General features: G+C 41.9%; 38 protein-coding genes and 1 pseudogene (1 of these 39 only partly in view). 21 read left to right on the top strand and 18 right to left on the bottom strand.

What is annotated here, in order from left to right; all coding sequences use genetic code 11:
* Window positions 1-186 precede the first annotated feature (186 nt).
* Complete coding sequence (locus QNI15_RS31415; RefSeq protein ID WP_313994905.1) at window positions 187-402, bottom strand: hypothetical protein; 216 nt, start codon at window positions 400-402, stop codon at window positions 187-189.
* 458 nt (window positions 403-860) lie between these two features.
* On the opposite strand from QNI15_RS31415, the gene QNI15_RS31410 reads away from it, so the two are divergent.
* Window positions 861-1940, top strand: coding sequence for an NAD(P)-dependent alcohol dehydrogenase (locus tag QNI15_RS31410; protein WP_314035672.1), 1080 nt, complete (start codon window positions 861-863; stop codon window positions 1938-1940).
* A 137-nt stretch (window positions 1941-2077) separates the two neighbouring features.
* Here the strand turns inward: QNI15_RS31410 and QNI15_RS31405 are convergent, their stop codons facing one another.
* The 6 genes from QNI15_RS31405 to QNI15_RS31380 form a co-directional block, all read right to left on the bottom strand.
* Entirely contained in the window at window positions 2078-2809 is a 732-nt protein-coding gene (locus tag QNI15_RS31405) for a DUF92 domain-containing protein (protein WP_314035670.1), read from the bottom strand.
* Between the two features lie 7 nt (window positions 2810-2816).
* Window positions 2817-3839: a synaptic vesicle VAT-1 family membrane protein gene (locus QNI15_RS31400; protein ID WP_314035668.1), complete on the bottom strand. Its 1023-nt coding sequence runs from the start codon at window positions 3837-3839 to the stop codon at window positions 2817-2819.
* Window positions 3840-4012: 173 nt separating this feature from the next.
* Entirely contained in the window at window positions 4013-7717 is a 3705-nt protein-coding gene (purL, locus tag QNI15_RS31395) for a phosphoribosylformylglycinamidine synthase (protein ID WP_314035666.1), read from the bottom strand.
* 827 nt (window positions 7718-8544) lie between these two features.
* Window positions 8545-10086, bottom strand: coding sequence for a T9SS type A sorting domain-containing protein (locus QNI15_RS31390; RefSeq protein ID WP_314035664.1), 1542 nt, complete (start codon window positions 10084-10086; stop codon window positions 8545-8547).
* Between the two features lie 88 nt (window positions 10087-10174).
* Entirely contained in the window at window positions 10175-10834 is a 660-nt protein-coding gene (locus QNI15_RS31385) for an SMI1/KNR4 family protein (RefSeq protein ID WP_313994887.1), read from the bottom strand.
* A 172-nt stretch (window positions 10835-11006) separates the two neighbouring features.
* Window positions 11007-11630, bottom strand: coding sequence for a hypothetical protein (locus tag QNI15_RS31380; RefSeq protein ID WP_314035662.1), 624 nt, complete (start codon window positions 11628-11630; stop codon window positions 11007-11009).
* 360 nt (window positions 11631-11990) lie between these two features.
* Between QNI15_RS31380 and QNI15_RS31375 the strand changes: the two genes are divergently transcribed.
* A complete protein-coding gene (locus QNI15_RS31375) occupies window positions 11991-14096 on the top strand; it encodes an HRDC domain-containing protein (RefSeq protein ID WP_314035660.1) in 2106 nt (701 codons plus the stop codon).
* A 216-nt stretch (window positions 14097-14312) separates the two neighbouring features.
* Here QNI15_RS31375 and QNI15_RS31370 read toward each other — a convergent pair whose 3' ends face one another.
* Window positions 14313-14816, bottom strand: a complete 504-nt coding sequence (locus tag QNI15_RS31370) for a nuclear transport factor 2 family protein (protein WP_313994877.1) — start codon at window positions 14814-14816, stop codon at window positions 14313-14315.
* Window positions 14817-15112: 296 nt separating this feature from the next.
* Window positions 15113-16753, bottom strand: coding sequence for an alpha-L-fucosidase (locus QNI15_RS31365; RefSeq protein ID WP_314035658.1), 1641 nt, complete (start codon window positions 16751-16753; stop codon window positions 15113-15115).
* Window positions 16754-17064: 311 nt separating this feature from the next.
* Here QNI15_RS31365 and QNI15_RS31360 point away from each other — a divergent pair, with 311 nt between their 5' ends.
* Window positions 17065-17922: an AraC family transcriptional regulator gene (locus QNI15_RS31360; RefSeq protein WP_314035655.1), complete on the top strand. Its 858-nt coding sequence runs from the start codon at window positions 17065-17067 to the stop codon at window positions 17920-17922.
* Between the two features lie 159 nt (window positions 17923-18081).
* On the opposite strand, the gene QNI15_RS31355 is transcribed toward QNI15_RS31360, so the two are convergent.
* Together QNI15_RS31355 and QNI15_RS31350 are read right to left on the bottom strand one after the other, a co-directional pair.
* Window positions 18082-19254: an amidohydrolase family protein gene (locus QNI15_RS31355; RefSeq protein WP_314035653.1), complete on the bottom strand. Its 1173-nt coding sequence runs from the start codon at window positions 19252-19254 to the stop codon at window positions 18082-18084.
* Between the two features lie 393 nt (window positions 19255-19647).
* On the bottom strand, window positions 19648-19917 hold the full coding sequence (locus QNI15_RS31350) for a hypothetical protein (RefSeq protein WP_314035652.1): 270 nt from the start codon (window positions 19915-19917) through the stop codon (window positions 19648-19650).
* 12 nt (window positions 19918-19929) lie between these two features.
* On the opposite strand from QNI15_RS31350, the gene QNI15_RS31345 reads away from it, so the two are divergent.
* The 3 genes from QNI15_RS31345 (at window position 19930) to QNI15_RS31335 (ending at window position 21204) form a co-directional block, all read left to right on the top strand.
* Window positions 19930-20307, top strand: coding sequence for a hypothetical protein (locus QNI15_RS31345; protein ID WP_314035650.1), 378 nt, complete (start codon window positions 19930-19932; stop codon window positions 20305-20307).
* Window positions 20308-20575: 268 nt separating this feature from the next.
* Window positions 20576-20884 carry a hypothetical protein gene (locus QNI15_RS31340; RefSeq protein ID WP_314035648.1) on the top strand — a complete coding sequence of 103 codons (309 nt, stop codon included), beginning with the start codon at window positions 20576-20578 and terminating at the stop codon, window positions 20882-20884.
* Window positions 20885-21018: 134 nt separating this feature from the next.
* The gene (locus QNI15_RS31335) at window positions 21019-21204 is read left to right on the top strand and encodes a hypothetical protein (RefSeq protein WP_313994858.1); all 186 of its coding nucleotides are present in this window, start codon (window positions 21019-21021) and stop codon (window positions 21202-21204) included.
* A 62-nt stretch (window positions 21205-21266) separates the two neighbouring features.
* On the opposite strand, the gene QNI15_RS31330 is transcribed toward QNI15_RS31335, so the two are convergent.
* The gene (locus tag QNI15_RS31330; protein WP_314035646.1) at window positions 21267-22019 is read right to left on the bottom strand and encodes a hypothetical protein; all 753 of its coding nucleotides are present in this window, start codon (window positions 22017-22019) and stop codon (window positions 21267-21269) included.
* 110 nt (window positions 22020-22129) lie between these two features.
* Between QNI15_RS31330 and QNI15_RS31325 the strand changes: the two genes are divergently transcribed.
* On the top strand, window positions 22130-22600 hold the full coding sequence (locus tag QNI15_RS31325; protein WP_314035644.1) for a T9SS type A sorting domain-containing protein: 471 nt from the start codon (window positions 22130-22132) through the stop codon (window positions 22598-22600).
* Window positions 22601-22629: 29 nt separating this feature from the next.
* Here QNI15_RS31325 and QNI15_RS31320 read toward each other — a convergent pair whose 3' ends face one another.
* Together QNI15_RS31320 and QNI15_RS31315 are read right to left on the bottom strand one after the other, a co-directional pair.
* A complete protein-coding gene (locus QNI15_RS31320) occupies window positions 22630-23205 on the bottom strand; it encodes a Crp/Fnr family transcriptional regulator (protein ID WP_314035642.1) in 576 nt (191 codons plus the stop codon).
* Window positions 23206-23240: 35 nt separating this feature from the next.
* A complete protein-coding gene (locus QNI15_RS31315) occupies window positions 23241-23588 on the bottom strand; it encodes a hypothetical protein (RefSeq protein ID WP_314035640.1) in 348 nt (115 codons plus the stop codon).
* A 613-nt stretch (window positions 23589-24201) separates the two neighbouring features.
* On the opposite strand from QNI15_RS31315, the gene QNI15_RS31310 reads away from it, so the two are divergent.
* The 4 genes from QNI15_RS31310 to QNI15_RS31295 all read left to right on the top strand — a co-directional run bounded on the left by QNI15_RS31310 (window position 24202) and on the right by QNI15_RS31295 (window position 26395).
* Window positions 24202-24654: a MarR family winged helix-turn-helix transcriptional regulator gene (locus QNI15_RS31310; protein WP_313994844.1), complete on the top strand. Its 453-nt coding sequence runs from the start codon at window positions 24202-24204 to the stop codon at window positions 24652-24654.
* A 24-nt stretch (window positions 24655-24678) separates the two neighbouring features.
* Complete coding sequence (locus QNI15_RS31305) at window positions 24679-25278, top strand: epoxide hydrolase family protein (protein ID WP_314035638.1); 600 nt, start codon at window positions 24679-24681, stop codon at window positions 25276-25278.
* Window positions 25241-25819, top strand: a complete 579-nt coding sequence (locus QNI15_RS31300) for an alpha/beta fold hydrolase (protein ID WP_314035636.1) — start codon at window positions 25241-25243, stop codon at window positions 25817-25819. Before QNI15_RS31305 ends, QNI15_RS31300 begins: the two co-directional genes overlap by 38 nt.
* 171 nt (window positions 25820-25990) lie before the next feature.
* Entirely contained in the window at window positions 25991-26395 is a 405-nt protein-coding gene (locus QNI15_RS31295) for a nuclear transport factor 2 family protein (RefSeq protein ID WP_313994838.1), read from the top strand.
* Window positions 26396-26547: 152 nt separating this feature from the next.
* Here the strand turns inward: QNI15_RS31295 and QNI15_RS31290 are convergent, their stop codons facing one another.
* Window positions 26548-26874: a winged helix-turn-helix transcriptional regulator gene (locus tag QNI15_RS31290; RefSeq protein ID WP_313994835.1), complete on the bottom strand. Its 327-nt coding sequence runs from the start codon at window positions 26872-26874 to the stop codon at window positions 26548-26550.
* 115 nt (window positions 26875-26989) lie between these two features.
* Here QNI15_RS31290 and QNI15_RS31285 point away from each other — a divergent pair, with 115 nt between their 5' ends.
* A complete protein-coding gene (locus QNI15_RS31285; RefSeq protein ID WP_313994832.1) occupies window positions 26990-27763 on the top strand; it encodes an SDR family oxidoreductase in 774 nt (257 codons plus the stop codon).
* Window positions 27764-27800: 37 nt separating this feature from the next.
* Here the strand turns inward: QNI15_RS31285 and QNI15_RS39030 are convergent.
* Window positions 27801-27869 (bottom strand): annotated as a pseudogene (locus tag QNI15_RS39030) (RagB/SusD family nutrient uptake outer membrane protein); the annotation flags it as partial.
* Window positions 27870-28596: 727 nt separating this feature from the next.
* Here QNI15_RS39030 and QNI15_RS31280 point away from each other — a divergent pair.
* Entirely contained in the window at window positions 28597-31326 is a 2730-nt protein-coding gene (locus tag QNI15_RS31280) for a PQQ-dependent sugar dehydrogenase (RefSeq protein WP_313994830.1), read from the top strand.
* Window positions 31327-31641: 315 nt separating this feature from the next.
* Here the strand turns inward: QNI15_RS31280 and QNI15_RS31275 are convergent, their stop codons facing one another.
* Complete coding sequence (locus QNI15_RS31275) at window positions 31642-31857, bottom strand: hypothetical protein (protein ID WP_313994828.1); 216 nt, start codon at window positions 31855-31857, stop codon at window positions 31642-31644.
* Between the two features lie 428 nt (window positions 31858-32285).
* Between QNI15_RS31275 and QNI15_RS31270 the strand changes: the two genes are divergently transcribed.
* The 8 genes from QNI15_RS31270 (at window position 32286) to QNI15_RS31235 (ending at window position 50857) form a co-directional block, all read left to right on the top strand.
* Entirely contained in the window at window positions 32286-33173 is an 888-nt protein-coding gene (locus QNI15_RS31270) for a hypothetical protein (protein ID WP_314035635.1), read from the top strand.
* Window positions 33174-33750: 577 nt separating this feature from the next.
* Entirely contained in the window at window positions 33751-36066 is a 2316-nt protein-coding gene (locus QNI15_RS31265) for a hypothetical protein (RefSeq protein WP_314035633.1), read from the top strand.
* Between the two features lie 53 nt (window positions 36067-36119).
* Window positions 36120-36635 carry a DUF6252 family protein gene (locus QNI15_RS31260; protein ID WP_314035631.1) on the top strand — a complete coding sequence of 172 codons (516 nt, stop codon included), beginning with the start codon at window positions 36120-36122 and terminating at the stop codon, window positions 36633-36635.
* A 58-nt stretch (window positions 36636-36693) separates the two neighbouring features.
* Complete coding sequence (locus tag QNI15_RS31255; protein ID WP_314035628.1) at window positions 36694-38391, top strand: hypothetical protein; 1698 nt, start codon at window positions 36694-36696, stop codon at window positions 38389-38391.
* A gap of 130 nt (window positions 38392-38521) precedes the next feature.
* Window positions 38522-46414: a carboxypeptidase-like regulatory domain-containing protein gene (locus QNI15_RS31250; protein ID WP_314035626.1), complete on the top strand. Its 7893-nt coding sequence runs from the start codon at window positions 38522-38524 to the stop codon at window positions 46412-46414.
* Between the two features lie 203 nt (window positions 46415-46617).
* The gene (locus QNI15_RS31245) at window positions 46618-48525 is read left to right on the top strand and encodes a hypothetical protein (RefSeq protein ID WP_314035624.1); all 1908 of its coding nucleotides are present in this window, start codon (window positions 46618-46620) and stop codon (window positions 48523-48525) included.
* A 1057-nt stretch (window positions 48526-49582) separates the two neighbouring features.
* Window positions 49583-49867: a hypothetical protein gene (locus QNI15_RS31240; protein ID WP_313994809.1), complete on the top strand. Its 285-nt coding sequence runs from the start codon at window positions 49583-49585 to the stop codon at window positions 49865-49867.
* A gap of 402 nt (window positions 49868-50269) precedes the next feature.
* Window positions 50270-50857, top strand: a complete 588-nt coding sequence (locus QNI15_RS31235; protein WP_313994807.1) for a Crp/Fnr family transcriptional regulator — start codon at window positions 50270-50272, stop codon at window positions 50855-50857.
* Between the two features lie 207 nt (window positions 50858-51064).
* Here the strand turns inward: QNI15_RS31235 and QNI15_RS31230 are convergent, their stop codons facing one another.
* Window positions 51065-51782, bottom strand: partial view of a haloalkane dehalogenase gene (locus tag QNI15_RS31230; protein WP_314035622.1) — the 3' portion only. It continues 215 nt past the right edge of the window; only the last 718 of its 933 coding nucleotides appear in the window; its start codon lies beyond the right edge, outside the window; its stop codon occupies window positions 51065-51067.

Here is a 51782-nt window from a genome sequence, read left to right as displayed (position 1 = left end):
CGGCAAAAAGAAGAGTTGTCTTACAACTCAGAGAACTTATAACCACTATCATGATCACACTGGCGGGTGGAGATCCCAACAAAGTCTTTAAAACGTAAGGGGTCGGAATTTCTTCCGACCACCACTGGGTGTTGCTCAACCCCTTTTTATTATCTACCAATTTACTTATTGAAACGAAGAAATAAATCACACAATCTCCCATTTACCATCAGCATCTTTTGCATAAGACAGCCCATTACTCATAACATGAATTTCGCGCCCGTCCTGATCAGTACTATTTTTCGATTCATATACCCGTATACCATTGTTATTTCGTGTCAGATATACGATCAATGCCGGTAATGTTGGAGCTACATCTGATAACCATTGGTCATCACTTTCCCGAATAAATGCCTGACTCATAATTTTTGAAGTTAGTGTTACAGGGAAAATACATAAAAAATCCTGCCTTCTTCTACTTAAGACCTTAGCAAGTTTGCTTCTCTGTAGTTAAAAGGCGACCTAAACCCATCCTGAAGAAATAATTTGACCAATGTGGATGGGATAGATTTCAGCCAGCCTACATATTTTTTCTTTCATCACAAACTTTTACAACTACCTAAGGATTGTCTATAAGAACTGTACGAATACTACTTTTGCAGGCCTTATAAAATTCTTTAAACAACCTGTATGATTTTTGGTTATGATTGTTTGAAATTCATATTTTTTTATTTGAAATTCTTTATCCTTTACACTACCTCATAGAGTAAATTTGCTCCGTTGTTAAGGGTTATAGTGTTAATTACGACAAGCACTAACATAAAAAAAGAGCCTTGTAAAGACTTTGTGTAAAATTATAAGTATTAAAAATTAGTATTCAGATGGAAATCAGTAAAGTTACAAAAAGTGTAAAAGCCTTTGGTACAGAGGCTGCAGATGCACACTTAAAATCGCTTACCATTCAAAGAAGAAATGCTGCGGCATATGATATTGAGATTGAAATTTTGTATTGTGGTGTTTGTCATTCTGATTTACATACTGCCCGCAACGAATGGCATGGTTCTGTGTATCCGGTTGTACCTGGCCATGAAATTGTTGGTAGAGTAACCCGTGTTGGTGATCGTGTTACCAAGTTTAAGGCAGGAGATCTGGCAGCTGTAGGATGTATGGTAGATTCCTGTCGTGAGTGTGAACATTGCAAAGAGGGTCTGGAGCAGTATTGCATTCCTGGATTTACCGGAACCTATAACGATCCCGACAAACATTTGGGAACTCGAACCTATGGTGGCTATTCAGAGAGTATTGTGGTAGATGAGCACTTTGTATTGCGTGTACCTGGAAATCTGGATCTGGCAGCGACTGCTCCCTTATTGTGTGCTGGTATAACTACCTATTCACCACTGAAACACTGGAATGTAGGACCTGGCAAAAGAGTAGGAGTAGTAGGCATTGGCGGCCTTGGGCACATGGCAATTAAACTGGCTAAAGCGATGGGGGCACATGTAGTGGCTTTTACTACCTCTGAGTCAAAGTTCGAAGAGGCCAAACGTCTGGGCGCAGATGAAACCGTGCTTTCCAAAGATCCGGAACAGATGAAAAAATATGCAGGGAGTCTGCATTTTATCATTGATGCCGTCTCTGCACAACATGATATGAATGCATACCTGCGATTGCTTAAAGTAGATGGAACCATTGCCCTGGTTGGTGCTCCCGAACATTCTCTTCCCGTACATGCTTTTAGCGTGATTCCAGGTCGAAAAAGCCTTGCTGGTTCTATGATTGGCGGCATTGCTGAAACTCAGGAAATGCTGGATTTTTGTGCAGAGCATAATATCGTTTCTGATATCGAACTAATTACTATGGATCAAATCAATGAAGCATACGAACGCATGCTGAAGGGTGATGTTCGCTACCGTTTTGTAATTGATATAGCTTCGCTCAAAAATGCTACTGGAGCATAAGTAGGATTAGTAGTTTACTAAATCAGGTAAGGGCTTGTAATAGTCTGAAGATTCCTCTTCAGACTATTTTTTGTTTGTCTTATCTGAAATCAAGTAATATTTTATACAGACGATAGATACTTTACTTTTAATATGGATCATTGAGAAACAATAGAATAGATTAACATAGCGGTTGATGCACCAATCAGCGTATTGAGAAAATTGACTGCATCATTAGACAAGTATTGTTTTCGTTCCATTGTTGCACCTAATACTGAATCTGAGAGGTTTCCAACCGTTCCTGCTATCACAATCCATACAAGATTCCAGGTCCAACCAAATCCCAATCCATAAATACCTGCAATGATGCAACTTCCCAGCATCCCTAGCAAAGTTCCTTCCAGGCTTACAACGCCATCTAACCCCCGATTATCTGGTTTGAAACTAATAACATTGTAAAACCTTTTTCCATAAACATTACCTAGTTCGCTGGACAATGTATCTGAACTGGCAGAAGCGAAACTGGCTGCCAGCATTAGTTGGAATAATTCTGATTGATAAGGAAACAGCCAGTTTAGAAGCCCCAGTATTCCTCCCACACCTGCATTGGCAATAACCTGTGAAGCTTTTCGGCGACCTTTATTTTCCTCTGCCAAACCCATAGAGGCTTTGTATGCCGATCTCCAAGAAGTTGCCAGAGTTCCCATTACAAAAAAACTTGCCATCATAATCAGTCCTGGAAAGCCAGCACCCAGAAAGACAAGAAACCCAAGCAAGCCTCCCGTAATGGCTGCCGGAGTAGTGAGTTTTTGTGCCTTTATGCTCAGGGTTATTCCTGTCAGGAGAATCAGGAGAACAAGTATGTATTGTATTTGAGTGGATAGTTGCATAGAGAGCTTAGCTGACTTCTACAATTATTTTTCCAACAGTTTTTCCTGTCTGAAAGAGTTGTAATGCTTGTGGCAGTTGTTCAAAAGAAAACGTATGACCAATTAAAGGAGGAGGGAGTTTCAATACATTGATTTCTGCCCATAATTCTTGCATTAGTTTGGCCTTCTCATAAATCCAGATCAGATTAAAGGCCATCAGCGATTTATTCTGAGGAATCATTTTTAGGGGAGAAAGTCGTGGACGAAACAAATATCGGCAAACTAGTTTGAAATAATTAGGCCGATTTCCTTGTGTAGTGAACTGTGCTGATCCATAGGCAATCAAACGGCCTTGAGACGCCAGCAATTCATAACTCCAGTAAAAGTATTTACTTCCGGTTGTTTCCAGTACAATATTTAGTTCACGTCCCTGAAGAGCTTTTTGTACATCATTTTTAAATTGAGTGGAACGTATTACAGCACCGTCGTATCCTTCCTTATGCAATAGTTCCAGTTTGGAAGCGTTCCCTACAACACCAATTGTATAGGCCCCCAGACGTTTGGCAATGCGATTTGCCAGAATGCCCACTCCTCCTGCTGCACTATGAATTAAAACAGTTTGTCCGTTTTTTAAAGCTCCCAGTGGCACTAATGCATAATAGGCAGTGAGTACCTGTACCGGAAATGCGGCTCCCTCTGCAAAAGTCCATCCTTCAGGTAAAGGCATGACATAACGGGCGTCTATATTCAGGTGCGTTGTATAAGAGCCAAATCGGGTTACTCCCATGATTTTGTCTCCTACCTTCAGATGGGTAACTTTACTTCCTACCTGTACTACTTCACCTGCATACTCCAATCCCGGTACAAAAGCTCCTTTTGGTGTAGCACTATAAAGACCCTTGATGGCAAAGATATCTGCATAATTGAGTCCAATTGCCTTCACTGCAATGGTTACCTGATCTGAATCAGGCAATGGAAGGGTTTGTTCCTGTATATATAAGTTTTTCAGTGAACCAGCTTTGGGTACAACAAATGCACGGCGAGTAAGCATAGAAATAAGATGTCAGCGAATAGTAGTAATATGCCTTGTCAAAAGTAGTAATCTACATGGAGAATCTACTAACTATTTGCTTCTTATACATAATGTCAGAGGTGGGGATAGATAAAATAACAAAGCCTCCGGAATTGGAGGCTTTGTTATTTTATCTGTTCAACTAAACCGGATTAATAAACTTCCTGTTTAACGTTTTGTGTATTCACAACGTCTATCCATTTTTTTGCATTCACAAATGCTTCCATCCATGGACTTACTTCATCTTTGCGGCCTTTTGGATAATTTGCCCAGTGCCACTGGAACAAAGAACGCTCAATATGTGGCATCATGACCAGATGGCGACCTGTTTCATCACACAACATAGCCGTATTGAAGTCTGAATCGTTCGGGCTCGCTGGATAGTTTTCATAGGCATACTTAGCCACAATCCGGTACTGATCTTCCTGATAGGGTAGCTGGAATCTTCCTTCTCCATGAGATACCCATACACCAAGTGTAGATCCTTCCAATGTTGACAACATGACAGATTTATTTTTCTGTATTGTCAATGAGGTAAAGATACTTTCGTGTTTGCCACTTTTGTTGTGTAGCATTTTAGGTTTCGCTGCATGGTCTTTATTAATTAACCCTAGCTCTATAAACAGCTGACAACCATTACAAACACCTACAGATAAGGTATCCGGACGGTTAAAGAAGTTCTCTAAAGCCATTTTCGCTTTTTCATTATACAGGAATGCTCCTGCCCATCCTTTAGCAGATCCTAAAACGTCAGAGTTAGAAAAACCACCAACAGCACCAATAAACTGAATATCTTCCAGTGTTTCACGACCTGAAATTAGGTCAGTCATGTGTACATCCTTCACGTCAAAACCTGCAAGATAGAGCGCATTGGCAAGTTCACGTTCAGAGTTACTTCCCTTTTCACGAATAATAGCCGCCTTTGGACGAGGAACTGTAGTATCAATCACTGGCTTCTTTCCATCAAATTGAGAAGGAAAAGTATAGTGTAGTGGCTGGTTTTTGTAATTGTCAAACCGTTCTTTTGCTTTTACAGGACCACTCTGTTTTTGGTCAAGCAGATAAGAGGTTTTAAACCACACATCACGCAGGTAATCAATATTCAACTGTACCGTTTGTGCTCCTTCTACTGTGATTACCAGGTTAGGCAGAGAGGTTACCCGACCAATTTTATGATATGAAACATTAGCCGCACTGAGAGTAGCTTCAATACGTTTTTCTTCTCCTTCTGTTGCTTGAAAAACAATACCAATGTTTTCTGAGAAAAGTAATTTAATTAAATCTTTTTCACCCAGACTGCTCAGATCAAGTTCTGCACCCAGATCACGATCAGCAAAGCATAGTTCCAGCAGGGTTGTAATCAAACCACCACTTCCAATATCGTGTCCTGCCTGGATCAGTTCTGCTTTAATCAGCTTCTGAATTGTATCAAAAGCCTTCTTAAATTGAGCTGCGTCTACTACATCAGGTGTTTCATTTCCAATACGGTTCACTATTTGGGCAAATGAAGAACCACCTAATTTATAGGTATCTGCTGAAAGGTTAATGTAGTATATGGCACCTTCGTTTTTCTGTAGTACCGGTTCAACTACCTGTGTAATGTCATCGCAATGACCTACAGCAGAAATAATCACAGTACCTGGAGCAATTACTTCATCATTTTTGTATTTCTGCTTCATAGAAAGTGAGTCTTTCCCGGTAGGAATATTGATTCCCAACTTTATGGCAAACTCTGAACAGGCTTCCACTGCTTTGTACAGGCGGGCATCTTCTCCTTCATTCTTACAGGCCCACATCCAGTTTGCAGATAAGGAAACACCTTTTAATCCACTTTTGATAGGAGCCCACAAAATATTTGACAACGCCTCTGCAATGGCATTACGGCTACCTGCTGCCGGATCAATCAGTGCAGAAAGTGGCGAATGTCCAACGGATGTCGCAATTCCATCTTTACCTTGAAAATCCAGTGCCATTACTCCACAGTTATTCAAAGGTAACTGCAAAGGTCCTGCACATTGTTGTTTAGCTACTCGACCACCTACACAACGGTCAACTTTGTTTGTTAACCAGTCTTTACAAGCTACAGCTTCTAACTGAAGCACTTGTTCAAGGTATTCACTGAATTTACTTTGATCATACGTTACAGGCTGATAGGTCTTTTTCACTGTACGATCTTCCATTACCAGCTTTGGCGAATTGCCAAACATATCTTTCAGTTCAAGATCTATAGGTTTAGCTCCACTTGTTTCTGATTGAAAAGTAAACCGATGATCGCCAGTCACATTTCCTACAACATACATAGGAGAACGTTCTCTATCAGCTATTTTTTGTAGTGTTTCTATATCTTTTTCACTGACAACCAATCCCATCCGTTCCTGCGATTCGTTTCCGATAATTTCTTTTGCAGAAAGGGTAGGATCACCAACAGGTAGCTTATTGAGGTCAATTTTACCTCCGGTTTCTTCTACAAGTTCAGAAAGACAGTTTAAGTGACCGCCTGCACCATGATCGTGAATAGAAATGATAGTATTATTATCGCTTTCTACCATAGCACGTATCGTATTAGCAACTCGTTTCTGCATTTCAGGATTAGAACGCTGAACAGCATTGAGTTCTATTCCACTACCGTGTTCACCTGTATCGGCAGAAGATACTGCTGCACCACCCATACCAATACGATAGTTGTCTCCACCCAGAAGAACAATTTTATCTCCAGGGTTAGGTTTATGTTTTTTAGCCTGATTGGCTTTGCCATAACCAATACCACCGGCCAGCATTATTACTTTGTCATAACCCAGTTTACGGCCATCTTCCTGGTGTTCAAATGTTAAAACCGAACCCGTAATAAGTGGTTGGCCAAACTTATTTCCGAAGTCAGTAGCTCCATTAGATGCCTTAATCAGAATATCCATTGGAGTTTGGTATAGCCAATTTCTTTCTTCCACACCACGTTCCCATGGACGATCCTCTGCCAAACGAGAAAGAGCTGTCATATAAATAGCAGTTCCTGCCAGTGGGAGAGACCCTTGTCCACCAGCAAGTCTGTCACGAATCTCACCTCCTGAACCCGTAGCAGCCCCATTAAACGGTTCTACTGTAGTAGGGAAGTTGTGAGTTTCTGCTTTCAGGGATATTACGGATTCAAAATCAGATGTTGTATAATAATCGGGAACATCCGAACGGCCGGGAGCAAACTGCTCGACAACAGGTCCTTTGATAAAGGCTACATTATCTTTATAGGCAGAAACGATTTCGTTTGGATTTTCCTCAGAGGTTTTACGAATTAATTTAAAAAGAGACACAGGTTTTTCTTCTCCATCTATAATAAATCGTCCATTGAAGATCTTATGACGGCAATGTTCGGAGTTTACCTGAGAAAAACCAAAGACCTCTGAATCGGTGAGAGGTCTTCCAAGTCTGACAGCAAGAGAGTTAAGGTACTCTACCTCGTCCTCACTCAGAGAAAGTCCTTCCTGTTTATTGTAGGCTGCAATATCTGTTATTTCAAGAACAGGTTCCGGTGTTATATTGATCGTATAGATTTGCTGATCAAGCCCACTATACTTTCTGGAAAGCATAGGATCAAAGTCTGCAAAGTCTTCATCTACTTTTTTGAACTCTTCAATTCTGACGATATCTGTCAGTCCCATGTTTTGGGTAATTTCCACTGCATTGGTACTCCAGGGAGTCACCATGGCAGCTCTTGGGCCAACATAAAATCCCTCAAGTGCTTCTTTTTGCTGGAGGCTGGCTCCGCCAAAGAGCCATTCAAGTTTTTGGATATCAGTTGCAGAAAGTTGCCGTTTTACTTGTAAAGTGTAAACGGTCGCAGGTTGACTTAGAAAGAAATAAATCATGGTCTTTTTTCGAAACTGCAAATCTACTGCTAAAATTTTAAAACAGTAGCTAAAGAAGAAATATATTGGTTGTTTTTTGGTAAACCCAAAATAGCAGTAGTAAAGTTCATCAGTTATTTAGAACTGCTAATAAAGTTCTATCTGGGGATTAATTATGAGTTCATACCAAAGACGACTTCTATTTCTACGACATTGTTTAATTGAAGAGAGGGTAAAGTATTATAGTGTATTTAGAGAAATAGTTAGCAGGTAATGACACTCATTTTTGCCTCAATAGTCCACTTTTAGTTATATGTCCACTTTTTTGTCTGACCTTTCAGCCATCTGGTATGACTTTAACTTTCTACTTTGCGGCCTCGTAATTTTAGTTCTCTAAAGCTGTTTACATGAGTTTGCAATTGTAGGTTTTCATTCAGCCTGCAATTGCAAAAATGCGTAACAGACAAAGACTGGTTTTGCCACAAAGTGTGTTGTGGAATAAACGTTGATAATAACAAGGACTCGTAGCATATAAGAGGCCAGTCTTGGCCTCTTATATCTTTCAGATCATTTTGCAACTACCAGAAAAATTCATTGCATATAAGAGGCTAACTTTACGTTTGGATAAAGTAAATGTCTATTTGCACCTTTTATTACTTTCTCTCTAACTTATTTGTGAACAGTTTCGCGACAATATATCAAAAGAATCCTGAGGGATTCGGGAAAGCAAATCCCCAACAGTTTCAAAGCTGGTGAGCTTAGTTCTAAAGCAGTATATTGTTCGCGAAGTACGTACTAACGAGCCTTACCATTGGACAATATGTAGTAATCATAATTAGACAACTCCACTAAAATTTTACCACTTTTTTGATTATATTTTTCTTATCTTTTAGTAAATGAATATCAAAAATATAGAGGCCTTCTGCATAATCCGAAATATCTAGTTCTATCGTTGACAATGTGGAGTCTGTGATGGAAATATCAAGTAAACTCCTACCCAGCAAGTCATAGACACTTACATTGAAGGGTTGTATGCACTGTCCGGTTTCTATCTTTACTTTTCCTGTTGTCGGATTTGGCAGGATTTTAAAGCTTGTCTTTTCACAGTCGTCTTCACCAATGGGAGTGGAAAGAAGATTGTCGAAATAGCTCTCCATGAAATTAGGCAAACCTGACCATATACCATCTTCTTTAAATGAAAAATTTACTATTTGCACATTACAAGCGTAACCTAACGCATTAGGGGAGTTTATTACTATCATTCTTTTTGATGAAATTTCACCGACTACATCTGCAAAAGGAGCGTATAGCCGCCCATCCGGGGCAAGCTGTAAAGCAAAGGTACTTAAAGAGGTTCGGCCTGTTTCTCCAATTGCTTTGTTACCAACAATAATACTATGTCCAGAATTTCGGATCGCCTCTACACTACCCGCTGACAAATCATATTGATAAATTAAATCTTTGGTATTAGGATGCGAATTCGTATTTTCAGCCTTGTTCATTTGTACGTAGAGCTTGGAGTTGTCAGGAGAGAAAGACAGTCCACCTTGCAGGTATAAGTTTCCTAAGGTATGATGATTTGTGAGAACCCCAGTTGTTGCATTGAAATCAAACAAGTCAAAAGGACGTGCGACTGCTTGATTGAACACCGAACAGGCGACCTTAGTGCCGTCTGGAGAGGCTTTAATGCAACCTATTCTCTCATCGTTGCCACTGTTTTCGTTAGCCAAGTGCGGAGAACCGATGTGAGTGATTACCGGGGCTCCGATTCCATTGCTCGTGATTGGATAAGCGTAGAAAGCATCACTGTTCCAAGCGTGTGTCAGTATCCAATAGTCTCTTTTGTTGCTGTGGGGAATAGCCGTTAGCTTGTATGTGACATTGTTCTGCAAAAAGGTAAGGGGTTGTGCGACTCCCCCTTTTCCTTGATTTTGCGTCATGTCAATGCGCATATAGAATAGTTGAACATCATCTCCTTTATTCTCACTTGGATAACAAGCCTGTGGATAATCGGGTGCTAAAGTGGGCACACTAAATATGTAGTACTCTTGTTTGCTATCTGGTACAGGTATAATAATAGCCGATTGGTAGAACCTTGCACCACAATTAACAGGAACGGATGTGTTATTCATGGGTTGATGTTCCTTGTTCCATACCGTCAGTCCGTTCGTGTAAAAAAGGAGACGACCATCTATTTCGTCAGAGATTACAGCACTTCCTTCCGTTGTATCCATAGCACTAGTAAGTAGTATCTGTGGATTTCTTGTGAAAAAGTTTAATCCGGCGTGATGCCCAAAGTACCAATTGTTAGCCTGTTTTTGAGCAAAGATGGAGGCTGTATTTGCTATCAATAGTGCTGCCGTAATGAAAAAAAGCGTCGCATGATACATAATAGAATAAGTGAAAATATGATGAACGACGTATGTAAAGGATGTTTTCTCTCAAAGAATCAGGACTGAGTTTAGAACCAATGCCTCATTAAATTGGGTCGGGCCTGAATATAGCTGTAGCACCCATTGCTTTTAATTGGTTAACTATGTGTTTCAAGTGAGCCAAATATCCTTCTTTGTATTCGATTTCTTCCTGTTTACTTACGACTAATGCCTGTTGAGGTGTTAGGTTCAACTGATCCTTGATGAATTGAATTAACTTCAGTTTATCTTTTCCAATATCTGTGATAATGACCTTTCCTTTAATCCATTCAGATTTGTCTGTTATTTGCAGTTCATTAATAGGTTCCTCAGCTTTTTCCAGATATTCCACATAGACCTCCTTCCAGAATTCATTGGTAAGATCACTATGTTCTTCAAGATATTTTACTGCTTGTTGTGAGTCGGCTTCTATATTCTTGATGATTGTCAGGAAATCAGAAAATTCTGATAATGTTTCTGCTACTTTTACAGGCATCCAGTTACCAGCTCCATGCCATGAGAAATAGACCGGAAATTCCTTGTCACCCTCTGAAAAGTCGACATAAAAAGGGTCATCAAAGTAGTTGGAACAGATTACATACCAGTTCTTGTCAAAATCCCCCTCATTAGGTCCTACCAAACTCTTATGTGTGATAGCATCATACCTGTAGCCTGCCTGAAAACACTCAAACGTATCCGGTTTAGGATAGTTTTGAGGAAGACACATGCTTTCCGCCAGAACTGGCTCTTCTAAAAATCTCTTTACTAAGTTAGGTACAACTATCATCCCTATGGCTGGTTATTTAGAATTGTAATTCATTACTAAGAGTTCTTTTGCATGAGTGGGTGTATCTATATTGTTTTCTTGGTAGTTTCTTCACTGTAGAAAAATAAAATTACTATTCCAGACGTTTTCTTATCAGTTCTATTAACTCTTCTTTGGTAAGGCAAGCATTTAAAAAATCCTCAAGACTACCTTCATTTGTTACTTCTGAAAAGAAAACTTCATGATCTGTTCCAAATAAGGTAGGATTTTCCGGCTCAGGGTCTGACAAGCAGATATAATAGCTATCAGGAAAGCCATAACTATGCAGTAAGGCTATAAAATCGGGTTCTGAAACATTTGTAAGCTTTACAATTTCATTTAGATCTACATCATCTTCCTGAAACCAATCATTCCATTCAGTGAAATCATCCGTACCTTCTCTAAATGGGGTAAATAATTGCGGACTCCAGAACGCCTGCCCATGTCCTTCCTGTGTAATACGATAGTAATGATCAATTATTTTATCATAAAAAGCTTGCTTATTCTGCTCAAAAAGTTCCTTGTTTGCATCGATGAAGCTTCCAATTCCTATAATAGGCTCAGCCTCTTCTGCCTTTTGCCATGGAGTATCTATGGGGCGTTGGTATAGAACAGTGTTAAAAGTAATTGACAAAATATCGTCCTTTAATGAATGACCTTTTATTCTTTCCGTATTCCCTCCCAATTGTTGTACACGGTTTATGATTTCCTGTTTCACTGATTGCTAGCTGATTAACTAAAAAATAACTACTAAAATATACCTTCACTGCTGTATAAAAGCAGTCTAAACAATTTCAATATATTCAAGAATTTCTTATGGAACAATTGCATTCCAAAATGAAATGTTTGTTACAAAGGAATATTGCTTAAATAAAATGAAACTAAAAATTAAATCAGCTTATTTCGCGGTTGGTTAGGTAGTATTCTACCAGGATGGAAGATATACAAGCAGACAATAAGATAAAATACATATAATTAAGAGATTGTCTACATTATTTTAAAGGCCACAAAGGGATATGTTGTGTTGTGACAGCCTATTTAAAATTGTACAAGGCAACTTCTTCGAATATCTACGGCTATGATATTAGATCAGATTCATGAACTTATTCTCAGATTTATTGAAAATACAGACCAACCTATTTTCCTAACTGGTAAGGCTGGTAGTGGCAAAACTACTTTTCTACATCACATCCGGGCAAATGTATCAAAAAGTATGGCAGTTGTCGCACCGACTGCTATTGCAGCTATTAATGCAGGTGGGGTAACATTACATTCTTTCTTTCAAATTCCTTTTGGTCCGTTACTGCCTTCCAATCAGGAAAAAGCCTTTACTACAACTTCAATCAAACAGATTAATCAGGAAAAGGCAAAGTTATTGAAATGTCTGGACTTGCTTATCATTGATGAAATAAGTATGGTCAGAGCGGATATACTGGATTATATACACTCTGTCCTTTGTCAGGTAAGAGGTTCAAATAGACCGTTTGGTGGTGTTCAACTATTAATGATAGGAGATCCCTATCAGTTACCACCTGTTTACCAGAATGACTGGCCGGTACTGTCGTCATTTTATGAAGGTCCCTATTTTTTTAATAGTCGTATTTTTAAACAATCTCCTTTTTTAACCTTTGAGTTAGACAGGGTATATAGACAAAACAATCCGGCCTTTATTGAAGTTCTCAATAGTATCCGAAGCGGGAATGTTTCTACCGATTTACTCGCCGTGTTGAATACTCGGTATTCTGCTACACTCAATGCTGATCAGGTAAAAGACCACGTTACTCTTTCTACACACAATAAACTGGTAAGTGATATTAACCAGATGCGATTGGAAGAATTGGAAGGGGAAGCACATATTTTTAAGGCAGTCATTACAGGAGATTTTCCCAGAGAAGCTTATCCAGCTGAAGAGGAGTTGGTGCTCAAAGAGGGAGCTCATGTTATGTTCATCAAAAATGATACATCTGGAAAAAGGCAATACTATAATGGTCGGTCTGGTCGTATTGCCCGTATTGAGCAGGGACGTATCTGGATAACTTTTCTGGATGATGGTTCAGAATTTATTGTCAATCCGGAAATATGGCACAATGTGAAATATTCACTCTCGGAAACAGAAGGTCAAATTAATGAGTCTAACACTGGTTCATTTACCCAGTTTCCTTTACGACTTTCATGGGCTATTACTATTCATAAAAGTCAGGGGCTAAGCTTTGAAAAGGCAGTCATCGATGTCAATTCCGCCTTTGCTCATGGTCAAACGTATGTGGCACTTAGCCGTTGCCGAAGTTTGGAAGGTCTCATTTTGAAAGATCCTGTTCGGCAGCAGAATATAATCTGTGATCCACTCATTGTCCGTTTTATGAAGAAAGCGCTGGATGCAAAGCCGGATATGGATTTTTTAGATAAAGTTATCTCTGAAACAGACAGGCAACAGTTGATCGACTTATTTGATTTTTCACTTATAAGCCAATCCTTTAAACTGTTTCAAAGTATTTTAATTGAAAATGTTCTCTCCGAGAGTAAAGTAACAAATGCAAATAAAACTCTAAATCAGGAGGTTATACAGGTGGCTAACAAATTTGTCAAACAGGATTTGTCAATTCTACTTGCTGATCCCAGTTATGCTACTATCTGGCAGTCAGAAGTTATTCTGAATCGCCTACGAAAAGCAGCAGCGTATTTCCTGGCAAAAGTTACTATGTTAAGGCAAATAGTTCATGAGATATATGCAGACCAGAGTCTGGACGACCTTTCTTTGGATATATACCCGGTTGTGAATCACTTATTAGTTGCCCTGGATGAAAAGATAACAGCTTTTACTCACTTGCCAGCTGCATCGTCCTTTAAGGATATTTTGGATGCAGTAAAGCAGGTAGTTCTTACCTATCAACCTGTATCACATAACTCTGCACAAAAAACGCAGCCTAAGGAAGTCGAAATTACAAATCCTGTCCTTTATGAACAATTGGTTAGTTGGCGTAAAGAAATAGCATTACAACGAGATGTGCCAGAATATACTATCCTGTCAGATTCAGTTTTACGAGAAATTTCCAAGAAACTACCCCGATCATTAAGTCAGTTATCACAAATAAAAAATTTTGGTCAGCTAAAGGCAACAGACTTTGGAAGCGAGCTGATACGTATGATAGGAAGCTTTCTTGGTGAAAATGAATTATTTTTCTAAAAGTTGTTTTAAAAGGTAGTGGAGAAAAACAAGCTGATAAGAAAAGAAAGTACTCAAAGAAGATAAATATGGATTGTCTAAGAACAAACACACCTTATGGCTGAGTACTCACCAGAACAATTAGAAACAGAGTAAGTATATGTAGACAGACTTTTTCGCTAAATAGTAAATAGCTGTACTGTAGATGTATAGCTTCCTCTGGTTCTGACGTATGTTTTACTTGGCAAATAATGTTGCCCCATCCCAATGCTCTACCGCTTTGCCATTTACTATACGCCACTGGTCAAACCAGGTAGTGGTGTAGGTCTTGCCAGGATCGTTTGGATTCTTTTCTTCTTTAACAAAGGCTACAGTTACCAGATCTCCTTCTGCAACCACAGATACTACTTTACTTTTCATTTTGTCGGGTATGGGAGATGGCTTCACCTTTAAAACGTTGGTGAAAAATTTCACAACTGCTTCTCTGCCATTAGCTGCATTCGGATTGTGCTGTATGTAATCTTCTGCAATGTATTTGTCTGCAAGCTCCCAATGATTACATTCCAACAGGTCTTTTACTATATGATAGACGACCTGTTTGTTTTTGTGTAATCTGGTATCAGAACTGGTAAATAATTTTTCGGGATCGGCTGCACTGGTTACAGGAGTCTGTGCCTGCACCTGAAAGGCAGATAGTGATACCAAAAGGGATACAATAATTCTGAAAGGTGTTAGTTTCATGACTTTGAGAAGATTTGGGTTAAAGTGATTTATCCAGTATGGTGGTGAAATGTTTTGCCATTTAACTGATAAATATAGTTGGTAGTTTAGCGGCGAACAAGTCCATCAACGAAGTTCCTTATAACTTATACCGAAGCTAAGTATTCAAACCCAGCGAGTTATTTTTTCAACTCTTGAACAGGATCTGAAATGGATATGTGGTGTGTAGAATCTGGTTCTTCTGTCTGGATAACCTTGTTCTTTTCGTCCAGTAACTATTCTTATTGCTAGCAGAAAAGAACAAGATTAAATCACGGTTAACTTATCTTCAATACATTCGCATAGGATAAATCAGGCTTTGATTCAGGAAAAGTTATATGTGTCCCATCCTGATTTTGTTCAAATACAAGTTCTTCCCCTGTACCTATCAAGGTGATTTTTTGTATTTGTCTGAATGCTGAGGGTGTAAGGCTTTTGATTGAGACTTTTCCTGTCTGAGGCCAGCCAAGAAGAGTTGCATAGAGAATATCTCCTTTGATAGCAAAACGGACATCTTCACCAGTAAAAGGTTTACCTTTGCCCTCATTAAATCCCTGAGCGTTAAGAGGTGCTGCCTGATCCATAGCAGGTCCTTCTCCAAAAATCTTCCAGGGTTTGGTTTGGTAAATGGATTCACTGTTCTTCTGCATCCATTGCCCTATCTCTTCTACTATTGCCCGTTCATCTGAGTCAATTGTACCGTCTCCACGAATAGGAACGCTTAACAGCAGGTTGCCGTTTTTACTAACTACATCTATTAATGTATGGATAACTGTACGGGCACTTTTATAGCCATGCCTTTCATATAAAGATCTATCATAATGCCATCCTCCAATACACGTATCAGTCTGCCAGCTAAAAGGCTCTATGGTATTGCTCTGGCCTCGTTCTATATCCCAAACCATACACTGGCGTTGTTTTTCATCAAGGATCTTCCCATTAATAACTGCCTGCAAAGATCCTTTTTCGTGGATACTTTTGTTATATAGGTGCGCAGCAATTCGTAACCCAGCGTCACTGATAGGCCAAAGAGGCAAAACGGTGTCATCGAAATAAACCAGATCCGGAGAATAGTTATCAATCAGATCGATAGTTCTCAGAAAGAATTTTTCACAGTATGCTTTATTCGGCACAGACACTCCGTTTCCCCAATTCCATTGCTTATGGATTTGACCATTATCCAGACTGTTTACACTTAAAGGGTGATTCTGGGCATATAATTCCTGAGGATCTAATCCTTGCCACCATTTTCCTTTTCCTTCTTCAGCCGAAAGTTTTCCATCATAGGCTACTCCTGCATAAGACCCGGACTTATCGGAACGCTGTGACGTTTCAAACCAGCTCCAGGCATGGGCCGCATGGACGCTGACTCCAAAGTACAAGCCAGCTTTGCGGGCTGCCTTCTCCCATTCACCAATGATATCTCTCTTTGGACCAACTTTTAGTGAATTCCATGACTGATATTTACTTTTATACAAATCCAGATTATCATGGTGATTTGCCAGGGCAACAAAGTATTGAGCTCCCGCTTGCTTATATAACTTCATAAGCGCTTCAGGATCCCAATTTTCAGCTTTCCATTCATGAATTACATCCTTGAATCCAAACTTGGAAGGGTGTCCATATTTTTCCAGATGAAATTTATATTTATGGGTACCTTCCATATACATTTCTCTTGCATACCAGTCTCCCGCTTCTGGTTGACATTGTGGACCCCAGTGAGCCCATATGCCAAACTTTGCATCGGTGTACCATTTGGGTACTTTGTATTGTTGCAGAGAATCCCAATTTGGTTTAAAAGGTCCTTTCGCAATAGAATCTTTTTGCGATAGATTCGTTGCTTTAACCTGAAGAGGCTGAGCCATTCCTATAAAGGGAACTATTCCTGACAGTTTTTTAATGACACTTCTTCGTTTCATTTTCCAGGTGATTAACTTCTTAACTATATAAACGATTTAATTACTGTCCTACTATTCTCACATAATGATACTGTATTCTCTTGATCATATCAGAAATAGAGTCTGACAGTAGGAAAAGACAAGTTTACCAAAAGGTGCGTCCTATGGATTATTTGAGATTGGACATAAGACAACTTACTCTCACAAAGATAGATGGGGTTTGGTGCTTTCTGGTATACAAATAAGACATTACTATATATAAATCCGACTTTCTACTTATCTTTACTAAACATGAGTCTGTTTCTAAAACTGTCTTTCTATTACAAATGACCTTGAAATCGAACTTTTCTCTACTAAATGCAGATTATGTCAAATTGAATAAAAGCTGGAACTACCAAAATGTTATTAGTCCATTTTACAGATTGTATCTGATTGATCAGGGAGAAGGGTCGGTTTTTAATGCATCAAAGGAATACACACTTGAGAGTGGGTATTTATATCTGATTCCCAGTTTTACAATTTGCAATCATGTTTGTACAAACTATCTGAAGCAGTATTATTTGCATTTTATTGAAGAGAGTGCTGACGGGACGTCTTTATTCGACTCAAACCGCAAAATTTTTAAAATCCTTGCCATTGACACAGATTATATCCTTTTTCAACGAATCCTAAAGCTGAATCCAAACCGGGGATTACAAAGTTCAGATAACCCAAAGGAATACGAAAAACAACCTATTTTAAAGGGCTTTCAGGAAAAGAATCGGTTATTATCCTTATCTGCCTATGCTGAAACACAAGGAATACTTTTACAGTTTTTGGCTCGTTTTCTGGGATTAGAAAATTATCAGCCGACAAATGCTGCCAATATCCCATCAAAGATCCTTCAGACAATCCATTATATTCAGACACATCTGCAATTGCCACTAACAGTGGAATATCTGGCCGAACAAGTAAGTCTTAATTCGGATTATTTCTCAAGATTATTTCATCAGTATACTGGTGAGAGACCTTTGCCATATATTCAGCAAAAGCGTATTGAAAGAGCTCAGTTTCTGCTTATAACTACAGATTTTCCCTTCTCTGAGATTGCTGTGGAGGCCGGATTTGAAACTGTCTCGTATTTCTATCGGATATTTAAAAAAATCACAAATCAAACGCCTGGAGAATACAAGGCGAATCATCAATTCTAGCATATATTTAAAATATCTCTGTGTCGATTTGATAGTTATACTGGCTAAATAGAATTATAGACTATTTATTGGTATACACAATTTTACCATCTTTAATCACCATGTGAACCTTAGTGATGACATCTTTGAAGCTTTCTTCCAGATCACCCTCAAATACGACTATATCCGCATAGGCATTTTGCTTAATGACGCCAAGTTCTCCTTTTTTTTCAATACCAATGCAGCATTCCAGGTAGCAGACTTTAAAATTTCATTTACAGGTAGACCTGCTTCCAGATAGCCAATCAAAACATCACGAGTACCAGAAGCTCTTGAATATTCCTTTATCTTGTTATAGAAGTCGGATCCACAAACAATTGTTACCCCATTTTGATAAGCTTTACTTAGTCGTTTATGAAAGCCATCTAATGCTTCTTTCGCATAGTCTTCTGACAGTCCTACCCCTTTTACCATAACAAGTGCCCTTTCCTTTGAAAGATCAGTAGGAACAAGATATATTCTTTTTTTGGCCATTAATGCCAATGTCGAATCCCCAATTGCGTAACCATGTTCTATGCCATCTACACCAGCCAAAGCCGCATGATGAACCGATGTAGGATCTGTGGCATGTGCTGTAACGGTCAGTCCGTTTTGATGCGCTGTTTTAACTACTGCTACCAATTCTTCCCAAGTTAGTTTTTGTGAATCGGTATTGACACATATTTTAATAACATCTACTTGTTTTACCCTGTGTTCCAAAACTGCCTTGGTTGCATCTTCGGCTCCATAAATCACACGATATTCCTGATTTATCAGATGAGTATATTTCTCAGGTAGTTTATTGAACTGTCCACCCTTAGGAGAAATAATCGGACCGGAAACAAACATTCTGGGACCTGGTTTTTCTTTTTCAAAAATCTGCTTCAATTGCAAATCCAGGTATTGACCTGAGTTTCCAAGATCCCTAACAGTTGTAAAACCTGCCTTCAAAATTTCTGCTCCAAACTGTATTCCTTCCTGAATTCTTACCGAAGCGGGTTTGTCAGAGGCTTCCTCCATACCAGTTTTTGATTGATCCATATCTAACAGAAGATGGGAATGTGCATCGATCAGACCGGGAGTCACTGTAGCATTTTTTAATTCAATCACTGTTGTTGCTGCAGGTACCTTTAAATTCGTCCCTACCTTGGCAACTTTGTTTCCAATGATCAAAATTTGTTGGTTTAGTAAAAAAATATTTTTTTCAGAATCATACATTTTTCCTGCTTTTAGCAGAATATTCTGATTTTGAGCATAGCTGTTGACTGACAGGAGCAGTAAAACGATCTGTATACACTTACTAAATATCTTCATATAACTTTGCAGATTGTGCTTTCAATCATATTACCTATGAACCAAATTATTCATAGGTAACTGTTATTTAGTTATGAGCAATTTGGTTATTGGGCTGTTACTTACTTATCGACTAACTCTATAAGTGCAGAAAATATGTATTTATGCGTAAAGTAAAAATGAGTTAGTAAAAAGTGTCTACTTACTGTATTACCAGAAAACAATAATCCCAACATACACCTCTGTTAGTGTAAGTCGGGTTTGTGTTTGGGATAAGATAAAAATTTATTCAGACCAGGAGCCAATGTTTTATCTTATTAGTCATTCAGGCTTTTATGCAGTATTTCATAAAAGCAACTAGTGTTTAAAAAACTTTAAATTGACGGATATAATTTAACAAGTTTAATTCTTGCATCAGCTTTTGTGAATTGCTAGTTTATCTTCTTTAGTTTTTTCATTTTGTTTATTTTTCCATTTCTCAACCACCTTTATAATTCCCTCTTTGCTTGAGAATGGCCTGTCAAGTTCTTGCATTGTGAACACTGAAAACTCAATTTTAGCAATGTTTAACCAAGATCCGTGGGCAGGTGTAAATAATTTCCATTCTGTCAATGTAGGCCTTTGCCACATCAACTGCAAAATAATCATAGAAAAAGTAAAGTTTATATGTGCTGAAATATACAAAGGTTTTTTCCAATGATGGAAAAGTTAATTATTCATTGTTATTGTATCGTTTTACAAGAAGGATGGGCAGACAGATGGTTTTATCAGGATCAATGGAAAGCTAAAACCCTTGATAGTGAAAAAGTTAGACTCGAAGACTTTGAACAACAAAGTCAAGAATGGAAAGATATATTTGGTAAAAATCCTCAGTATGGATTACTTCTTATTCAATATAATAAACAGACATTTGTTATTTGGTTTGAATACATTTATTCTTTACTTAATGCTAAGTTTTTACCCGCAATTTCTAAGATGTGTAGAAATGAGGATTACTTAAGTCCTCTTATGCTCAATGAAGGATATTTCTTAGAAATTAGGAATGTTTTCCAGAACATTCAACGATTGCTATAACAAGCCGAAATTAATATTATAGTGATAAAGATTTACTTTCTCAGGAAATCACCATACCTAAAAAAGATTTTATTGTAAGAATATACGAAATTATTGAATATTACAATATACTAATGGAGAGAGCCGGCTATCACATCACGGAAAAAATGATATATTTGGAATATGAAAGCATATAATTGGCGATGCGATCTGCAGGAATTTTGATTTAATCCTATTTTTTAGGAATAAAAGTGTCTAAAATCTTAAGGTGTTAAAAAGACATAAGTCTATGAGCTGGTTTACAGACGAAGAAGTAGATGAAATTCAAAAAAAACTGAATATAGATCAGGATTTTTATACCTACAGAACCCATCTTAATGAGATGGCAGGTTGGAGGTCTAAAATTCTTTATCGTCAAGAATCTGAATTTGGATATTGCAATTTTGATATTGTTAATAAAGAGAAATTGGATCGGTTGCGTTTGAAAGAACCTGCTATAAACTATATTCTTGATAAAGCCATTCTCTCAATTGGCGCGGATTTTGAGTTAGAGTATCCAGGAATAGAACAAAAATTAAGAGCAAAGCTGAAAGAGTAGATTCCTGTAAATGGATATTTATTTTTTACACTTGAAATTTTATTTGACGATTCCTTTTAGACCTCAGTTACTGATGGAGTTTTTTTGTTTTAGAGTATATTATACATTTTGCTTCTCAACAATTAGCGACCCTGTTGTCAGGACGTCTAACGGCTACTACCCCCATACATTTGCTTTCCTGTAGTGACCTTTCATCCGCCAAAGAGCTTTCAGTTGCCTTATGTGACCAATTGGTATATGCAGTAGAAGAAATGGTAAAGGTGCATACAGATGAAGGAATTACCACTGTTTGCCGTAATGGCGGGAGCTTTAAACAGTGACTTATCTCAAAAATGGACAAGATATACAGAGAAAGTTTTACTCAAGCCCAATTAAGAAACACCTAAGAGGAACAAACGAGTTGCCTGTTTTTGCTTTTTACTATTTGTCCAGACATAGTGTTGAGAGGAAATAATGTTTCTTCTATGTATCTGTGATTTGAAAAGTCATTCGGTTGCATCCGGACCAGGTCGTAAGGACATATTTGTGTTGATTTAGAAATACTAACAAACGTTCCAAAACGAAATGTTTGTTGGCTCAAAGCCGAAACAATCCGTGTGTGCTGTTGTAGTTGCTTGTTGGCAGGAGTAGTACTTTTCGTTGCGATATTAGATTGCTGTTGAGCTACAAATGCTTCAAAATCAATATTTTCCTGTTGTTCCAGCTGTTCAAAATATTTCCAGTTAGCATAGGCAGCCTGAGCCCTGACACAGATTTCATCCCGTTTGGCTTCTTTCAGTACCAGCTTAGCCACATTGTCTTTATCTTTCTTGCTTTCTATCACAGCCAGGTGATGTTCATTGCGTTTATACTTTTTGTCAATTTCTTTGAACTCCTTCTCAACTTTTTTCAGTGTTTTATCGCGTTCTTTGGAAGAGGCTGCCTGTTCCAGCTCTGTCTTCTGGTTTTGTAGTTGGTGTAAAAGACCCGTCAAATGTAGTTGTAAGACCCGAGAGGTTTGTTCATCTTCAGCAAGTAGCTTAATCCGTTTTTTCATGTGATGAATCCGTTCATTTTCACGAGCTTCAAAAGCTAGTAATCGGTAATAGTCGGATCTGTTTTTGCGAATTGCTGAAGCTAACGTTCTCTTTGCCATAGAATTACACTAATTGATTTTTAGGTTGTTTTAATACCCTGAAGATACGAAAATGGCAAACCTGCTCCAAAAATATTCGAACTATGTTCAGGGTTCACAATCAGACGGCTATGAGTTTTTTTTCTGTTAATCTGGAAGGCGGTGCTCCTGAACTGGTCAACTTGGATGTGATTGCTCAGGCTGGGGGAGCTAACCGAGCTATTGCCCGTACTTTCCCTGTTACAGTCACAGATGGTATACTGGATGTGGTTTTCTCCAGTACTGTGAGTCGGGCTATGATTGCTGCTATTCAGATTGTTTCTCCAACTTCAGCCAGAGTAAGCACTACAGGAGAAGATAGTAAATCTCTAATTGAACTGTATCCTAATCCTTTTGCGGATCAACTGACATTGAAAATAATCCCTCTAACTGGCCTGGCCTACATTCGCGTAACCGATTTGATAGGCAGAGTAGTTTATCAGGCTACCCAAAGATCGGGTGAGGAGATACTAAATTTATCTGGTCTGAGCAAAGGTATGTATTGGGTTACCCTTCAGACGAATGGAGGAGTTATTTACTCAAGAAAGGTAGTTAAACAATAAGGGCTACTTCTATGAAAACGATGGTTGAATTATAGTTTTTTAGCCTTTCGTAGCATACTTAAAAAAGCAGCAGTGATACCCAGGTAGCTGGCAATATGTTTTTGGGCAATGCGTTGTTCCAGACCCGGGTAATGATGGCGAAATTCGTGGTATCGTTCTTCCGCCGTTTGGGATAGATTGGACGTAATGCGTTGCTGATATAAATCAAATCCGTTTTGTGTAAGAATACGAAAAAAGCGTTCGAGTTTTGGCACTGTCTCAAACAGTTCTTCCAGGCTGGGCAATGATATGCAATACACGTAGCTCTCTTCTAACACCTGGATTGAATTGAGTGCAGGCTTTTCTTTAAAAAAGCTGACAATATCACAGGCCCACCAATTTTCAGGGTAGAAGCAAATCGTATGCTCTTCGCCCTGTTTGTCTGTGTAAAATAGGCGTAGACAACCTTGTTTAACAAAATACATGGTACGGTTGATTTCCCCTGGCTGCAGCAGAAAGGTGCGTTTGGCTACCTTTCTCTGCTGCATCAGGGCAAGCGTTTTTTCCTCTTCCTGCTCAGAAAGTTCAATATGCATAGCAAAGTTGGCAAGGATCAGTTCGTGCATGGCGCAAATTAAGTATTACCAGGTAGTTTCGGGTATTACAACGCAGTTTTCTGGGTCATAAATAGTTTTAAATCTGTGAGTGCAGCTTCTCGTTGTGGACCTGCGATTGTGTGATAAGCTTCACTTTCCGCAATGATTTTAAATGCCTTGGCGGTCGGATACTCCACCAGTAGAATCGCATCCCAATCGTCTTGTTCTGACGCAACGATGTTACTAACAACCTCGCTCATCAGCATTACTTTAACCCCCTCAATACCAAGCTGAGAGACCACATGATTGAAAGCAGGAATATAGGTTTCAATGTAATGGGATTTGTCTCTGAATTTTAACATGTTCAGCATAAGTACCGGGCCGTTAACCTGGTCAAAATCGGGTAGTCTCATTGTCTTTAAGATTAAGGATTATAGAAATAAGGGGCAAAACAAAAGAACTGGTTGTCCGAAAGTTTCAGATTATTCCATCCGGAATAGTACACTTGTTTGATAGAATACACTTTGCTAGGGTATTCTTGGGTATGTGGTATCAGCTTCCATGTTTTCCCTGTAACAAAGGTCGAAAGCAATTGGCTGAAAAAAGTTTAACTAGTTGAAGATTTTAAAAAAGAACACTCTCTCCTGTTTTTGCATAGTGTCTGTGTGGACTGACTCAGAACCAGATTACCTGAAAAGGTTCTGGTTATAGAAATTCTGGCTGGAGAAGTTAGGAAGACAGATCAGTTCTTGTACCGATAAAAATGAAGCTTGCAATCGGCTTACTACTATCTGTTTTGGTTGAGTCTTTGGAAAGAAGAAGCGAATACCAACATACTTTGTTAGCAAATACCTGTTGGTGATCGTAATATTCTGGTATCGTTTAAATAAAGCCGGCGCTGATAAATATCTGAATTTTGCATTGTTACTATTTTAGATGGCTGATTAATAGGATAAAATAAAAAGTACCAGCAGGACTTGTATCTGAATTTATCAAAGTTAACTTTGCAAAAAAAACTTTGGTAAAATGGTAAAGACAGATAAGCAGCTTGCGCATGATCTGCGTGAGTTAATAGTAGTTTTGTATAGGCAGATGCAGAAACATATCAGTAATGAAGAACAACTTTCTGTTGCTGCCCAGAATATCATGTATCAGCTCACACAGAAGGATGAACTCTTACCCTCTGAGTTATGTACCCTGCTCAACATCTCCTCACAATATATATCTCAGGTTTTTAACCAGCTCGAGAGCCTGGACTATATAGCCAGGAAACCTTCTGCCAGTGACGGCAGAAAAACATTGGTCTCTCTTACTACGAAAGGGAAGCTGAAAGTACAACAATCCCGAAAGGAACGAGAGGAATGGTTAGCCGGTTTAATTGCAGAACGTTTGTCGAGTACGGACAAAGAAGTGATAAAAAAGGCACTGGGGCTACTAAATACATTGATTGAGCCTTCTGTTTCTTCTATTAATAGCTAACAGAAAGCAGTATACTATCTCTGTATGAAATCAACTCTTACACCCTTTCGGATTCAAATTCCGGATGCGGAAATTCAGGATCTGCGTCAGCGACTCACCCATACCCGTCTGCCCAATATACTCAATGGGACTGGCTGGCAGGAGGGAACGGATCCTGTCTATCTTCGGGCATTGCTACAGTACTGGGCTAAAGAGTATAACTGGCGACAACGGGAAGAATGGATGAATACGTTTGATCATTACCTGGCAGAGATAGAGGGTGTTAAAATTCACTTTATTCAGGCAGAAGCGAACCAGCCTAATGCAATCCCTCTTCTGTTGATGCAAGGGTGGCCGAGCAGCTTTGTACAAGTGCTGGATATTCTTCCTTTACTAACCAATCAGGCTGGTGATGCTGCAATCCATTTTGATGTGATTGCTGTTAGTATGCCAGGGTATGCTTTTTCAGAATCACCAACAGAACACGGGATGAGTTTTGCCCGGATCGCAGATCTTGTGGTTCACTTAATGGTCGAGATATTGGGATATAAACGTTTTGCTGTCCGAGGGTCTGACCAGGGGGGCATTAGTACAACAGCAGATCGGTTTGAAATACCCCGAACGCCTGATAGGGATACATCGTAGTGGTATTACTCCTTTCCTGCATCCATTACCAGCAGATTTGGATCAAGGAGAAAAGGCTTATCAGAAACAAGTGGAAGTCTGGGCACAACGGGAAACGGCCTATGCCCGTTTGCAGGCTCTTCGTCCTGAAACACTACTGCCTGCACTGGCTGATTCCCCGGCAGGCCTGGCCAGTTGGATCATTGAAAAGTTCCAGCGGTGGGGTGATTGCGGATCAGATCCAGACACGCATTTTGGCCGGGATAAACTTGTAGATAATCTGAGTTTGCACTGGTTTGCCTTGGGAGGGGCAGGTGCTGTCCGCCTTTATCATCAAGCAGGCCGCGATCCGGGAATGTCCGGACGTGTAGAAGTGCCTACCGCTATTGCCATGCCATTACGGGATGGGATCACGGTGCCAGCTCCACGCAGGTGGGCAGAACGTTTCTACAATGTCCGTCAATGGACGATTATGGAATCAGGAGGCCACTTTCCGGAATGGGAAATACCAGCTGAATTAACTCAGGACATTCGCAAATTTTTTGTAAGTCTCAGTACTTAGTTCCTTAACAGAAGAAAGTAGTCTGGCTGGATTACTTACAACCATGGAAATTTACTACCATGGAAATTATCTCCATACAAGTTGGCTGGTTAATTCACTATATCAACACAACTTTTCTGAAAGCTTTGTCAACCCCCTATCTGTAAAAACAAGCCCAAACAAACTATCATTATGCAGACAGATCTTCAAGCTATTGTATCAACCTTTTTAACCGTATTGGAAAATCGTAAGTCATCTGATGAGCTCGAACCGTTTTATCATCCGGATGCTATTCAGATTGAGTATCCCAACACCTTAACCAAAAACCTGACCAAACGGAATCTGCAGGAACTGAAGGCTGCTTCTGACAGGGGGCTAAATGTATTGCAGAAAGAAAAATACGAAGTGTTGCACTCCTATGTATATGGTAACACTGTAATTATTGAAGTTATATGGACCGGTGTTCTCAATATCCCATTAGCCAGTATCCCAGTAGGTGGGGAGATGAAGGCCTATTTTGCTCAGTTTTTTGAGTTTATGGATGGAAAGATCATTCGTCAGCGTAACTATGATTGTTTTGAACCTTTTGGAGCGTAAGGTAACAGCGAAATAGGGTAGAAGATACATTTTACTGGAAAAGGAAAACTTTGATTAATATAGCTGATAGGGTACATGTTAATTTAATTGTTGTTTGAGTAAGTGATATGTATGTAGTGGGATGTCTACCCATGAAGCCCTGAATAAAATCACTACCCTACATACTCTACTCCCCATTTATATAATTCATTGATAATGGGTTCGAGCTTTTTCCCTTTTTCTGTCAATGTATATTCTACCGTTGGGGGAACCGTTGCAAAAACCTCTCTGGTTACAATCTGGTTTTCTTCCATATTCTTCAGTTCTTTGACTAACATCCTTGTATTGATGCCCGGAATCATACGTTCCAACTCACTGAATCGCTTTTTTCCCGGAAACAAAGCGTAGATAATAGACATAGCCCATTTTCCGCCAATAACATCTAAAATTTCCTGCAGGGTACATCTGTCTTTACTTTTTTTTATCTTTTTCTCGCTCATAAACAGTTGATTTTGTGTTTTGCTTTACTTTGTGTTATTACTTCACATTCGTGTAACTACTTTCAAAAGTAAAGTAATGGATTTACTTTTACAACTCATTTTAAAACAGATTAATATGTACAATACATTAGAAGGCCAGATCGCATTGGTCACTGGCGGAACAAAAGGTATCGGAAAAGCGATTGTTGAAAAACTTAGTGATTTGGGTGCACACGTTATTGTGACAGCACGTAGCGAACCCAAAGTGAAAATAGGATCTGATTTCATTCAGGCAGATCATTCTCTGCCAGAAAGTGCAGATATCATTGCCAGGGAAATACTCGAAAAGTATGGCAAAATAGACATTATTGTGAATAATGCAGGTGCAAATCTAAGCCCAGGCGGAGGCTACAATACACTGCTGGATGAACACTGGAACATTGAGTTTCAACTGAATTTGATGGCAGCCGTACGCATCAATAAAGCATTATTACCGACTATGATAGCGCAAAATTGCGGTGTGATTATCAATATCTCTACGGGTGCGGCCAAACAACCCATTTGGGATTTGACTATGTCTTATTCGGCTGCAAAAGCAGCATTGAATGCATACAGCAAAGCCTTGGCAAGTGAGGTGGGTGCAAAAGGGATACGTGTAAACGTGGTAGCTCCGGGTGTTGTTAAAACCCCCTTAATGGAAGAATTCATTGAAAATATAGCGAAAACGTCAAATATGACAATAGATCAGGCTTTTCAGTCTATAATGGATAAAGTAGGAAATGTCCCATTAAGTAAAATGGCTGAACCCGAGGAGGTTGCCAACGTAGTAGGTTTTTTGGTTTCTTCGGAGGCAAGCTATATTACAGGTGCTATTTATTCGGTTGATGGAGGTGCCTTACCTGTAATCTAAAATAATCCCTTAAAACCAGTAATCTGGTTTTAAGGGATTATTGGTAATACCCTGGGTTCTGAATTAAATTTTTATTGGCATCAATCTGACTTTGCGGGATAGGTAAAAGAACCCGGTGATACCATCAGGCAAGGATTGGAGTATGTGTATCGCATTGGTAAAGCTACTCGCCACCTTGGTATTTAATCTGTTAGTGGAAGAGATTTCATAGGTTTCTGGCCACTTGATGAATAAGGCCCACTGTAATAAAATGCAGTAGACCTTATTTTTGGCTATCTATCCATAAAAACTTTAGTTGATAGGGATCTTTCTATTTTCAGTCATATCTATTCAATATATCCCAATTGCAGCCTCTTCCAACTTTTTTAGACTTTCGTTAAAAATATATAGTCATAGATGTCTTTGACATAAGATAGTCATAAATGTCTTTGATATAAGCAGGATCAATGATTAATAATCAGTCTGAGAGCGAGCTTCTTCGCCTTCTTACCGTATTCAATCTCTACCTCTGATGGGTACTATTCGTCTGATAACACAATTTTAATACATCTGTCTACTTTTGCATTTTCTTTTTTCTTACTTTTAGCAAGTTACCAACTGCTTCTCTATTTTTAATCAACTAATCTATTTTGAGAAAGAATAGACCTTCATTCCATGTTCTGATACTTTCTGAAAGCAGATCATTTGACAGTAAGTATCCTGAAACAGATTTGGATAAGTTTGTGATTACCTTCATTGATTCCCACTCCATTTTTTGAATTGGTCAACAAGCATTGGTAGCTATTTTTAACTATTACCCTTATTTTATTTTTTACACTTTCACTATCAACCAGATGAAAAATCTCTTACACACACACCTTCCCGGTGGATCATTTAAAAACAGTATATTGCTCAGCTGCCTTTTGTGGCTTTCCATGCAGATGGGTATGGCACAGAGCTTTCAGACTAACTTTGCAGGCGTTCAGATTGCGACAGGTCTTGATCCGGTAGGGATTGATGTAGCCCCTGACGGACGTATTTTTCTGGCTGAGAAAAACGGAAAGATACGAATCATTAAAAATGATGTATTGTTACCTACTCCTTTTATTACCATTCCCAATGTAGACAACTGGAACGAAAGAGGATTGCTTAAGGTATTGCTGGACCCGAATTTTACTACCAACAAGTATGTGTATGTATACTACACTTATAAACCAGCCAATAGTACAGTGAGCAACAATCGGGTAAGCCGTTTTACGGCTAATGGAGATGTGGCCGTACCAGGCAGTGAGCTGGTGCTGATTGACATAGATCCGCTGGGTTCAGTAGGTTACCACAATGGAGGGGGACTGGCTATCAGAAATGATCAGTTGTTTATCTCTGTTGGTGAAAATACAGTAACTTCGAACTCACAATCCCTTTCTACACTGAAAGGCAAGATTCTTCGCATCAACACAGACGGAAACATTCCAGGTGATAATCCTTTTTATACCACCGCAACAGGTGTAAACCGAGCTATCTGGGCACTGGGTTTTCGAAATCCCTTCCGGATTAGTGTACAGCCGGGAACAGGACGGCTTTTCATCAATGAGGTGGGAGCAGGGACATGGGAAGAAATTAATGAAGGCATAGCTGGCAAAAACTACGGTTGGCCTGCCATCGAAGGCGCCCGGACTACACAAACGCCTCCTGCCAACTATCAGGACCCTTTCTATGCCTATAATCATAGCCAGGGTTGTTCCATCACAGCTGGGGCTTTCTACAATCCTGTTACGTCAACTTTCCCCGCTTCCTACACTGGCAAATATTTTTTTGGTGATTACTGCAATGGCTGGCTGCAGACTATTGACCCAGCTACTAAAGCAGTAGCTACTTTTGCTACAGGTATTAACCGTCCACTGGAAGTAGCTGTAGCCAACAACGGAACTTTGTATTTTATCGCCAGAGGAGGTATTCCCGGAGGCTCTGATGATGCCAATACCTCCAGCAACAATGGTGTATTGTGGAAAGTAAACTATACAGGAAACGGAATTCCTGTGATCGGTGTACAACCTGCCAGCCAAACTGTATCAGCCGGACAGTCTGTTACCTTTACCATAGTTACTTCGGGCAATCCGGCTCCAACGTATCAATGGCAACGGAATGGGGTAAACATTACAGGTGCTACCTCAACCAGCTATACAATCCCTGCTACCTCGTTAAGTGATAATGGGGCTAATTTCCGAGTAATTGTGCAAAACTCGGCAGGAACTGTTACCAGTAGCGAAGCTACACTGACTGTATTAAATAATCAACTGCCAGTAGCAACCATTGCCTCACCTACTTCTGGAAAGACCTATTCAGGTGGTGATGTAATTACCTTTACTGGTACAGGTACCGATGCAGAAGATGGCACATTACCCGCCAGTGCGTTTACCTGGAAAATTGATCTTCATCACGTTGATCCTCCGGTTCATACACACCCTGCTATGGAAGCCACTAGGGGCATTACCTCGGGAAGCTTTACCATTCCAACAGAAATGGAGACTTCTCCTAATGTATTTTTCCGGATTTACCTTACTGTAGTGGATTCTAAAGGTGCTACTTCAACTACATACAGGGATATTACACCTATCACCTCTACCATTACGCTGGCTTCCTCTCCGGCTGGATTGTTGCTTCGACTGGACGGAAGCACGGTTACGGCTCCTTATTCGTTCGTGGGTGCCAGTCGCATTCAGCGTGAACTGGATGCTGTTTCGCCCCAAACCGTGAATGGTGTCACGTATGTATTCTCCTCCTGGTCGGATGCAGGTGCTAAAGCACATTCTATTTCCACGCCTTCAGCCAATACAATTCTTACCGCTACTTTTGTTCCTGCTACGTCAGGCAGCATTGTGGCAGGAGGGATTTATGAACTTGAACCCCAAAACGCTTTAGGCCAACGACTGGATGTACGAGGTATCAACACGGCCAATGGCACAGTAGTGGAGTTGTATCAGAGTAACAGTGGTCTGAATCAACGTTGGAAGTTTATTGATAGAGGAAACAATATCTATGAACTGGAACCTCAACATGCACCTGGCACACGACTGGATGTCAAAGGCCAGAGTAGTGCAGACAATGCCGCGGTACAGATCTATGCTTCGAATGGTGGCCTGAACCAACGCTGGAAATTAATCAGCAAAGGAAATAACATATACGAACTGGAACCCCAGTGCGCCATAGGAAAACGCCTGGACATTGGATTGCTCAATAATGAAACGAGGGCTGTAAGCAAGACAGCCAACTCCGGAGCCAGTCAAAGCTGGAAGCTGACCCTGATTCCGGTATCTGCGGCTGTCAGCACAGAGTCCTTAAGCAACTATCCGAATGCTTTTGAATCAGAGACAACCATTTCTTTTAAAAAGCCTGTTGAAAGCAAAAAGGCACTCATACAGATTTATAATCCCAACGGCTTGTTGTATCAGACCCTTGATGTAAGTACCAACACTTCCGGACAGGTCAAGTTTAACGGCAAAGAAGCGAAGGCAGGGGTGTATGTCTATACATTGGTGGTAGATGGAAAAGTGATTGCTTCCAAACGATTTGTGATTGCTCATTAATAGAAAAACAACGGCAATGAAGGAATAAGACTCAATTTCCGAATAGAGGATCTTATTCCGAAATTGCCGTTGTTTTCTTATTGTCAGAAAACTGTCTGATTGCAGCAATTAGTCCTTTATCTGATTAGACTCACATTATCTCCATGACTCCAGCGTTTCAAACGGCACCACTCCTTATATTCTCCATTAGTAAACTCTTTGTATTTTTTGCCTATTTATCATAATTATACTTGGGCATAGAAACTTAACAAGGTCCTGAATCAGGAGCCACTCGATCTGAGTGATGATTACCTCCAAGAAAAGAAGCCATAGCCTTTAATCTTGAAAAGAAACATAGTCTTTGAATACTCCTGCTGTATTGGTTTTGTATACAGCAAGGATCTGACCTGTATCTTGCTGAACAAAGCTATCTCTGACAAATTTACGTTTTATACCTACTTGAGAAATGACATTACTTCCATATATACTCAGGTAAGTTAACGCATCAAAGGGTTGCGCATTCAGGGTGCTATGGTAAAAGTCTGTAGCCAACCAATATATCAGCTGCTAGTTACCCACGCATCATGAGCTTGCTCTTGACTAAGCGGATAATGCACTACTGTAGCTATTGCGGTTCTATTTCAGGAAATCAATGAGTCTACAGTAGTGCATATCCGCATCGAGTTGAGCAATCCTGAAAACTTTTGGATTATTGTCCACTCCATATTTATCTGGGTATTTCTTTTTTTAATCAGAATAGGTTTGAAAAATAGTGTATATGCCTGTGACCAAACCCGCATGTATACAACTACACATATTCGTGTCTTGAATACCTGTTGTAGAGTAAGCTACATTTGTTATGTAAGGCTGAGTCTTTTATCCGGATAAATCTCTTGCCGGCAAAGTACACAAGCAACCATCTGACAAGCATGAGGTTAGTTATAAGTCGAACTGTTTATCAACCTTCACTCAAACATTGTATGAAAACCTATTCAATTACTCAAAAGCTGTTTCTAATTGTCTTATCTGTAGTGACGACCTTGTCTAGTTCCTGTCAGAAAGAGAATGAGGTTATCCCACAGCTGCCCCCACCTGAAAAAGGAGCGAAACTGAACCTGATTTTACCAACGCTTCCTACTGCTCATATATCGAGTATTTACAATGGCGACTATGGTATTGAATTTCTCTATCGCAGAGGCAGTTCTGTACCGAATTCAGCCATTATTAAAGGGTATAAAAATGGTGTAAATGAACATTACCGGGGCATCACCACTGACCATTGGAGCTTCGGCTATGACGCAGACCTGCATCTAACGAAGGTGACCGGCGAAGATGGAACCGTCTTTCAGGTGAGTACCAATACCGATGGAGCTATCACTCAGGCTATTTGCTATGTGAATGGAGCGGTTCGGACTACACATACACTTAGCTACAATGCTTCGGGGCAATTGATCAATCTCAATCAATTATTTGTTGGGATGAATGGAGTTTCAGACAGTAAAGAACAGTATGTGTTTACCTACCAGCCAGATGGAAACCTGAATACCCTAACCTGTACCAATACCATTGCTGCGTCAAGTTATGCCATTCAGGCCACAGGACATGATTCCAGCCGTAGTCCCTGGCTGACTACCCATGCCAATACCATTTTTTGGTGGATGGAAACTGTATTTGGTCATTTAGTATATACACCGGGTCAATTGTTATCCTACAAAAATAATGTAACCAGTTATGTGTACACCCGTCCTTCGCTCAATCCCAAGAATCTGAATGTTAACTATAGTTATGAAAATACTTACCCTGCTCTACTAGTCTGCTCCGATCCTTTGGTATGGAACAATTTCCGCTTTACATACTTTTACCAATAATTTTACTAATAAAATGCATGATTCAAATGCCTGATTACAGGACATTTTCCGTTGATTTCTGGTCCATTCATTCTCCAGAAGTCAACGGCTTTTTTTGCAAACCTTTCTTTTGGTAGCAAAATCAAATCTTTTGTGGACATCTGAATTGAGGCTGACATCTTACCCGACTTATGCTCAAGAAATGTCAACACCTGGTTCACAACCAACACCTGGTTCACAACCGAAATCACCCATCCTAGCTGACAGCAGATCTCAATACTGCAGGACAAACCTTTAACAGAAGCGGATATTAGAAGCGAACGGGTATGCTAGCTGGTAAGTGTACTCATCGTCCATGTGTCCAAATACACATATTCATGTCTTTCGGGGCGGGAACAATCTCTCTAGTTTTACACTCATGTTTTACACTTAATAAAAGTAAACAAAAGGTATTACACCAAACAGGCCGCAAGGCCTTTTATCAAACCGAGCAATCTTACCCAGTCTCCAAACTATGAAACCCATTGGCGATTATCGTCAGTTACACCCTGCATTACACTCTTTACTTGTATTGATTAGCATGTTGATTTGCCTTGGATTGGGCCTTTCTGCTTGTCGGTATCAAAGTGGGCAGGTAGCCCTTCCCGAATATGGGGTGTTGTTTGTTCCCACCCCTCCCAGTGTGCAACTCGATAGTGTGAATGCCCGCAGTCTGCCGGTGCAACTATATGGAACCATCACCGCTCAGGGCTTGGATACAGTGACCCGCTATGGCTTCGTATTTTCGGCATCCAGAGCCATTCCAACCGTGAATGACAGCCTGGTGACCGTTAAGGGTAAGCCCGCTTCTTTTCCATTTGCGTTTCACCTTTCCTCGGCTTTATTTAAACGGGCCACCCGCTATTATGTGCGGGCTTTTGCGGAGAATGCCCAGGGTATTTCCTACAATAAAGATGTACTGCAATTGCTAGTGCCCGATAACCGGACACTCCCCGAAGTATCTTTAAACGCGATCGAAAACATTACTGCCAACAGTGCCAATGCCAAAGCAACCCTTACTTCGGATGGCAATACACCCATTACCGCTTATGGAATATGTTATTCAGCCACTAGTGCCAATCCGACCTTAGCAGATAAAGTACTGGTAACAGGTAGTGCCGTAACAGGTGCGTTGCCGTTTGGCTATTCGCAGGCACTTTCCTCTCTGACCGATAACACAACCTATTATGTCCGGGCTTTTGTAAGCAATGCGCTGGGGACAGCATATAGTTCAATAGTCTCTTTTAAAACCACTGCTGTACCCACGGCTGCTCCCACTGTCCAAACTGACAATACTGTTAACATTACTGCAACCACTGCTACGATAGATGGCACTTTAGTCAGCAGGGGCACAGCACCCATTATACAATATGGGGTGTGTTATTCGCCCAGCAATGCTACACCGACCCTTGCCAACACAGTGGTAGTAGCCGGCACTACGGATCCTGCTACCGTTCCTTTGTCTTTCTCAGCAACCCTAACCGGACTCACCCAGCGCACACTGTATTTTGTACGCACCTTTGCGACCAGCAGCGTCGGAACCAGTTATGGCGTGGTGCGTTCATTCACTACAAGCACACCGGTAGCAACACCGCCCAGTGTCCAAACCAACGAGGTGGTAGCCACTTCAATCACGACCAGCTCGGCCACAGCCAGCGGCACTCTTCTGACTGGTGGAACGGCCAGCATTGTACAGTACGGATTCTGTTACTCAAATACTAATCCAAACCCGACCACTGGCGATGCACTAATTACGTCCGGCAACGCTTCACCGACCAGCTTTCCGTTTCAATACACGGGCAATCTGACCGGGCTGGCAGCCGGAACGGTTTACACCCTACGGGCTTTTGCGCGCAGCAGTGCGGGTACCAGTTACGGCGCAACCAAGACGTTTCGTACTGTTGCCGCTGCAACAGCACCGCCAACGGTGCAAACCGTTACCATTCATTCCATCAGTTACAATTCGGCCAGTGTTTTAGGGAACCTAACCAGTTCGGGAACTGCTCCGGTAACCGAATACGGGATTGTATACTCGGCCACGAATGCCAATCCGACTACTGCCGATAGCAAACAAGTCACGGCTAGTGCACAGCCAGGGAGCTTTCCGTTCGGTTTCACTGGCAATCTGAGCCGACTTGTCCCCAATACCACCTATGCAGTAAGGGCATATGCGACCAGTAGTGTTGGAACCAGTTATGGAGCTGTCCAGCGTTTTACTACCCTGGTGGCCACTCCCAACGTTACGACCGACCGTGTCGTGTACAGTGAAGCCAGAAATTCGGTAACAGCCAGCGGTTCGGTCCAGTCGGTTGGGGCATCGGCAATTACCCGCTATGGATTCTGCTACTCGGCTACCAGTGCCACACCTACCATTGCCGACAATCCAACCGATGTGGGTACGGCGGTGGGGAATGTTCCTATGGCATTTTCGTATTCCTTTATCCGGTGGGCACCCGGCACCTATTACGTGCGGGCTTATGCTGTCAATAGTAGTGGTGTAGCCTATGGTAGTGTCATTGTAGTAGGGGTGTATGTGAATCCGACCGTTACAACCGACCGGACTGCAACCAAAGACAACGCAGCCGGCATACAGACACTGTTTGGCAGTATCTCATCAGGTGGCTCAGCCGTTATTGACGAATATGGCTTCTGTTACGTGCCTTCAGCCAATGCTACTACCAATTTTCAAGTCGGTGACCGGAGTGTGAGTGTAGTGCGCAAGACCAGGCCTGTACCTGCCAGCTTTCCATTTGGATTTAGCCTGGAGGTAACTGTGCCGCAAAATACCGACTACTCTTTCCGGGCCTACGCCAAAACGGCCAATGGCTATGTATACGGAAGCATCCATACTTTTTATATAACCTATAAACCTTAATTCATCTACAAGCCTTACTATATTCTTTCATCTTCTAAAACTTCTTTTCAACCATGTTGTTATTTCTAAAAAAAGCCTGTTTCTCTCTTGTATTGCTGGTTTTGATCAGTGCCTGTAAAAAAGAATCGGACAATCCCGACCCCAATCAGAATGTCTATGTAAAAGCGTCTGTGGATGGGAAAAGTTTTCTTACTGAAGGCACGCCCAGCCCTAACCAGATGACGGGTGGCAGTGCCATATTCAGCCAAACAGACAACAAACTCTATATATACGGCACAGGCACCACAACCCTACTGGCCATTACCGTATATGGATTTCCTAAGAAAACGGGTACGTATGCTCTGGGAGATGCCGATGGGAAAAATTCAGGAACGTATATTGACAATACCAACTCACAGGATCCGATTTTCTACACAACCAACAGCGGACGTACCGGCCAGTTAATCATCACGTTTTTTGATGGAAAAACCATGAAAGGAACCTTTAGCTATACTACCTACAACACCCAGAAAAAGAAAGAGGTCAGTGTGACCAATGGCGAATTGGATGTAACCTATAGTGAAATCTAAGGTATTGTTGACCGGCTATTATATTGTTGTCCGGCTACGAAACGCTATCTGACCTACTATGAAACGCTATCTGAGTGTGCTATTGTCTTGTCTGGGGTATTCGTTGCTGGCTCAGGATTTAACTACCCTGAGCCAGCAGAAACCCCTCACATTTCATGGAGGAATTACCATGCGGACAAGGTTCTACCATGCTGAGGGAATCGCAAATCGCCGCCAACCTTTTTCGTATCTGATTACCGGGTCACCGACACTGAGTCTGTATGGGTTTTCCATTCCGTTTACATTCATTGTATCTGAGCAGGAACGTTCATTTCGCCAGCCGTTCAATCAGTTTGGCCTGAGTCCTTCCTACAAATGGATCACTCTGCATGGCGGCTACCGCAACGTGTCCTTTTCTCCTTTTACACTGGATGGATACACTATGTTGGGTGGCGGGGTTGAGCTGCGACCCGGCAAATGGCACATCGGCCTGATGTATGGCCGTCTGAACCGGGCAGTAGTCGCCAATCAGAGCCTGGGCGATCTGCAGGCAGTATCTTTTAACCGCCGGGGCGTTGCCGGAAAAATCGGCTACGGTAGTGATACCACCCATGTCGAGTTTAGTTTTATCAAAGCCAAAGACAACGCCGCCAGTGTGGATTATCAGAACATAGGTCAGGATACACTGGGTGTTGTACCTGTTACACCCGCCGAAAATCTGGTGATGAGCCTGGGAGGACGTGTTGGGTTGTTAAAATATTTCTTTGTGGAGGCCGAAGGGGCGGTGAGTATTTACACAAAAAATATCCGGAGCAGCATGGCCATAGACAGTACTGTTGCCCATATTCCTGCATGGCTTCCTGCTTTAATGACCATCAATGCCAGCACCGAAAATAACAAAGCCCTTCGCGGGGTGATTGGCTACCGGCAAAAGAAATACGGATTCAGCCTGCAATACCGCCACATTGATCCGAACTACCAGTCGATGGGGGCATATTTTTTTCAGAAGGATCTGGAAAACATCACCCTCAACCCAATGGCCTTGCTCTGGCAGGGAAAGATTCGGTTCAACGGCAGCCTGGGGATTCAGCGCGACAATCTTTCGGGCCAAAAGCAAGCCACGGCCCGCCGGGTCATTGGCTCGCTCAATGCTTCGCTGGCCTTAAGCAGCCAGTTTGGCATCGAGATGGCTTACAGCAACTTTGCCACCTCCCAAACACCCATTGCCGTTAAATTTAACGATTCGCTGCGCGTAGCCCAGACTACACAGAATTTTTCCTTTACGCCTCACTATTTCATTCTGGGTGCATCCCGAAATCATGTATTTACCCTTTCAGTTAACTACATGACGCTGAACGATCTGAGTCTGCTGAGTCAACAAAGAAATGTGCACTCGACCAATGCCTTTTTCAATTACCAGATCACTTTTCAGGCTACCGGATTTAACCTGTCGGCAGGCTTGAGCTATGCCCGTCTTCAAACAGCGATGCTCACCTCGAGCAATCAGGGACTTACCTTAGGAGTGGGCAAAAGTTTGCTACATAGCAAACTTACGCTGCGACTAAATAGCTCAATTTTACAGAATCTGCAAGGGACCGCCCAGACTATGCTTTATACCAACGGACTGTCAGGGTCATACCGGGCCACCAAACGACACAGCCTGAACCTGACTGTCAATTACATACAGAACCAGGGAAGTGCAGAATCGCAGCAGGCAGGTGGCTATCCCACCTTTACCGAGGTTCGTGGTGATGTAGGTTATAACTTCACTTTCTGAGTAGCTGAGCTCTGAGTAGCTGAAAATTGACTAATTGAAGATAAGATGTCTGAAAATAGGATCTGTGAAGATAGGATCTCTTTCACAGTCAAAACCCGGCAGTGCCGGAAAAATACAGAACACGAAACACATGAAAACGCTGTCTTTTTTACGAACGTATCTACCCGGCTATCTGGCTTTTATACTTTTGAGCTGGGCGGGCCATGCGACACTGGCCCAGACACTGCCGGTTAAACTGGTCCTTACCGTGACACCTCCCTATCCGGTATCGGTCAGTTACTATGCTGATCATCCACAGCAGGTAATCGTACAGATGATCAACCTGAGTCGACAGCAGCAAAGTTTCCGCCTGGTCGGGAGCATCAATGGTCTGGACAACAATGTCAAAGTAGTGGCCAAAGACCGGGGTGCTTCGGGTGTGATTACCCTTAATCCGCTAGAGAGCCGTCCACTGACTGTTGCTGAGATTCAGGATTTGTTTGATTCGAGAAAACTAGCCTTTACCGGCATTAATTATCGTCGTACGCAGATTGACGATGGTCTTCCGGAAGGATTGTATACTGTATGCGCGTATGCAGTAGATGCCGTACGAACCAATCTGCAGCTGTCCGAAGAAACATGTAGTAATTCCTTTCCGGTTACCAATCTGGAGCCACCTATTCTAATTACTCCTGTCGCAGATGCCGAATTGCCGGTGTTGCCTGTTCAAAACCTGCTATTTACCTGGACAGTACCCGCTTCGGCGCCTCCGACAACCGAATATACCCTGCAACTGGTTGAAGTAGTGCCAGGGATGAACCCAAACAATGCCCTGCAGGCAGCAACGGTACCGGTTTTCTTTGAACGCACTGTTCAAACAAACACATTACTCTATGGACCGGCTGATCCACCCCTGGTGGCTGGACGAAAGTATGCTTATAGGGTCACAGCCACAGACCCCATGCAGAAGGCTGTGTTTCGCAATGGTGGACGAAGTGAAGTACATACATTTACCTATCTGAGCAACGTTTCTCAACCCATGATGAGTGCCTCACGTATCCGGCTGATCAGTCCCAGTGATTCACTGTGGGCATCAGGTAAAATACCTGTGATGGAAGTTAATAAGCAAAAACCTTTTGGTATATTCTGGTTTCCTGGCAGTGAATTTGTGACAGTTGACAGCTCACAGGTATATTACGAGACGATTACCTATCAGGAAAATGGTCTGACCAAGACCAGTAAAATCAGACGGGGTTCTGATATGCTGATGATCAAAAAAGATTTGCGGTATACAATGGAAATTGCCGATGCCAATACGGGTAACATTTTACTCTCCCAGACAGGTAAAAACCTGTTTTATTACTCTGCTACCAAGCCACTTTCAGTACTAAAAAATGAATCGTTTTATACTGTCCGCATTACCGGAACCGATACGGTTACCAATAAAAAAGTGGCCCAGTCAGACAAGGTAAAATTTCTGTACAAAATCATTCCGGATGACATTTACAAATGGGATGTCACCCTGACAATGCAGCTTGTGTATCGGTACGACTCGGACACAGAAACCTATCCCTACCAGGGTAGTGCCACGCTACGCAAATTTTACGCAGTGGTAGATACCACTGCCGGTAAAGGTAGTACAGGAGCGAAGGTGATAAAAGGAATGATTCCCGTTCAGCAGGTCAATCCGGCAGAGTACTCTTCCACACTGGCTACTGCCAATACTGACTCGGATGGAAAGCTGACGTTTACCTTCAATGATGTGCAGCAGATGCCATATATGCCACTATCGGGGGTGAATGTCAAAACTACCGAAAAGTTAGTCATCCGTCCGCAGTATGTGGTAGAGGTGAATGCATCCTATTTCGAAGTGTTGAAAGATACTTTTTTACTGGCGGGCGATACGCTCGATGCCGGAACGATTACGCTTACCCCCTACAGTTACCAGTTGACTCTTAAGGTGGAGAAAGGCTACAAGCAGGTAGGAAGCACACTCATGGGAAGCACATCGATGGGAAACGGAAAGTTTGCACCAGTGGCCCCTACAGCGACAGGGCCGGTAAAGGTAAAAGAAGCCATCGGCGGGCTCGAGGTTATTTTGTACCGCCGTTCCAACAATAGTCAGGGCTTGCCTGCCATGGAAGGACAGAAAGGACTGAAAGATAACAAACTGTCTGCAGCACAGATACTACTTGAACAGACCCAGAGCCAGCTACATACCGAAGTACTGCCCGGTTCGTACACAATAGGGCCTGACGGCAAACCGATAAAAACGGCAAGCCCGCAAGAGGGGTTCAAGGGTGTCGCCGTCGCCTCGGAGACTACTCAGATTATCAATAATTCGCAAAATATTGCCGAGGCCTTAGTAACCTTCAAACGGCTGTTGGTTAGCCAGCAGACGCCCACCGATGACTACTATATACGGGTGATTGATGTGATGAACCAAAATAAAGTGATGAAAGATGAAAAGTTGCCCTTTGATGCAGTCTGGTTTCTAACCAATGGCAAAACAACCGGCCCTGATTTTGTTTCCACACAAGTAAAGCCTACCTATTACCAGGTCAGAAAAACCCTGACCTGTGAAGTGACCAATCCGCCGACAGCCAGTCTGAAAGGCCGGTTGTTGTATAGATACCGGGATGGGGTAGGCGCCAGCCGCCCAAGCCATAGTGTGCCAGTTGCCTTACAAGGCTCACTGGTATTACACACAACTTTTGGTTCCATTGTGTTTTCACCCAAGGATGCGGGCAAGAGTCAGTTTGTGGGAGAAATTGTTAAAGAGTCTGGAAAAGTGCGAACCCACACCCGCTACAGTTTCAATTTACAAAACTATCCATCTATTGCTAACAGCAAAGTGATACAGGCGGCCGGTAAGGTGGTAGCCAAAGGCACTACCGATGCCAATGGCTACTTTGAACTGAAAAACTTTGCCATCTGGGACTCGGTAAAGACTTTTCCGATTACGATAACAGCAACCATACTTCACGAATACATCGGTGAGGAAGTGGCCACGCACGGCAAGTCTACGGGTATCAAGGAAAAATACATAGACCCTCGTGTAAATCCGAACCCTTACGAAAGCTACCTCTCAGGTTCATCCTATGTAAGTATGCCAGGCTATGACCAGCAAAAAGGGTATCAGCAGGTAGGAACATGGGCTAACAGCAAACAAGTGGCAATTGGACAAAACGCAGTGACTGATTTGAATAGCGTACCCGTTCAGACTACAACCAATGCGCAACAAAATGTACAGCAGAAAGCCCTCAAAGCCAAGCAGACAGGCAAGGGTGGTCCCGCAGATCCGGAAAACTGGGAATCAGATCCGGAAAACTGGGAAGGGGCCTGGTTCGATGAAAACGATGGCAGCATTAGTGGAGAACTAGCCTTTACCTACCGGTTGGTTCCGCAACTGCCGTATTACCTGACGGTTGAAAACGATATTAACATCAATCCGTTAGAGAGTAAGGACATAGGCACGGTTACCAGTGTGGTCAATGATTTTACGGCTTCCATCAAAGTGGTTGCCCAGGGTGACAAAACGCAAACGGGCATTTCCGGAGCAGCGCTGCGCATTAAACGCCGGGACGAATCGCCGTATACCGAAGTGTATTACCCCAAAGGCGAACTGGAAGAGACCCTGAGCCTTTCTTCCAAAGCAATCCCTGATCCCAATGATAAAAACAAGCTGATTCTGCGTGAAAAGACTTCGGGTGAAACCACACAGCTAATGCACCTGCTGCCAGCTGAATATACCATTGAAGCCTATTTTAACGATAGCCTCCAAAACCAGTTGGCCTCATATACGACTAGCTCAGAGGTTTCGCTGTCTGAGGTACTGAAAAACAACGGCATTATTACCGTACAGAAAAAAAAGCCGGTTATCGCCGGGCGTATTGTCAACAAATATTCTACCCAGGGCATTGCCGGGATAGAGGTCAACTTACTGAGTCTGGGTGTGAACACACTCAAGCCCGTGAAAACAGATAAGGACGGCTATTTTGTTTTTTCCGATTTGTCTACCGATGTCAAAGAGTGGCTTTGGTATGTGGACTTATCTACGTATGGATATAAACTGGAGTGGTCAAAGCCACAACAGGATTCGCTCAAAGCCTCCGATAAAAAAGCTATGATCGATTACCACTATGGAATTCTTACCATCCAGTATGGGCAAATGGGCCTGGGCGATAAACGTTTCATTCCATTACAGGCAGTACCCAATGCAGTAGTCAAAACGATTGTGATCAATGAAGAAAACCAGAACATACCCGCTTTGTATAAAGTTGCTTCAATAGGAGCCCTCAAAGAAACCCGCGACTTGCCCAACTGTTTCAAACCTATCAGTGGTTTAGCAAACAGCAATTCAAATCAGAAAAACTTCAACCTGTCCTTGTCTCCAACCGAGAGTGTTCTGTCGGGTAATAAGCCTAGCAACAAGGTGAGTAATAAGGCCGATAATAAGCCAAAGCAGAGCAATGGAGAAGCTTTCTATAGTTCAGGGCAAATGAATGCTTTAGGACAAATGAATCTGAGTAAAATAGATGCAACACATGCGAAAGTCACGCCCAGTGCAAATCTTGCGGACCAGGTTATGCCAGCTAAAAATGTGTATCTGATTGAAGAGTTTGAAGATGAGCTGGGTGCTGAGTGTCCACAAGTGGTAGAGGCTTTGGTGCCTTCGGCAGGAACAGATACCCTACTTGTTGTCGCCAATGATTTGCGCTATTTTCCTGAGAAGATAGTAGTGTCTAAACTGAAAAAAGACACCAATAGCCTCCCGCCCATCGTATTGAAAAAACGCCTGCACCGAATGCGCTTTATTGTCACTACGGCAGATCAAAAAAACGGAGTGGTTCCGAAAGGAGGCTTGATTCAGCTACTCGACCAGGCATTGCCCTGGAATGGGTCAGCTGTTACACACGGCTTTTTTAATATTGCCGAAGACAATTTCAAAGTTAAGTATAGCCCGCCTCAGAGTTCGAATGTGTGCGTACTCGATACGATCATAGTCAATGCCGAAAGCAAGGAATGGGTGGATGTTATTCTGAAAGTGAAGGAAGGTAAAAAAATAAATGGGACGGTTATGTTGAAAAACCAACCACTGGCCAATGCCAGAGTGACTTTTGACGACGGATCAGGCAAGTCGGTGGCATATACTTTTTCTGATGCACAGGGTAAATACGTACTCAGGGGCATTGAGCCAGGCCTTAAATCACTCAAACTGATTGCCACCCCTCCCGGGGATTATCCAAACGTGGCAGGAGAAAGTGTAAACGTACCCGCAAGCAAGTCGGTAGTCAACTTTACACTGAAACCCACACCCTTTAATCTGGCGCGCCTGGTGGGCTATCCCATAAAGGTGGAGTCGTATGCAGAAGCCAATGGCATTTACGTTATCAGTGGCATATTGGACATGGCCAGCCTGGGCGGGCAGTTCGGTTCACACCTTAAGGCTCTGGATGAAACGGCTCGCATTCCGTTTACCAACCTGTCCATACGGGCTGGAACAAAGAAAGACGCAAGCGGTGTGCCTTATGCGGTGCCTGTTCCGCTGAGCTTCAAACTTGGAGCCAATCCTCAATTTCTGCTCGACGGCAAATACACCCTCAAAGTCAGTGGGATCATGGACGTTCAGGCTCCGGTGATCGGTCACAAACAGGGCGTGGACTATGCGGGGTATTTGTCTTCCCGGGTGCAACTGGTTAACAACTCTTTTGATTTGCCGGGGAGTTATTTCAAGTTTGGCAACGACCAGTTCTATATCATTGAACAAACAGGCAACAGCCAAAAAGAAGGCAATCATAAAGGTTTAGAACAAAAGCTGGAAACTATTCAACAGGAAAGCAGTCAACAAAAGCCTGTCCAGGAATTGGGCATTGCTTTAAAAGAAAAAAGCCAATGGCAAAGCAACCTGCAATTCATGCCTACGACCGAAAAGATGTATGACCAAAACGCAACGGCTGATTTTTCTACTGATTACCATTTTGGTGACCAGTCAGGTAATCCGATTCGTTTCAAATTACTTGAATTCGCAGGCAAATCGCTGCCTGAAGATACACGTTATCAAAACCAGGCCATTGTCCTGCAAAAACCGATAGTAACAGCTACTAATGTATCCACACTGGATGGAAAGCTGCTCTCATTTGAAATTCCGGCGGTAACAATCAACGAAAAAGGCATCAGTGAAGTGAAAGCGCAGCCTGGCAAACCGCTGATTGTGAATCTGGAAGATTGGCGGCTGGAAATCAGAGACTGGATTTTCTCGGGAGAAGAGGGTGGTTTTTATAGTAATAAACTGACAAATAACCTGCTCAAGACCAACTTTGCCAACCTCAATTTCCAGACTTTCCGTTTGCGGAATGATAAGAGTTTGGCTACACTCTTTATTGACAAAGTTAACTTTACTCACATGAAGGTGGCCGGTGCTGTCGAGCTGACTCTGGACCCGGCAAAGACTGAGACTGTATTTGGCATTGACTCCAAAACCGGAGCCGACCTGAAAGCCCACTATGTGCTCAAGTTTGTTTCCAAATCAGCCGAGCCGGTAGCTTCCATCAAAGGGGATCTTTTGGGTTTTGGCAAAGAGAACCTGAACTTCCAGGCCATTACCCTGATTAGCAGTAACCAGACGAACAGCCTGATTGAACTGGTGCCCAACACCCCCAAGGTGCTGGTAGATAATATTCTGCCCTTTCAGCCCAATGGCTTTATGTCCTCGGCCACTGATTTTACCGTCATGGGGACCTATCAAATGGGCATTCCGCGATTAGGCGATATGGAAGGCGCTTTCCGGTATTCTAAATCTTCTGGAAGCAAACCCGCCCGCGAACTGCAACTCGATCAAGAGAAGCTAACCTTTAACCTGGGCAAAGGAAATGTGGTGTTCAAAGCAACTGGTGCCCTGCAACTCATGCCGGACTCGCTACGCATCCATGGAACAGCCAGTGAAGAAAAAGAAGGCTTAATCCTGCCAGTCATTTTGCGTAAAAACGCCCAAGGAATTATTGAAATCACGCAGGAAAAAAATATCGCATCGGCGGGTAATCCGGATCTGGAAATCCGTTCCGGAAAGGCATCGGTTGTGGCCAGTGACTGGGATTATCTTCGGTTTATAGGAGTAGGTACCCAAGGAAAGCTACAAGAAATACAAAATCAACCCTTGCCTTTTACTGTGTATGGGGATATCAAATGCGAAGGCGGAGCGGTAAAGCTGACCTCGATCACAACACCTTTGGGCAATATGAATCTGGTGTTTGACTACACAAAGCCACGAATGATGGGAACCCTTGAAGTAAAGAATCTGAAACTGGGACCAGCCGGATTTACAGGCAGCGCCGAGATGATGCTGGAAAAACCCGGGTTTTATGTCATGGTCAATGGGGATATTTCCTTACCGGTACCCATTCTGAGTCCATTGAAAGCAGGTATCTTGATCGGAGTGCATGGGGCAGTCCCTGCAAATGTAGTTGCCAAAACCGAGCAGTTCAATTACCACAAAGGCGGTTTTTGTACTCCTACGACTGATCTGGCAGGAATCTATTTATGCGGGCGAAAAGATATTATCAAGCCTTCCCAGAACGGTTTTGCGCTAGGTCCGGTAGCAGTGCGGTTCGGCTATCAGGTAGGAGCCGATGCTTCGTTACTGCTCAACTTCACGGCTTTAGATGACCAACCCCAGTTTCAACTTATGGCGGGGGCATTTGGAAAGGGATTTCTGGAGATGAGTTCGATCACCTGTACTACCCTTGATTTTAAGGGTGAGGTAAATTTATTGGCTAAGATTGCTTTGATCAATTTGGACCAGGGTCTGGGAGCGCTCAATGCCAGTGTATTGTCAACCATAAACCTGGAGGGGAAACTGGTACAAAAGATTCCGGTTCCTTCACTGAGTGAAGGTATTTCGTGTGAAGGCTCTCTTTTTTCCTTTGATAAGACAGTGAATGTGTATGCTATCATGGAAATAGCCAACGGAAAGCCCTCAGTGGATTTTGCCTTAGAGAAAAAAGACGCGACAGGAAACTGTGAGCTAATACAAAACAAGAAGTAAGCAGCCAGTAGAAGCTCTAACCTTGTAAAAGATCCAAGATTTTCGATCCGGGTATTTCTAAAAACAATATTCTTTTGAATTAGTACAATCTGAATTAGTACAAAACGATCATGAAAACTCTCTATCACATTATTGTTTTTTTATGGATAAGCACCTATATGTATGCCCAAAACCCCATGGCGGCAGCTGCACCACATGGGATTGTGATCTACTGTGGAAGCCAGGTACCGCGTGGCTTTAGCTACCAGATCGAACGCACCGAAGAGGGTCGTACCAACTGGAAGCCCCTGGCTATTACCCAAACTGAAACCGATTCGGTTGCTTTTTTTCAGAAACTAATGCGGGTAGGTGCGCTCAATCGGGTATATAACTTTAGGGAGCCACTCAATGGCGGCTACCTGTGGCAAGTAGCCAGACGGGCCAGAACGATGGATTCGCTAGGCATTTACGGACAAAATCTACTGGTATTGCAGGCCCTGGGGCTGGTGCATTACGATACTTCGGCTCGGGCGGGCATAGTATATCAATACCGGGTGAAACCTGTTGGGGAGCGGGCTACCAGCAAAGAAGGCAGAACTACAGCAGTGTCCTACCCGCAAAAAAAGCCGGTTGATTACCAGCTGCGCACTTTACGTGCCGAACCTTTTGAGCAGTCCATTAGCTTGCAGTATCTGGTGGGGCGTGGCAGGCCCACCCCCGCCGGCCTGGCTATTTACCGGCAGGTATACATGCAAACTAATTTTGAGCCGATAGGTGAAGTGGCTTACTTCCGTCAGGTCAAAGACAGTGTGGTGCTTTCAATAGAAGACCCGTCAGTACGCAGGCAACTGGTTTATCAGTATGTGGCTGTTCCACTGGATATGTACGGCAATCCGGGCATACCATCAGACACGGTTCGAATACTAAACCTGACCAGCAACATGACGCCAACCGTGTATGAGATTAATGCCACTAGCCGGATTGAGAAAAACGCCATTGAGCTTTCCTGGCAAGTAAAAAACCCTGATAAAGTGCAGGTAATTAATATCTACCGTAGCCAGGACTACGACCAACCTACCTACCATTTTGTTGGTTCTGTTTCAGCCAGTGACACCACATTTGTTGATGCCAATGTCAAACCGGTAGAGGGCTACTGGTACACGCTTGTGGTCAATGGTGTATACGGACAAGCACCAGCCAGTCCGCGGGTGCATGGCATTCTGAAAACCAATCCCAAACGGATTCCGCTGCCGCCGCATGGTCTGCAAGCTAGTGTAGAAAATCATCAGGTAAAGCTAAGCTGGCATAAGGCCGATGCCGAAACCCGTGGTTTTGCTGTGTTTCGTGGCAAAACGCTACAAGACCTAAAACAGGTCTCCCCCGAAATTCCTTACACTCCCAATTTGAACACTACGGATCTGACTGAATATATAGATCATCTGCCCGTTACTGCACAATCCACTCAGTATTATTATGCCGTTCGTACCATTAACACCTCTTACAACCAAAGTCCGCTTTCGGCCATGACCAATGTCATTATCAATGGGCAAACAAAACTGAAAGCTCCGATAAGTGTTAAAGCTAAGTACTTTGATAAGACAGCGCTCGTATACTGGGCCAATCCCAATGAAAGTGGCGTAACGGGCTACAATCTGTATCGGAGAGAAAGCAATCAGCGAGAAAGCAACGGAAGCTGGCAAAAGCTCAATGCACAGGCATTGCCAGTTATTCAAAACCAATGGGAGGATAAAACACTTCAAACCGGTAAAGTCTATGAATATCAGGTAGAACTGGTCACTGGCCGTGAATCCGATTATGTGCGGAGTGCTCCGGTCCGTTTGGCATTGGAAACAAAAAAGCCCCTGCAGCCTGTTGGACTGCGCGTTCTTGCCCAGCCTGATAACAATGTACAGCTTTCCTGGTCAGCTATGCCGGCCGGGGCAACTGCCCAGTATGCAGTTTATCGACAGCAATCAGGTGGTAAACCCGAAAAGCTGGCCGTGCTTCCCCTTTCCCAAACTCATTTTATGGATAAAAATTCCGCAGAAGGTTTGTTTTTCTATACAGTGGTGGCAGTATCAGCTGAAGAAGTAGAAAGCGAGGCCGATAACTGGATCAGTGTGAATAGATAAACGTGCGAATCGTTAAGAGACAATCTGCTATTCAATCCAATTACAGACAGGATTGCCATCACATATACAGAATTGTCATCCTCCAAGGGTCTAAAAATTTATGGGACCCGTTGGATCCGAAATGGAATAATGAATGTAATTAGATCAACAGATTAAGTTGTCTACCCAATGAAGATTCATAAGGTAATACCTTTAGCTATGAGCTGGTAAACAGAATCTGGTTTTGTAGAAATAGTATCATAGGAATAGTATTCGGTAAGGGTCAGCTCTTTTTGAGTCTAATCCGTTACTATCTTGATTTTAGAAAATCTTACAGTTGCTTCCAGATACAGTTCCTTCCCAATGAAGTATGAATAGCATTGGTTGCTTTATTACAGGCCGAATCCATAGCACAATACCACACGATTAATTAAGGTTAGACAACCAGCTCATTTACACATACAACAAGGTTCAGTTTGATCTCATCTACCAGTTTGATCTCATCTACCAGTTTGAGCTCATCTACCCTGTACCTGTACCAAAAAGAATATTTTCATATACTTAACTTCGACCAGTCACTAGATGAATAGTCAGTAGGTACAAATCCGTTATATGTGATTTGTACCTACTAGCTCTGCCTCTTCCACTTTGGCTCAGATCCTGAATGCCATACTACCAAAAGTGTTGCTTTGCTTACACTTGCTTAGATGATGAACCTATACTTGATAAACTTAAGCTAAAGAACTGTCAACGTGTACTGATGAAGAAAAACAATTGGAAAAGGCCTGACCAGGGACCTGAAGATAGGTTTTGATCCGATAGATTGGTTAGAATAGATTCACTAAAAAAGAATATTTTGTAAAACCAGAAGCACTCAAAAAGTGTTAATGTATAGAGTATGTAATCTACAGTGATTTGACTATCTACCTAATAGAATTTGTAACAAGCTTACTATTTTGGGCGATTGTCTGACATAAAACAGCCAAGGTAAAAGCAAGATAAAAAACAACTTGCGGATCACTAATTCATAAAATACTATAACAATAAATAAACAAACTAAAACTATAAAAACAAAGCCATGAATAGGTATACCTATTTTTTCAAAGTGAATGGACGGTATCTTACCTACTATAATTACCGTGATAATGAAATGCGTTTAAGCGATAACATTAACAATGTTAAAATCTTTCAGGGACAGCCCAAAACTCAGCTCAAAAGATTGCTCAATTCATTTGATATTGATAAGATAGAGGTGTTGGAGCTGGCCATACAGGAAAAAGACTGCTTTAAAACCGGGGCAGAAGCCTATCTTCCAAAAAGTGAAAAAGAGGAAATCCAAATAACTAAGCTTTCGCGCAATTAATGACCTTCTGCTATTTTTTTAGCACATACATTTCATTTTTTTTTATATATTCAAAATATATCAGTAGTTTGATAAAACAGAGTTGTAATACAACTGGGCGTATCCGTTTGAATATCCCCAGTTGAAATGTCCATGGTAGAACCTTGTTAATAAGCCAATTTAGATAGATAAGGTTACTGATTATGGTTTATAATCAGTAACCTTTTTTCATACATCCTTATTGTGTATGAGAACTTGAATAATGGAACCTTCTTCGGTTTTAGTAAACTTTAGAGGGTAATTTTTCGACTCATTAATACAATGTTCGTTTGTCAAAATGGTTATTTTGTTTTTTTTCGTTAAAGGCTTCTATTAACTTGAAGCTACGTTAAAGCAGCCTTTCAAAATTTCCTGCATCCACACATGAGTGATTTCCAGCCATTACTTGATTATATCAAAACTTTTATCGAACTCACCAAAGAAGAAGAAGCCTATTTTCTCTCACTGTTAGTTCTTACCAAAGTAAAGAAGCGGCAGTTCATCGTGCAACCAAACTTTGTTTGCCAGCATATGAATTATGTCAGAGAGGGAGCCCTGCGGTCCTACCTAGTGGATAACAAAGGCATTGAACATACCATTGCGCTGGCAATCGAAGGGTGGTGGATTAATGACTGCAACAGCTACATTTTTCAGGAGCCTGCCACCTTTTTTGTGCAAGCCCTGGAAAACTCCGTCATTATCCAACTGAGCTACCAAAGTGAGCAGTTACTGCTCGCTAACATACCTAAATTCGAGCGCTTTTTCAGAATTACAGCTCGGTGCGAGGTGGCCACTATTCAGAAACGGGTACTATCGAATATCAGTCAATCGGCCGAGCAACGCTATGAAGACTTTGCTATGCGCTATCCGGCCTTGTTAAACCGCATTCCACAGTATGCCATTGCGTCTTACTTAGGATTTACTACCGAGTTCTTAAGCAAAATCCGCAACAAGAAACTTAAAAAGGGCTGAGTTAAAAGCAAGGTGCATAATTAGTGTTTCTATTAGTAGCGACTACGCAGTCGCTACTAATAGAAAATACCTCGGCCCAGATTGTCTTAAAATCAGGCAAAACTCCACGATCAAAATTAACTTTTTCAGTACTACCGCTCAAGCTTACCCCTAAAATGACTGCGATACAGCTATGCAATACACGTCTTCCCCAGACTCAGCAAACATCTATTCTCTCAAGCTGCGAACAAAGCTGGCCAGTGCTTTGCCAATCACATCAGGGGTGGTTTCCTGGATGAAATGCCCCCCGGAAACTTTTAGGTGTTGCTGATTTGGCCACTTACTTGAAAACTCGTCAAGCCGCCCGCGACCGAACAGTCCTGGCTCTGCCTGAATGTAGAGCTTAGCAATAGTAGACTTAGCCAGCCAGGCAGAATAATCAGCTACAATTTCTTGTGTATATTCTGGCTTACCATTCATAGGAATGTCTGAACCCAACTGTACCCTGCGGTCTTCCCCAGGAATTAGAAACGGCTTTTCGTAATAGGCATGCTCAATGGCAGTAAATTTTCTTTCACTGAAAAGGAAATGCTCCACTATAAAGTTCTCCCATAAAACTTTGTCGGGAGTAAAATTGTGGAACGCCTCTAGAGTCTGCTCCGAAAAATCCGAAGCTTGCAGTGGCATTACAATGGATTCCATGTAGGCAATACCCTGCACCCGTTGCTTATTCTGATGAGCCCAGTGAAATCCAAGCTGAGAACCTATGTCATGAAGCACCAGAATCACGTTGCGGTCAAGACCTAACTCTTCCCAAAGAGCAAACAGAAATTTTTTCTGGGTAGCAAAATTGTACCGATGCTCTCCTAGCGAAGGACTTAATTTGTCGGAGTCACCAGTACCGATGAGGTCAACTGCAATTAATCGACCAAGGCCATCTACATGC

The sequence above is a fragment of the Xanthocytophaga flava genome (genome assembly GCF_030068545.1).
Lineage (GTDB): Bacteria > Bacteroidota > Bacteroidia > Cytophagales > 172606-1 > Xanthocytophaga > Xanthocytophaga flava.
This window is presented reverse-complemented; position numbering and strand designations above follow the sequence as displayed.

Coding starts and splice junctions, on each gene's coding strand:
- QNI15_RS31365 (WP_314035658.1), bottom strand. CDS start 16,753: ATGAAACGAAGAAGTGTCATTAAAAAACTGTCAGGAATAGTTCCCTTT.
- QNI15_RS31250 (WP_314035626.1), top strand. CDS start 38,522: ATGAAAACGCTGTCTTTTTTACGAACGTATCTACCCGGCTATCTGGCT.
- QNI15_RS31370 (WP_313994877.1), bottom strand. CDS start 14,816: ATGAAACTAACACCTTTCAGAATTATTGTATCCCTTTTGGTATCACTA.
- QNI15_RS31345 (WP_314035650.1), top strand. CDS start 19,930: ATGATGGAAAAGTTAATTATTCATTGTTATTGTATCGTTTTACAAGAA.
- QNI15_RS31290 (WP_313994835.1), bottom strand. CDS start 26,874: ATGAGCGAGAAAAAGATAAAAAAAAGTAAAGACAGATGTACCCTGCAG.
- QNI15_RS31305 (WP_314035638.1), top strand. CDS start 24,679: ATGAAATCAACTCTTACACCCTTTCGGATTCAAATTCCGGATGCGGAA.
- QNI15_RS31385 (WP_313994887.1), bottom strand. CDS start 10,834: ATGTGTCTTCCTCAAAACTATCCTAAACCGGATACGTTTGAGTGTTTT.
- QNI15_RS31280 (WP_313994830.1), top strand. CDS start 28,597: ATGAAAAATCTCTTACACACACACCTTCCCGGTGGATCATTTAAAAAC.
- QNI15_RS31255 (WP_314035628.1), top strand. CDS start 36,694: ATGAAACGCTATCTGAGTGTGCTATTGTCTTGTCTGGGGTATTCGTTG.
- QNI15_RS31320 (WP_314035642.1), bottom strand. CDS start 23,205: ATGCACGAACTGATCCTTGCCAACTTTGCTATGCATATTGAACTTTCT.
- purL (WP_314035666.1), bottom strand. CDS start 7,717: ATGATTTATTTCTTTCTAAGTCAACCTGCGACCGTTTACACTTTACAA.
- QNI15_RS31285 (WP_313994832.1), top strand. CDS start 26,990: ATGTACAATACATTAGAAGGCCAGATCGCATTGGTCACTGGCGGAACA.
- QNI15_RS31295 (WP_313994838.1), top strand. CDS start 25,991: ATGCAGACAGATCTTCAAGCTATTGTATCAACCTTTTTAACCGTATTG.
- QNI15_RS31415 (WP_313994905.1), bottom strand. CDS start 402: ATGAGTCAGGCATTTATTCGGGAAAGTGATGACCAATGGTTATCAGAT.
- QNI15_RS31330 (WP_314035646.1), bottom strand. CDS start 22,019: ATGGCAAAGAGAACGTTAGCTTCAGCAATTCGCAAAAACAGATCCGAC.
- QNI15_RS31235 (WP_313994807.1), top strand. CDS start 50,270: ATGAGTGATTTCCAGCCATTACTTGATTATATCAAAACTTTTATCGAA.
- QNI15_RS31375 (WP_314035660.1), top strand. CDS start 11,991: ATGATATTAGATCAGATTCATGAACTTATTCTCAGATTTATTGAAAAT.
- QNI15_RS31405 (WP_314035670.1), bottom strand. CDS start 2,809: ATGCAACTATCCACTCAAATACAATACATACTTGTTCTCCTGATTCTC.
- QNI15_RS31325 (WP_314035644.1), top strand. CDS start 22,130: ATGAGTTTTTTTTCTGTTAATCTGGAAGGCGGTGCTCCTGAACTGGTC.
- QNI15_RS31410 (WP_314035672.1), top strand. CDS start 861: ATGGAAATCAGTAAAGTTACAAAAAGTGTAAAAGCCTTTGGTACAGAG.
- QNI15_RS31260 (WP_314035631.1), top strand. CDS start 36,120: ATGTTGTTATTTCTAAAAAAAGCCTGTTTCTCTCTTGTATTGCTGGTT.
- QNI15_RS31390 (WP_314035664.1), bottom strand. CDS start 10,086: ATGTATCATGCGACGCTTTTTTTCATTACGGCAGCACTATTGATAGCA.
- QNI15_RS31355 (WP_314035653.1), bottom strand. CDS start 19,254: ATGAAGATATTTAGTAAGTGTATACAGATCGTTTTACTGCTCCTGTCA.
- QNI15_RS31315 (WP_314035640.1), bottom strand. CDS start 23,588: ATGAGACTACCCGATTTTGACCAGGTTAACGGCCCGGTACTTATGCTG.
- QNI15_RS31400 (WP_314035668.1), bottom strand. CDS start 3,839: ATGCTTACTCGCCGTGCATTTGTTGTACCCAAAGCTGGTTCACTGAAA.
- QNI15_RS31270 (WP_314035635.1), top strand. CDS start 32,286: ATGAAAACCTATTCAATTACTCAAAAGCTGTTTCTAATTGTCTTATCT.
- QNI15_RS31340 (WP_314035648.1), top strand. CDS start 20,576: ATGAGCTGGTTTACAGACGAAGAAGTAGATGAAATTCAAAAAAAACTG.
- QNI15_RS31240 (WP_313994809.1), top strand. CDS start 49,583: ATGAATAGGTATACCTATTTTTTCAAAGTGAATGGACGGTATCTTACC.
- QNI15_RS31310 (WP_313994844.1), top strand. CDS start 24,202: ATGGTAAAGACAGATAAGCAGCTTGCGCATGATCTGCGTGAGTTAATA.